This window comes from Sphingobacterium sp. UBA7038 (assembly GCF_002494055.1).
In the GTDB taxonomy this organism is placed as follows: domain Bacteria; phylum Bacteroidota; class Bacteroidia; order Sphingobacteriales; family Sphingobacteriaceae; genus Sphingobacterium; species Sphingobacterium multivorum.
The window spans coordinates 115344-173014 of the sequence record NZ_DLAV01000019.1 but is presented as its reverse complement, the minus strand read 5'-3'; the positions used below and the strand labels follow the sequence as shown (position 1 = coordinate 173014).

39 protein-coding genes, 1 tRNA gene and 1 pseudogene (2 of these 41 cut by a window edge) are annotated in these 57671 nt (G+C 40.8%); 26 read left to right on the top strand and 15 right to left on the bottom strand.

The window, feature by feature from the left end; all coding sequences use genetic code 11:
• Window positions 1-512, top strand: partial view of a DNA repair protein RadA gene (gene radA / locus B3H30_RS13315; RefSeq protein WP_201669844.1) — the 3' portion only. It extends 874 nt beyond the left edge of the window; only the last 512 of its 1386 coding nucleotides appear in the window; its start codon lies beyond the left edge, outside the window; it ends in the stop codon at window positions 510-512.
• A 151-nt stretch (window positions 513-663) separates the two neighbouring features.
• On the opposite strand, the gene B3H30_RS13310 is transcribed toward radA, so the two are convergent.
• Window positions 664-1347: a peroxiredoxin family protein gene (locus B3H30_RS13310; RefSeq protein ID WP_286727523.1), complete on the bottom strand. Its 684-nt coding sequence runs from the start codon at window positions 1345-1347 to the stop codon at window positions 664-666.
• 72 nt (window positions 1348-1419) lie between these two features.
• Between B3H30_RS13310 and B3H30_RS13305 the strand changes: the two genes are divergently transcribed.
• The 3 genes from B3H30_RS13305 (at window position 1420) to B3H30_RS13295 (ending at window position 7271) form a co-directional block, all read left to right on the top strand.
• Window positions 1420-2568 carry a methionine aminotransferase gene (locus B3H30_RS13305; protein WP_286834361.1) on the top strand — a complete coding sequence of 383 codons (1149 nt, stop codon included), beginning with the start codon at window positions 1420-1422 and terminating at the stop codon, window positions 2566-2568.
• Window positions 2569-2709: 141 nt separating this feature from the next.
• Window positions 2710-4638 (top strand): glucosamine-6-phosphate deaminase, encoded by a 1929-nt coding sequence (gene nagB, locus B3H30_RS13300; RefSeq protein WP_070562374.1) that lies wholly within the window; start codon window positions 2710-2712, stop codon window positions 4636-4638.
• A 143-nt stretch (window positions 4639-4781) separates the two neighbouring features.
• Window positions 4782-7271 (top strand): TonB-dependent receptor, encoded by a 2490-nt coding sequence (locus tag B3H30_RS13295; protein WP_286834359.1) that lies wholly within the window; start codon window positions 4782-4784, stop codon window positions 7269-7271.
• Window positions 7272-7458: 187 nt separating this feature from the next.
• Here B3H30_RS13295 and B3H30_RS13290 read toward each other — a convergent pair whose 3' ends face one another.
• Window positions 7459-9975 (bottom strand): family 20 glycosylhydrolase, encoded by a 2517-nt coding sequence (locus B3H30_RS13290; protein WP_286834358.1) that lies wholly within the window; start codon window positions 9973-9975, stop codon window positions 7459-7461.
• Window positions 9976-10115: 140 nt separating this feature from the next.
• Here B3H30_RS13290 and B3H30_RS13285 point away from each other — a divergent pair.
• Both B3H30_RS13285 and B3H30_RS13280 read left to right on the top strand, forming a co-directional pair.
• Window positions 10116-10187, top strand: a tRNA-Glu gene (locus B3H30_RS13285).
• A gap of 308 nt (window positions 10188-10495) precedes the next feature.
• Window positions 10496-11758, top strand: coding sequence for a site-specific integrase (locus B3H30_RS13280; protein WP_145328039.1), 1263 nt, complete (start codon window positions 10496-10498; stop codon window positions 11756-11758).
• Between the two features lie 710 nt (window positions 11759-12468).
• Here the strand turns inward: B3H30_RS13280 and B3H30_RS13275 are convergent.
• Entirely contained in the window at window positions 12469-14010 is a 1542-nt protein-coding gene (locus B3H30_RS13275) for a Fic family protein (protein WP_070565846.1), read from the bottom strand.
• A gap of 88 nt (window positions 14011-14098) precedes the next feature.
• Window positions 14099-14614, bottom strand: coding sequence for a hypothetical protein (locus B3H30_RS13270; RefSeq protein WP_070565847.1), 516 nt, complete (start codon window positions 14612-14614; stop codon window positions 14099-14101).
• 58 nt (window positions 14615-14672) lie between these two features.
• Between B3H30_RS13270 and fabG the strand changes: the two are divergent.
• From fabG to B3H30_RS13245, 5 genes and pseudogenes are all read left to right on the top strand, one after another.
• Window positions 14673-15184 (top strand): annotated as a pseudogene (gene fabG, locus B3H30_RS13265) (3-oxoacyl-ACP reductase FabG); the annotation flags it as partial.
• Window positions 15185-15362: 178 nt separating this feature from the next.
• Window positions 15363-16112 (top strand): (Fe-S)-binding protein, encoded by a 750-nt coding sequence (locus B3H30_RS13260; protein ID WP_286834353.1) that lies wholly within the window; start codon window positions 15363-15365, stop codon window positions 16110-16112.
• A 12-nt stretch (window positions 16113-16124) separates the two neighbouring features.
• Entirely contained in the window at window positions 16125-17510 is a 1386-nt protein-coding gene (locus tag B3H30_RS13255; RefSeq protein ID WP_286709750.1) for a lactate utilization protein B, read from the top strand.
• Complete coding sequence (locus B3H30_RS13250) at window positions 17503-18096, top strand: LutC/YkgG family protein (RefSeq protein ID WP_225540447.1); 594 nt, start codon at window positions 17503-17505, stop codon at window positions 18094-18096. The genes B3H30_RS13255 and B3H30_RS13250 overlap by 8 nt, the downstream gene beginning before the upstream one ends.
• 1 nt (window position 18097) lies before the next feature.
• Window positions 18098-18691 carry a nucleosidase gene (locus B3H30_RS13245; RefSeq protein ID WP_286834352.1) on the top strand — a complete coding sequence of 198 codons (594 nt, stop codon included), beginning with the start codon at window positions 18098-18100 and terminating at the stop codon, window positions 18689-18691.
• A gap of 220 nt (window positions 18692-18911) precedes the next feature.
• Here B3H30_RS13245 and B3H30_RS13240 read toward each other — a convergent pair whose 3' ends face one another.
• Window positions 18912-20018: an IS5 family transposase gene (locus tag B3H30_RS13240; protein WP_286834351.1), complete on the bottom strand. Its 1107-nt coding sequence runs from the start codon at window positions 20016-20018 to the stop codon at window positions 18912-18914.
• An 827-nt stretch (window positions 20019-20845) separates the two neighbouring features.
• Here B3H30_RS13240 and B3H30_RS13235 point away from each other — a divergent pair.
• Both B3H30_RS13235 and B3H30_RS13230 read left to right on the top strand, forming a co-directional pair.
• Complete coding sequence (locus B3H30_RS13235) at window positions 20846-21832, top strand: phosphotransferase (RefSeq protein ID WP_159332615.1); 987 nt, start codon at window positions 20846-20848, stop codon at window positions 21830-21832.
• Between the two features lie 114 nt (window positions 21833-21946).
• A complete protein-coding gene (locus B3H30_RS13230) occupies window positions 21947-22582 on the top strand; it encodes a carbonic anhydrase family protein (RefSeq protein ID WP_070565856.1) in 636 nt (211 codons plus the stop codon).
• Window positions 22583-22875: 293 nt separating this feature from the next.
• Here B3H30_RS13230 and B3H30_RS13225 read toward each other — a convergent pair whose 3' ends face one another.
• The 3 genes from B3H30_RS13225 to prfB all read right to left on the bottom strand — a co-directional run bounded on the left by B3H30_RS13225 (window position 22876) and on the right by prfB (window position 27195).
• Window positions 22876-24177, bottom strand: a complete 1302-nt coding sequence (locus tag B3H30_RS13225) for a nucleotide sugar dehydrogenase (RefSeq protein ID WP_112375265.1) — start codon at window positions 24175-24177, stop codon at window positions 22876-22878.
• 34 nt (window positions 24178-24211) lie between these two features.
• Window positions 24212-25657 carry a glycosyltransferase gene (locus tag B3H30_RS13220; protein WP_286834350.1) on the bottom strand — a complete coding sequence of 482 codons (1446 nt, stop codon included), beginning with the start codon at window positions 25655-25657 and terminating at the stop codon, window positions 24212-24214.
• Between the two features lie 454 nt (window positions 25658-26111).
• Window positions 26112-27195, bottom strand: a protein-coding gene (gene prfB, locus B3H30_RS13215; RefSeq protein WP_112375267.1) for a peptide chain release factor 2 whose coding sequence is annotated in 2 segments (ribosomal slippage) — window positions 26112-27134 and window positions 27136-27195 — 1083 coding nt in all. Because the reading frame shifts where the segments join, the coding sequence is not laid out codon by codon here.
• Between the two features lie 218 nt (window positions 27196-27413).
• Between prfB and pgi the strand changes: the two genes are divergently transcribed.
• Entirely contained in the window at window positions 27414-29084 is a 1671-nt protein-coding gene (gene pgi / locus B3H30_RS13210) for a glucose-6-phosphate isomerase (protein WP_286834348.1), read from the top strand.
• An 83-nt stretch (window positions 29085-29167) separates the two neighbouring features.
• Here the strand turns inward: pgi and B3H30_RS13205 are convergent, their stop codons facing one another.
• The gene (locus tag B3H30_RS13205) at window positions 29168-31084 is read right to left on the bottom strand and encodes a heavy metal translocating P-type ATPase (RefSeq protein ID WP_286834346.1); all 1917 of its coding nucleotides are present in this window, start codon (window positions 31082-31084) and stop codon (window positions 29168-29170) included.
• Between the two features lie 213 nt (window positions 31085-31297).
• Window positions 31298-31639, bottom strand: coding sequence for a phage holin family protein (locus tag B3H30_RS13200; RefSeq protein WP_046672635.1), 342 nt, complete (start codon window positions 31637-31639; stop codon window positions 31298-31300).
• A gap of 400 nt (window positions 31640-32039) precedes the next feature.
• On the opposite strand from B3H30_RS13200, the gene B3H30_RS13195 reads away from it, so the two are divergent.
• From B3H30_RS13195 to B3H30_RS13155, 9 genes are all read left to right on the top strand, one after another.
• Window positions 32040-32465, top strand: coding sequence for a DUF2147 domain-containing protein (locus B3H30_RS13195; RefSeq protein ID WP_070565860.1), 426 nt, complete (start codon window positions 32040-32042; stop codon window positions 32463-32465).
• A gap of 154 nt (window positions 32466-32619) precedes the next feature.
• Window positions 32620-33867 carry an ABC transporter permease gene (locus B3H30_RS13190; RefSeq protein ID WP_112375269.1) on the top strand — a complete coding sequence of 416 codons (1248 nt, stop codon included), beginning with the start codon at window positions 32620-32622 and terminating at the stop codon, window positions 33865-33867.
• A 264-nt stretch (window positions 33868-34131) separates the two neighbouring features.
• Complete coding sequence (gene kbl / locus B3H30_RS13185; protein ID WP_286834344.1) at window positions 34132-35322, top strand: glycine C-acetyltransferase; 1191 nt, start codon at window positions 34132-34134, stop codon at window positions 35320-35322.
• Window positions 35323-35400: 78 nt separating this feature from the next.
• The gene (gene typA, locus B3H30_RS13180; protein ID WP_286735554.1) at window positions 35401-37206 is read left to right on the top strand and encodes a translational GTPase TypA; all 1806 of its coding nucleotides are present in this window, start codon (window positions 35401-35403) and stop codon (window positions 37204-37206) included.
• A gap of 224 nt (window positions 37207-37430) precedes the next feature.
• On the top strand, window positions 37431-40232 hold the full coding sequence (uvrA, locus tag B3H30_RS13175; protein ID WP_286774776.1) for an excinuclease ABC subunit UvrA: 2802 nt from the start codon (window positions 37431-37433) through the stop codon (window positions 40230-40232).
• 141 nt (window positions 40233-40373) lie between these two features.
• Entirely contained in the window at window positions 40374-42017 is a 1644-nt protein-coding gene (gene pafA / locus B3H30_RS13170) for an alkaline phosphatase PafA (RefSeq protein WP_286774777.1), read from the top strand.
• 91 nt (window positions 42018-42108) lie between these two features.
• Complete coding sequence (locus B3H30_RS13165; protein ID WP_070565866.1) at window positions 42109-42549, top strand: RrF2 family transcriptional regulator; 441 nt, start codon at window positions 42109-42111, stop codon at window positions 42547-42549.
• A gap of 218 nt (window positions 42550-42767) precedes the next feature.
• Window positions 42768-45554, top strand: coding sequence for an outer membrane beta-barrel protein (locus tag B3H30_RS13160; protein ID WP_286774778.1), 2787 nt, complete (start codon window positions 42768-42770; stop codon window positions 45552-45554).
• 70 nt (window positions 45555-45624) lie between these two features.
• On the top strand, window positions 45625-46419 hold the full coding sequence (locus B3H30_RS13155; RefSeq protein WP_286774779.1) for a GLPGLI family protein: 795 nt from the start codon (window positions 45625-45627) through the stop codon (window positions 46417-46419).
• A 95-nt stretch (window positions 46420-46514) separates the two neighbouring features.
• Here the strand turns inward: B3H30_RS13155 and metG are convergent, their stop codons facing one another.
• Window positions 46515-48584: a methionine--tRNA ligase gene (gene metG, locus B3H30_RS13150; RefSeq protein WP_286834339.1), complete on the bottom strand. Its 2070-nt coding sequence runs from the start codon at window positions 48582-48584 to the stop codon at window positions 46515-46517.
• Window positions 48585-48994: 410 nt separating this feature from the next.
• On the opposite strand from metG, the gene B3H30_RS13145 reads away from it, so the two are divergent.
• Entirely contained in the window at window positions 48995-49897 is a 903-nt protein-coding gene (locus B3H30_RS13145; RefSeq protein WP_286834337.1) for a S66 peptidase family protein, read from the top strand.
• Window positions 49898-49950: 53 nt separating this feature from the next.
• Here B3H30_RS13145 and B3H30_RS13140 read toward each other — a convergent pair whose 3' ends face one another.
• On the bottom strand, window positions 49951-50781 hold the full coding sequence (locus B3H30_RS13140) for a universal stress protein (RefSeq protein WP_075990521.1): 831 nt from the start codon (window positions 50779-50781) through the stop codon (window positions 49951-49953).
• Between the two features lie 224 nt (window positions 50782-51005).
• On the opposite strand from B3H30_RS13140, the gene B3H30_RS13135 reads away from it, so the two are divergent.
• A complete protein-coding gene (locus tag B3H30_RS13135; protein ID WP_112375279.1) occupies window positions 51006-51413 on the top strand; it encodes a DoxX family protein in 408 nt (135 codons plus the stop codon).
• Window positions 51414-51557: 144 nt separating this feature from the next.
• On the opposite strand, the gene B3H30_RS13130 is transcribed toward B3H30_RS13135, so the two are convergent.
• The 3 genes from B3H30_RS13130 to B3H30_RS13120 all read right to left on the bottom strand — a co-directional run bounded on the left by B3H30_RS13130 (window position 51558) and on the right by B3H30_RS13120 (window position 56082).
• Window positions 51558-52388: a universal stress protein gene (locus B3H30_RS13130; protein ID WP_286834335.1), complete on the bottom strand. Its 831-nt coding sequence runs from the start codon at window positions 52386-52388 to the stop codon at window positions 51558-51560.
• Between the two features lie 255 nt (window positions 52389-52643).
• The gene (locus B3H30_RS13125; RefSeq protein ID WP_286834333.1) at window positions 52644-54770 is read right to left on the bottom strand and encodes a carboxy terminal-processing peptidase; all 2127 of its coding nucleotides are present in this window, start codon (window positions 54768-54770) and stop codon (window positions 52644-52646) included.
• A 208-nt stretch (window positions 54771-54978) separates the two neighbouring features.
• Window positions 54979-56082 (bottom strand): tetratricopeptide repeat protein, encoded by a 1104-nt coding sequence (locus B3H30_RS13120; protein WP_286709927.1) that lies wholly within the window; start codon window positions 56080-56082, stop codon window positions 54979-54981.
• Between the two features lie 314 nt (window positions 56083-56396).
• Between B3H30_RS13120 and B3H30_RS13115 the strand changes: the two genes are divergently transcribed.
• Window positions 56397-57671, top strand: the 5' portion of a protein-coding gene (locus B3H30_RS13115) for a replication-associated recombination protein A (protein WP_286709926.1). 6 nt of this gene lie beyond the right edge of the window; 1275 of the gene's 1281 nt are visible here — the first part of the coding sequence; the start codon lies at window positions 56397-56399; its stop codon lies off the right edge, out of view.

Here is a 57671-nt window from a genome sequence, read left to right as displayed (position 1 = left end):
ATGAACCTGTTAGTGGCGTTTCCATTGCGGCGATGCTCGAAGGAGTGCGCCCTATGATGATTGAAGTGCAGGCACTGGTGAGTAATTCGGCGTTTGGAAATGCTCAGCGCTCTTCTACAGGCTACGATACGAAACGATTAAATATGCTGCTGGCTGTTTTGGAGAAACGCTTTGGCTTTAGGTTAAGTGCACAGGATGTGTTTTTGAATATTGCCGGTGGGTTACGTGTCGAAGATCCTGCGATCGATTTGGCTGTTGTTGTTGCAATTATTTCTTCACAACAAGATATCGCGATTCGATCCAATCTGACTTTTGCCGGTGAGGTTGGTTTATCGGGTGAGATAAGGGCCGTAAATCGTATTGAACAGCGTATACAGGAGGCCGAGAAGTTGGGCTTTGATGGTATTTTTATTTCTAAATTCAATACCAAAGGATTGGATGCTAAAAAATATAATATTGCCATTCGTCCGGTTGCCAAATTGGAGGATATCTTCAGTGCTTTGTTTGGCTAAGCGACAAAGAGGGGTAATCAATCGTTTAATATCCTAATTTACTGGGATCATCTTAAAATAGATTTTTTCAGAAAAATGGCCTTCTTCAAAGAATAAAAATTAAAAGACCATGCTTTCTTAAAGCATGGTCTTTTTATGTATTGCCTATCGTTTACTTTTTCAATACTTCTTTCAATTTTGCACGTAAAGCATCACCATGTAAGTTCTTCGCGACAATTTTCCCATTGGGATCGATCAGGACATTCTGCGGGATAGATTTTACCCCGTATAAGGTTCCGACATCATTTTGCCAACGTTTAAGATCCGAAACATGACGCCAGTGCAATTTATCTGCATGGATGGCTTTAATCCAAGAATTGCGATCCTTATCAAAGGATATACCCAATATTTCGAAGTTTTCACCTTTAAATTGTTGGTATGTTTTGACAAGATCCGGGCTTTCGACACGGCAATCGGGGCACCAAGATGCCCAGAAATCAAGGAGAACATACTTTCCTTTAAAGTCCGAAAGCTTTACAGGGTTACCAGTAGTATCATTTTGCGTAAACGCGGGAGCTGTTTTTCCAACTTGAACCGTTTCCAATGTATTTAAGTAGTCTTGGAACTCTTTCCCTTCACTTGAATTCTTGACATTTTTACTCAAGGTATTATAAAGCGCCTGAAGCTCGGGGTATACAGGGTCATAACCGCCGACTCTACGCAAGTCAACCAATGTCGATATAGAATCCGGGGCGGCCTTAACGCGTGCAATATACTCCTCTTTGGTAAGTTCTTTTTTTTGTGCAGAACCAAAGAATGGCAGAACTAAAAAAAGTAGTGTGATGTATTTTATCATGTTATTATTCTTATATATATTTACAAATATAAGAAAATCCACTAATTTAGTAGATTAATAAAATGTCAAAAAATGAACTTCAACCTAACTTCTAAACTTCCACATGTCGGCACGACGATTTTTACCAAAATGACGATGCTTGCTAATGAGCAGCAAGCCTTAAATCTGTCGCAAGGTTTTCCTGACTTTGAGACCGATCCGAAGTTGGTGGAATTGGTTTCTAAGGCAATGGAAGCGGGACATAACCAATACGCGCCAATGATCGGAGCACAGACATTACGTGATACGATCTCCAAAAAATACCGGGAAGTTTATAACGTGGCGGTCGATGCAACGGCGGAGCTTACTGTGACATCAGGTGGTACCCAAGCAATTTTTACAGCTATTGCCGCAGTCGTTAGACCGCAAGATGAGGTTATTATTTTTGAACCGGCATACGATTGTTATGCGCCGACTATCGAATTGTTTGGCGGTAAAGTTGTTCCCGTGCGATTAATGGCACCTGATTTTCAGATTGACTGGGGTTACGTCGCTACGTTAATTAATTCCAGAACTCGTTTAATCATCATTAATAATCCGAATAATCCAACAGGCAAAGTGCTGGGTAAAGAAGAGTTAATTAAACTTGGGGACTTGTTGGCAGGTACCAACGCACTCTTATTGAGTGATGAAGTGTACGAGCATATCGTTTTCGATGGTGTCTCGCCCCAATCGGTATTGGAAATACCCTCCTTACGCGAGCGAAGTTTTGTTGTTGCTTCCTTTGGAAAGCTATTGCACACCACGGGTTGGAAGATAGGTTATTGCATTGCTCCGCCACAATTAACGCAGGAATTTAGAAAAGTGCATCAATTCAATGTATTTAGCGTAAATACACCCATGCAATTCGCTATCGCGGAATATTTGGAGGATATAAGCTATGTCAAAGGTCTATCGGAATTTTTTGAGCGAAAAAGAAACCTATTGAAATACGGATTAAAGGGATCCCGGTTTACGATTCTTCCCTGCGAAGGAACTTATTTCCTGAATATCGATTATAGCGCGATCAGTCAGGAAAAGGAATTTGAATTTGCTTGTTCGTTAACCAGACAGCACAAAATTGCAACCATCCCACTTTCAGCGTTCTATAAAAAAGCTACAAATCAACAAGTTTTGCGGGTTTGTTTTGCTAAAAAGGATGAAACGCTATTAAAAGCTGTCGAGATTCTGAATAAGGTATAGCTGTATTATTGGGGTAAAAGAATAGCTAAAAGGTTTTATTTAAAATGTCGCTAAGAAAGAACCACTTTATTAAAATTTTACTTCAACTTGAGGTACTAATTTTATAAATTTGTAATTCACGTTTATCAACATACCCATAAAATGGCTAGATTAAATTTATTGGAAGAAACACGCTTCGAAAAAGTCCCTGTGAGCGTCTATCCAGATCAAAATTCAGCTTCGAAAAACGTTGCAAATCGTATTGCTGAAATTATTCGTGCAAAGCAAGAGAAAGGTGAGAAAGCTGTTCTGGGCCTTGCTACCGGTGCCACTCCGGTAAAAGTCTATCAAGAATTGATTCGTTTGCATAAAGAAGAAGGTTTAAGCTTTAAGAACGTGATTACCTTCAATCTTGACGAATACTACCCTATGCAACCTGATGCCGATCAGAGTTATGTGACCTTTATGAACAAAAACCTGTTCGATCACGTAGATATTGATGCGGCTAATGTAAATATTCCAGATGGTACCTTAGCTCCTGACCAAGTAAATGCATTCTGTGAAGCTTACGAACAGAAGATTACAGCAGCAGGAGGTTTAGATATTCAATTATTAGGTATTGGCCGTACAGGCCATATCGGTTTCAATGAGCCAGGTTCTGCACCTAACTCAGGTACACGTGTGGTAACGTTGGACGATTTAACTCGTCGCGATGCTTCCCGTGCTTTTGGTGGAAAAGAAAATGTACCAACAAAAGCGATTACCATGGGAGTAGGTACAATCTTTAAAGCGAGAGAGATTATTTTAATGGCTTGGACCGAGACAAAGGCTGAGATCATTAAAAAAGCAGTTGAAGGTGAAATCTCCTCGGAGATTCCTGCAACTTATCTTCAGTTATCGGACAACGTTGAATTTATTCTTGATGAAGCGGCAGCATCATTATTGACACGTTTTGATCTTCCTTGGTTGGCAGAAGATGTTACCTGGACACCTTCATTAATTAAAAAAGCAGTCGTTTGGTTGGCTTTAGAGATCAAAAAACCAATCCTGAAACTTACCGACGAGGATTATAATGCGCACGGGATGGCCAAGTTGGTTACAGAGACCGGTCCAGCATATAATATTAACATCCGTATATTTAACGAACTTCAACATACGATTACGGGATGGCCAGGAGGTAAACCCAATGTTGACGATTCACAACGTCCTGAGCGTGCTAACCCAGCGAAGAAAAATGTGATTGTATTTTCTCCACATCCGGATGATGATGTCATCTCGATGGGCGGTACATTTATTCGCCTGGCAGATCAAGGACACAATGTCCATGTTGCTTACCAAACTTGTGGTAATACAGCAGTTTGGGATGATGATGTGGTACGTTATCTGGAGTTTGCTGAAGATCTTGCAAAACAAATTGGGGCAGAGGCAGAAGCTTCTCAGATCGGCCGCATTTATGATGAAGAAAGAGCAATTTTTGCAACAAAAAAACCAAATCAGATCGATACTGAACTTGTCCGTAAAATCAAAGCATTAATCCGTAAGGGTGAGGCGATCGCAGGAGCCCGTTTGGTTGGTTTGCCAGATGAGAATATCCATTTCCAGGATCTACCTTTCTATGATAGACAGAAGTTTTCAAAAAATGTATCTTTTGAAGATGATATTCAACAAACAATGGAATTGTTGCGTCAGGTAAAACCACATCAGGTATTTGCTGCGGGTGACTTTGCAGATCCACACGGTACACATAAAGTATGTTTCGACATTCTGTTTGAAGCACTAAACAGATTGAGTAAAACGGATGAGTGGACAAAAGATTGTTGGTTGTGGTTATACCGTGGAGCATGGCATGAATATCCTATCCACGAGATCCAAATGGCCGTTCCTTTATCACCACAAGAAGTTTATCGCAAACGTTTAGCCATCTTTAAACACCAGTCTCAAAAAGATTTGCCTGTATTCCCTGGAGATGATCCACGTGAATTCTGGGTGCGTGCTGAAGATCGTACAAGCGAAACAGCAGCTTTATATGACCAACTAGGTTTGGCAAACTATGAAGCTATCGAAGCGTTTGTAAGATGGAAATTTGACTAAAATAATTGTCTAAATAAACAAAAAAGTCCTGAGCCTGAGTTGGTTCAGGACTTTTTTGTTTTTAATCATTCTAAATAGCTTATTTTTTATACCTTTGCGTTATTATTTAGAATAATTAAAAATAATTACCCAAAATTATTAACATGGACAAACACTTACTAGCTCTTGCTTCTACATTTTTAATCGGAGGTACAGTATATGGTCAAACTTCGGGAATCGTCAAAGGTAAAGTCGTCGATACACAAAATAATCCTTTAAGTTCAGTAACCGTTTCAATCGGGGATAAAAAAGTACGTACGGACCATAGCGGTCATTTTAGACTACATGGTGTCGACCAAAATACGGTGATTAAATTCACCTACATGGGCTACCAAACAACCGTTATCGATTATGTTTTTAGCACGAAAAGCCCTGAAGTGATTATTGATGCCATTACGCTAGTGAGCAATGAGCAGGCCATTGATGAGGTAGAAGTGTTTGGTGAACGTAACAAAAAGCCAAAAGGCTTGGAGATGATTACACGTATGCCATTAAAACCTTCGGATCAAATTCAGAGTATTTCTGTCATTTCCAATAAGGTAATTCAAGATCAGGGTATTCTTACTTTGACGGATGCTGTAAGAAATATTCCCGGTGTAACCTTGTTTGGTTCTTATGGGGGTGTTAAAGAATCTTTGTCAACCCGTGGGTTCAGAGGGGTGCCTGTATTGAAGAATGGCGTGCGGATGGACTCTCAATTTCAAACTGCATCTGGAGTTGTTGATATGCAAGGTGTGGAGTCTATTCAAATGATTAAAGGGTCTGCTGCCGTTACACAGGGTGTTATTACCGATATTGGTAATGCCGGTGGTGTAATTAATGTGGTCACTAAAACCCCTAATTTCACGAATTCCGGTGAGGTGGGTGTTCGTGCAGGAAGTTGGGGACAATTCCGCCCAACCTTTGATTTCCAAACGGTACTGGATAAAAAACAGACCGTTGCTTTTCGAATGGATGGCGCGTATGAACGTAGTGATAGCTACCGTAAAAGTGTATCCTCTAACCGTGTTTATTTAAATCCATCGTTAGCTTGGAAACCAACGGATAAGACAACAATTACTTTGGAGGGTGATTATTTTAATGATAATCGCACGCCGGTTAATTCCGCTGTCAATTTAAATCCTTCACAGGGGGTGAATGCGCTATATGTTATCCCGAACAATAAGTTTTTGGGCTTCAATTCCGATAATAATAATACAGAGATGAAGAGCTTTATGGCGCAGATCAATCATGAACTGACTGATCGCTGGAGCATCCGAGCCTCTATCGCAACGTCATCTTATCAGGTTGATAACCAATCATCATCTTCCTCATTGATTAAAGATGATGCAAAACAATATAATACCTTCTCGCGCTCAATGAGTAAGAGCCTGCGCGATGACAAAAATAAAACTTTCCAGTTTGACTTGATCGGAAAAGATCTTTATACGGGTAAGGTAAAACATTTGGTTCAGGCAGGGATGGACTATCGTATTGCTGATGCGACAACAACTTCTTTTGCCGGAAAATTAAGTCCACTGGAGAAAAATGTTCTTTTGAAAAAAGCCGATCAAAATAGCAATGTAATTGATATTATTGATATCCATGGTGATTGGGTGAATGATCTTTCGGAAGTGGTATACGTCGATTCGTTGGGTAACCAGCGGAAAGGAAAGCAAATTGTCTATACAGCAGGAACTCCTGTACGGAGTTATTATTCTTCTATAGGATTTATGGGGCAAGACGTTATTGAATTTAACAAATACATTAAGGCTGTATTAGGTTTACGTTATTCCGAAATTACAACAAAAGATTTTACATCAAACGGTAATAAAAGGGAGTCGGCTTGGAATCCAATGGCGGGAGTGATTGTTACGCCATTTGAGAATTTTAACGTATTTGGATCTTATACAAACTCAACGAATTTAAGAAATGCGGCAAATCCTTTAACCGATGGTACAGCGGCAGGTGCTTCTAAAACCGAACAATTTGAGGGGGGAATTAAATCCGATTGGCTGAATAATCGTTTACGTTTCAATTTAACCTATTTCCATATTTATACCTCAAACTTGACGAATGCGGAGTATACACCAGGCACGAATGTCGCCACAGGATTATACTTTAAGGCCGGGGATTTGGTGCGCGATGGTATTGAGGCAGAGTTGAACGGTCGTGTATTGGAAAATTTGACAGTGATGTTGGGCTATGCGTATTTAGACGCACGTTATAAAAATTCACCATCTTATATGGATGGATCGGCACCGATGAATGCGCCAAAACATACGGCAAATGCATGGATACAATATGTATTTAATCAAGGAGCTCTTCGGAACCTGAGCTTAAGTGCCGGAGTTTATTATGTTGGAGACCGACCTGTCAATGAATATAGCTTAACCCCAAATGGACACGGCGAATATTATGGTACAGAACCTTTCAATATGCCCGCATATACCACATTAAATGCACAGGTGGGATATAAATGGCGCAAATTTGATGCGAAAGTCTTCGTAAATAATATCACCAATGAGATCGGATTGAATTCATACTTCCGCGGTGGTTTTATTAATCAGATTGATCCAAGAAATGCTGCGGTTGCATTGAGTTATAAGTTTTAAAGATATAAGTCTATATAAACAGAAGGGCTGTCCAAAGAAGTTGGACAGCCATATTTTTATGCTATTTTCTTTTATCAGCTTAAGTATCCTTTCATCTAGTGGACGCTGGATCGACTGATGTTATTTTAGGCAGCTTTTTTTTGCGTTATCGACACCAATAGCGTTCACCATGATGAATCCCGATGAATTAATAGCTGATTACATCACCTGACCGTCCTTTGGCATCAAATACTTTAAATAAGTATTTTTTTCCGTTCTGGAAAGGTATCGGACCGTTCACCACTTTTGATTTCAATGTTGGCGTACTTCCATTATCGCTATAATAGACTTTGAAACCGGGATAATCGGTGTTGATAAGAAGTTGGCTGCCCTCTTTCTTGATCCCAATTTTTGGAAGTCGATAGGTATAGCCCCCATTTACCCTATCCAGTTTTCTCAATTCATCCTCACCTAATTTTTTGATAAAGGCGGTATACGATTTGCGATAAGTGGCCTCGTCAAAAGAATTTCCTTTTTCCCAAGTTTGTTCGGGCGCCCACGCGCGATCAGCAATCGCTATCAAACGTGGGAATATCATTTCCTCAAGACGTTGGTCAGTGGATACCTTTTCTGCCCATAAAGCACCTTTAATACCAAGGAGATTTTTCTTCCCTTCGGCTGTAAGCTGTTCTTTATTGGTGTAAGCCTCTGGTTTAAGATCTTTTCCAGTATCATCCTTCCGTAGATTGATGAAGAAATTTTCAGGAGAGAACGAATAGGTTCTATTCAGATTAACCGTGCCTACCCAGCTGTGTCCTGGATCTGCAAAGTCACGGTCCCAAGACATATCGAGGTAGTTGTTTGCCGCACTCGTGTAAACAACTTTATAACCAGCATTTGCCAATCGATAAGCGAGGTCTTCCTGTCCTTGGCCAGGGAGATTGTTCCATACATTCAAATGGATGCCGGATTTTCCCAGATCGGCATTTACAACCATGCCTTTTCCTTTATTGCGCATACCCATTTCTTCCCATCCCGACATCGTCAATCCTTTTTCTTGAACAAGGGTATTAATTTTGGCAATATACAGTGGCCATACATCGAGTACATTGGCGATATTATTCTCCTTCATAAAGGCCAACACCTTGGGCGATTTCTCCCAAACACCACTTGGCGTTTCGTCGCCGCCCAGATCGATAATTTTCAACGGAACTCCAGCTTGATCATGTATTGCTTTGATTTCATCGATCACCTTGCTCAGGAAGTGATAGGTAGAAGGTAGGGCAGGGTTCATGACATTGTCATTCCAGTTTTGTGCAGAGTTGTAAACGGACTTGTCCTCTGCATCGTCCAGCAAGAACTCCTCTGCCTTCTGTTTATCGCCAAGTTTTGAATAATGGGCAAAACGCGCCCGCATTGCTTTAATCGCTGCACGCGCATGACCAGGAGTTTCTACTTCGGGTATGACATCGATATGTCTTGCCTGTGCATATTTTAAAATTTCAATATAGTCAGCAACACTGTAGAATTGATGCGATTTGGTGGTCGCTCCAGAACCATAAGCAGACTGTATCGCTTTTCCATCCTCAAAATTAGCCGAACGATTGGCTCCGATAGCCGTTAATTCAGGTAGCGAAGGAATTTCCAATCGCCAACCTTCGTCGTCAATGAAGTGGAAATGGAATTTGTTCAACTTGTAAGAAGCCATGAGATCCAATATTCTTAAAACCTCGGCTTTGCTATGGAAATTACGGGCAGCATCCAGCATAAATCCACGGTAGCCATAACGTGGACTATCTTCAATGTTACCGTATGGTAAAGCGATTGATTTTGTGGCTTTATTCCATTGATTGTGATTGATCAACGATTTTAAAGATTGTATGGCATAAAATGCACCGGCTTTATCGGAAGCTTCTATTCGTATACCTTTTGCACCAATCGTCAAGTGATAGGATTCCGGCTTTAAGTTATTTGCTTTGACAATCTCGATGCCACCCTGAGGGCTAGATGAAGCCGTTAGCTTAATACCTGAATATGCTGAAAAAAAGTTTGTCAGAAAGTCCGATTCGCTCGCAAAATCCTTATCGACAAAAAGTTTTGTACCTGTCGATAGATTGAATTTCTCGTTATTATTGATGCTGATATTACTTGGTAAAGGAATGACATGTTGTGCTGCTGTCCCCTCTACAAGCTTATTTTGGTCGTATTTATAAGCAAAGTAATCTGTTTTTTCAGCGTCCGACTGGGGAGCGATTTTAACAGCAGAATAATCCGAAATATTTGTTGCAAGCCCAGTTTTATTATTTTTTAGGTATAGACCAATTGGCCCATCCGTATAATTGACCAGTCCGGTTGTGATAAAATCGATGTGGACCGTATCTTGCGCATTTAATGAAAAGTTATTTTTCTTAAAGCTAACCTGAAAGAGATCTCCGTTTCGGTGGTCTATCGCAAAACGTTTGTCGATCTTATCGGGATCGATAGATCGGATAAAATTAAACCAAAGGCTCCAGTCGTTGAGTTGAACAGCACTTTTCCCCTTGTTTTTTAAAATTAGGGTAGAAACCGGATTTTTACGGATATTCTCTCCGTCTTTGACCTTCCAGGTGAGCTGCAGTTGATCTGCGATTGCACTCGATTTCTGAGCATAGGCTTCCTGGCTTAACAAAGCCAAGCCTAGTCCGGCATAGAGTAGCGGTTTTTTGATTTTTTTTAAATTAGTCATGTTGGTTACTTTTTCAATGACTTTAAATATAGCTATTTTAGAGGGTTTTATGATCTATTTCAAAAAAAATGAATAAAAAAAAGATAAAAATTTTGACAGATTTATAAATATTTCTATATTTGCACACCGAAACAGAAAACGGCCCGTTCGTCTAGGGGTTAGGACGCAAGATTTTCATTCTTGAAACAGGGGTTCGATTCCCCTACGGGCTACAGATCTAAAAGTCAAAACGTACAAAAGCCTGCAAATTAAACATTTGCAGGCTTTTTTGTTTTTCAGTATCTACAAAACCTATAATAAATCCAAAGAAAAAAGTGAGTCATTCAGTGAGTCATTTTCGCTCATTTACTCACTCACTGAAATGACAATAACATTCTTATAATCAAGATGTTTAAAAATCAAACATCTTGATCTGTTTTAGTTGCAAGGCTAATTTTGCATCGCTGAAATTTGTTTTTCAGTGGTGATGCAGAGCTCGCCGCAAAGGCGGCTCGGTTTGTTTCACTTAAATGATGTTGTCATGAGTACAAATTATTCCTTGCTTTTCTATCTGAAGAAACCAAAAAATTATGTTAGCGGCCCCAAGTCGATCTACATGCGGATTACCGTAGATGGTATCCCAAAAGAAGTTTCCACTGGACGAGAATGCTATCCGTCCAAATGGAATTCTAAAGCCAACCGTGTGAAAGGCACAACAGAAGCTGTCAAGACCCTGAACAGCTATCTTGATACCCTCGTAACTAAAATAAGTACGATCCATACCGCTATGACGGCTGCCGCAGAGGAAATCACAGCGGAATCGATCAAACTTAAGTATCAGGGAAAGGATACTAAATGTAAAAATTTCTTAGATGTCTTCAGGGAGCATAATATGCAGATGGAAGCATTGCTCGGCAATGGATTCAAGCCCAATACACTCAAAGGATATAAAACCTCTTTATTGCATGTTTGTGAATACCTTGAGAAAGAATTTAGACTAGCAGATATCGACACAAGAAAGATTGACCATGCTTTTGTCACAGGCTACGAATTCTTTCTTCGTGCCACGATAGGCTGTTCAGCCGTGTCGGCAGCAAAATACATGAAGCACCTTCGCAAGATCATCAAGGTATGTATCGCGCACAGATGGATAACGGACGATCCATTTGCCTTTTATAAGATCAAGGTCAAAGCTAAAGAGAAGGAATTTCTGACAGATGCGGAACTTCGGAGGATAGAAGAAAAGAACTTCAAAATACCAAGACTTGCACATGTCCGCGATATCTTTGTCTTTTGTTGTTACACTGGACTTTCCTATGCAGATGTAAAGAAACTAAAATGGATTGATATTTCTGAAGGAGTGGACGGAAAACTCTGGATCTTCACCAGCAGAGAAAAAACCGAAACGTCGTCAAATATTCCACTACTTCCCAAAGCTCTTGAAATCATTGAAAGGTATCGTGATTATCCGCCGTGCATAGCCAAGGATATGGTTCTTCCAGTTCTCAGCAATCAGAAAATGAACAGCTATCTTAAAGAAATAGCGGATGTGTGTGAGATAACAAAAGAACTCACTTTTCACAAATCACGTCATACGTTCGCCACTTCTGTTACATTGGCAAATAGTGTACCTATCGAAACTGTTTCCAAGATGCTTGGACATACGGACATTAAGACTACGCAGCATTATGCGAAGTTATTGGACAATAGGGTCGCAATAGACATGGAAAAACTGGAAAGAACGATCGAGAATAAAACTGCGCCAACAGGTCATGCTAAAATCGCAGCGCTATGGGCCACCTAAGGTGCTTACTCTAATAAAGGCAAATCATAGTCGAAGAAATATTGCTTAATTCAGGAAGAAAGCGATGTTTTCATACATCGCTTTCATATTACATATTTGTAGTAAGAATTTAGAAATTTAGATATAATAGTTTATTTATCGCCAATTGCTCAATGAACCGACATGCCTGTACCTAGTACCGGATAAGCCTGATCAATCCTACAGGAGGTATTATCACTACCAGCCAGAAAATTGACGGGCCCTATCCGAGTGGATTACTATACGGAAGCTATCCATGCTGTTCAGCTGAGCGATGTTCTAGACCCATCTGATATGCCAGCAACAGTTAAAGAATCTTAACAAGGAACATAATAAACAAACTTTCGAATAGGGTACTAGGAAGATAAGCTATTGGGCAATATTGCTTTTATGCTATTAGGCTTGCCCTCCTGCTATCGAATCACGCTGTTTGGAACTGAGATTCGTTCTGAGTACAAAAAAATGAAGTGTTTTAATACGCGCAAGTTGTGTTTTCGGCGACCCCGAAAACCATCTTGCCTTTACTCTGCAATGCCTCAATTGGGGCATTGCAGGGTAAAGGGAGAACAACCTTCGCAACTCGGTCTTTCTTTCCAAATCTGGGGATAGCGCAAAATAGGATTTGCAAAATGCTAAAATGTGGTATTTTGTATCACCTATTCAACTAATTTTCTCAAGACTTATTTGAGAAATTAACGTCTGAGACTACTACCCCTGTCCTGTCCATCGTCATCCTGTTCCCATGGCTTTCGGTCTGGGGTAGCAATTCGAAGAATATACCCGTCGTCTTCTTTGAAAGCGTTACTCGCTTCAAGCACATGGTGCATAGCGGAGAGATCTTCTCCCTTAATCGTTTCGCTGAACAACTGTGCTCTTTGCAACATTCGGATAAAGGTATCAGGTTCCTGCCTGCGTGTCAATTGTCTGAGTGCGCCAAGGTAATCGTCCCGGAAAACGGTTGGTATAATGATCTTGGTCTGTCCCTGGCTGGTCAGCTCAGCATTCATCATCACTCTCGCCAATCTCCCATTTCCATCCAAAAAGGGATGTACCTCGCTGATCATAAACATCATGAATGCAGCTTTGGCAAAAGGGTGCCTTAATGCTCTGTAGAAATCAAACCCCTGTACCAATGTACCTCCAACAAGCTCATGGTCGACAAATTCAGTATCACCAGCCCGGTTGTTGCGGTCCTTGAACTCGCCCGGATTTTTGTCAGGTCTGGCAGTTAGCATGGTCTTATGCCGATAGCGAAGGATATGAATGAGCTCATCAGAATTCTTGGGGACAACCTGCATTTCCTCACGATTACTGACCATTTGGTAAGTTCCCAGTATATCGTGAGAATCTTCTCCCCTTGCGGGCAAGGGTTTTCCGCTATCAATGATCTTCAGAGCCTCTTCTACCTCAAAACGGGTACCCTCGATAAAGTTAGAGAAGTAGGCTTCGTAGAAGGCAAAATTGCGGAAGGCCCTGGTTGTTTGGTTTGCGTCATATATATCCGCAAACTCACGCTGCTGCAATTCCACAAAGAGCTTTTCGAAGAGGTCCAACCGTGCCGGATCATACGGATGCCCAAATGCCCGGGCAATGGCCACCGGGGATTTCAGGATACCCGAGGGCTTAGTCGACAGCATTGCGCCGACCATCCGGTTCAGCTTATCGAACTCCCTATCCATACCCAGCCTGGTACTGATTTCACTTGCACGGTCCCGCAATTCATTTAGTCCCTGTTCGCCTTTAACCCGTACGATCTGATCCAATTTTTCTTCTATCTGAGGAATTGTCCATGTTTTGGACTCCCCTCCAACTTTACGGGATTCCTGAAGATTCTCCAATAATGCACGGTCCTGTCCTGAGACATAGAGTCCATCGGAAAAAAGTAAATCTCCTGGGAGTGGCCCTTGTCCCTGCATTAAGTTCAACGTAAGGCCCGGGAGTTTGACCTTTCTATCATAGGAATAAGTTAGAAAGATATCACCAGTATCAGTAGGTTTAAATTCAAGGGCGGAGCGGTGACTGAGCAAAACACCTGGATATAGATGCCCGATGATCTTGAACCTATTCCGAAGCACGATAGCCTCCGGAGCTTCCTCCAAATTTGGGGTATATATCTTCGGTGCAATCTTCTTCAGTTTTCCTTCTTTGACAAGCTTGCCAATGGCTCTGCTTATGTTGGAATCGCTGGAAGAAAACAGTATCTCCTGTAGGTGTAATGGGATATCCTTGTCCATGATCTTTACAAACTTTTGAGATTAATTATAGTAATCAACATGTCAGCACAAATTTTTCAAACTAACAAAGTGTATTTATGCGAATTTTTCAAACTAATTTAAGTAAAAATACAGATTTTTCAGATTTGTATTGGAAAGCTATAATTACTTTTTTCAAAAATTTCCTACTAAACTCTTCAAAAAAGCTTTGGTCTACAAATTTTTCCGGATAAACCCGTCTGTTTTTACAAATTATTTTAATTATGGAGCGGTTAGCTCTCCTATCAAGGGGTACATAGGAACTCAGGGAGACCGGATTCCTGCTTTTGGAGAAAGGAAAGTATACGCCACTGTAAAGTTCATTTTTCAGCACCCCGTCATTCAGATCGGCAGTATCCTTTTTGATTCTATTGAAATAATTAAACATCTTTATCAGGAATAGAAGTTTTGTCCTGCCGAGTTTAGGGGAAAGATGTTCAAGTCTGCGATTCACTTCCATAGAGAAGCGGACGCGTCTTGTGTTTTCATTAGATCTAGCCATTGCTGTCAGAATTATTGTTAGCGATAAACCTAAATCTGCTGGCCCTGGTAGGGTGCCAGGAGGGGATGTACTCCAGATAGCCATATAAGACGAGTTCGGTGCGTCGGATTATGATGCTGCCCAAAAGCTGGTAGAAGATGTATTGGCAGAGTTTGGGACGATTGATATTCTGGTAAACAATGCCGGGATTCCAGAGATAATCTGATGTTAAGAATGTCCAAAGACGATTGGGATACGATTATCAAAGTTAATTTGGATTCTGTTTTTAACCTGACCAAAGCGGTTATCAAGCCAATGATGAAGGCCAAATCGGGCTCAATTATCAATATGACTTCTGTAGTAGGCGTTAAAGGGAATGCCGGGCAGGCCAATTATGCGGCTTCTAAAGCTGGTGTTATTGGTTTTTCTAAGTCGATTGCATTAGAATTAGGATCCAGAAATATCCGTTGCAATGCCGTGGCACCAGGTTTTATAGAAACCGAAATGACGGCCGCCCTTGATGAGAAAACCGTACAGGGATGGAGAGATGGTATCCCGTTGAAACGGGGTGGACAGCCGAAAGACGTGGCTAATGCCTGCGTTTTCTTAGCAAGTAATATGTCTTCCTACATCACCGGCCAGGTTCTGAATGTTGACGGCGGAATGCTGACATAATAGAATTTAATATTCAATAAAAAAGACTTTTGATTTCAAAGGTCTTTTTTATTGTCTTAATGCCAGGTAAATTATTTTTACTCAATATAAATAACCTCTCGTATAGGCTTTTTTCATCCTAAGCCTAATCAGGAAAAGAAGAAAAAGTGCTAATTTAGAGTTTCTATAAAATTTTGTAATGAAAGTAGCACTATTTATCCCCTGTTATATAGATCTGATTTACCCCAAAGTCGGTATTGCCACACTTGAGCTTTTGGAGCGATTGGGCGTAGAGGTCACAGTACCTTTGCAGCAGACTTGTTGTGGACAGCCTATGGCCAATGAGGGCGATCAGAAACATTCTATAAGGACAGAAACTCAGTTTTGTGAAAATTTTAAGGATTTGAATTTTGATTATATCGTTGGGCCGGCAGGGAGTTGTGTCAAGCACGTCAAGCTCCATATGGATGCAATTCCTCAAACCGAAACTGTTACAGAAATCCGTCACAAAACCATAGAATTAGTAGAGTTTTTACACGATGTTCTCAAGATAGAAGAATTCCCTTGGGCAGATTTCCAGCATACGGTGGCTATCCATAATTCCTGCAGTTCTATCCGCGGCTTACACATTGCATCCCGTTTTGAGTGGCAGGAACCTTACTTTAATAAAACCGAAGATCTGTTAAAGAAGGTGTCAGGAGTTAAAGTAGAAACGATTGACAGGCCACAAGAATGCTGTGGCTTTGGTGGGACGTTTTGTGTAACCGATGAAGCGGTGAGTGCCAAGATGGGGCAGGACAAAGTTGCTGATTATACAAGACATCAGGTCGAGTATGTAGTTTCGCCGGATATGTCTTGCCTGATGCATCAGGAAGGCATTGCCAAAAGAGAAAAGTCAGAACTCAAATTTGTACATATTGCTCAGGTTTTGAATAACGGACCATTCTAAAAATCACAAACAATGGGAAAAGTAAACGTAGAAGATAATGCGAGAAAATTCATCAAACAGGATGATATTCACGAGGCGCAACACGATAAAAATCTTTATAATACTATCATTAAACGTAGTAAAGTATCCTCTGAGATTCCGGAATGGGAAGAGCTTAGGAATCTGGCTTCGCAAATCAAGGAACATGCGCTGACGCATTTGGATCACTACATTGAACAGTTTGCAACAAAAGCAGAGGAAAACGGTATCACAGTTCATTTTGCAAAAGATGCCGATGAACATAATGCTATTGTTTTTGATATTTTGAATTCTCACGGCGCAAAGCGCATCATCAAAAGCAAATCGATGTTGCAGGAAGAATGCGGGATGACACCTTTTCTTGAAGAAAGAGGAATTGATGTCCTGGAGACCGATCTGGGTGAGCGAATCCAGCAACTATCAGACGAGCGCCCAAGTCATATTGTAATGCCTGCCATCCAAAAAACGACAGAAGATATTGCCAAACTATTTGCAGATAAAATTGGTACGGATCCCAACGATGATGATCCGCATTCTCTCGCAGAAGCAATGAGGAACAATGCCCGGCCCAAATTTTTGGTGGCAGATGCCGGGATGACAGGCGCCAATTTTGCCGTTGCCGAAACCGGTACTTTTGTAGTCTGTACTAATGAAGGTAATGCCGATCTTACTGCAAGCATTCCACCGCTTCATATTGCCAGTATTGGTATAGAAAAGATCCTGCCGAAGGTAGAAGATCTGGGTGTTTTTATCAGACTACTTTCCCGCAGTGCTTTAGGGACGCCGGCAACGCAGTATACTTCTCATTTTTCAGGCCCAAGAGAAGGATCTGAGATGCACATTGTACTCACAGATAATGGTAGGAGCAAACGATTGTCTATGGACAAATTCTGGCATTCTCTCAAATGTATCCGTTGTGGTGCCTGTATGAATACCTGCCCTGTGTACAGAAGGAGTGGCGGATTGTCTTATGGTGCTACTTATTCCGGCCCGATTGGGATTATTCTGGATCCTACTTTTGATGAAGACACCTATTCAGAATTACCTTTCCATTCATCGCTTTGCGGCTCCTGTACAGAGATCTGCCCCGTTCATATTAATATTTCGGACCAGATTATCGAGTGGCGAAAAGTGGTGATGGAGAAAAAGAAAACACCTTTTGGCAGAAGGCTGGCATTTGCTGCTGCTGACCGAATGCTGGGCAGTGCAACTGCTTTTAAAATGATGGAAAAGACCACTTACAATATGCTGAATATTCTCCCAAAATCTCTATTGGAAAACAGCACGTTGGATCCTTGGGTAGAAGACCGTGAATTGCCTGACGTGAAAAAAGAAACCTTCAGAGACTGGTACAAAAAAAACCGAAAAAACAATGACTAAAGAAGAATTACTGAGTTCGGTAAGAACCAATCTTGCTAACCGCGAAAAAGTGGATTATCCCGCCATCCCGGATTATAAAAAGCCAGGGACAGATCTTAAAGCTGTTTTTGAAATTAACGCCAAAATTGCTGCCGTCGATTTTTATGATGTCGCATCGGTAGAAGAAGCGCAGGAAATTATGCGAAAAAAGCTTCCTGATGCTAAGGTCACTTGCTCTGCAACGCCTGAATGGAGAGGGAATAAAGATATACACGTGCAAAAGCCCGCGGATCTTAATGATGTGGATTTGGGTATTTTCCGTGCAGAGTTTGGTGTGGCGGAGATGGGAATGGTCTGGGTCACCGAAAAATCTCTGGTTACCAATTCATTAGGTTATTTATCTCAACACCTCGCTGTTTTGCTGGATCCTGAAGATTTGACCGAGAATATGCATACCGCCTACAAAAGAGTAGATTTTCCACACTCACATTATGGCTGTTTTGTGATGGGGCCATCTGCAACAGCGGACATCAGCGCCGTTTTGGTACACGGTGCACAGGGCGCACGGACATTGACTTTGTTCTTTCTGAAAAAACCTGTGCTCTAAAATGACAATTAACGGAAAGCTTTACAGCAACATCCTTTTGGTTTTTGCTCTGGAATCAGAAGCCGGAAAAGAATTTGAGAGTTTTAATAAATTGTTTGTTGGTGTAGGAAAAATTAAAGCGACTTATCATCTTGTAAAAGCCATTCAAAAATCTAAGCCAGATCTCATAATCAATTTGGGAACAGCAGGAAGTACAGTTTTTGACAGAGGAACTATTGTTAACTGCAACCGTTTTATCCAGCGGGATATGGATGTAAGAGCATTGGGTTTTAAGAAATTTGAGACGCCATTTTCTGATGAACCAATTCTTTTGGAATATGGAATTAAAACAAGCCATCTCCCGAACGGGATCTGCGGTTCCGGCGACCAATTCAAAATGGAGCATATCAATCCTGAATATAATGTCATCGATATGGAAGCTTTTGCGTTGGCGAAAGTCGCTGAGCAGGAAAAAATCGATTTTCTATGTTTGAAATATATTTCTGATGGAGCAGACGGAAATGCTGCTGATGATTGGACACAAGAAGTCAAAAAAGCTTCAATCGCATTAAAAAGAGAACTAGATAGTCGTTCCTTAACAAAACCCACTATTTAATTTATATTTAAAAACAGGATTAGAAAACAGCATAATTTGTATCTTATAAAATAAGAAAATAATTTTCTGTTTCAGTAGTTCCATCATTTTCTTCATGTTCCAAGCGGTTTCAACTAGTAATGCATTGATTTGTGGTCCCGTTTCTCCCAGGAAGTAATTTTTTGCCAGCCTAAAATCGGTTTTTAAATGTCCGATGATAGGTTCTATTGCCGCTCTGGTTCTAAATTTTTTGCGCTTTGTCTGCTTTTGATAAGCAGTGTCTTTTTTTTCTTGGAGTGCTTGGGATGGAGATTTTCACGCCTTTTATTTCTGATTTTCCTCTGCCACCTCTATCGTAAAGGAGTTCTTTTGGGAGCTTTTGACCACCGGTTTCCATCTGTTCCAAAAGTGGTTCTTTGGTGTGACCATCGTAAGGAGTTTGCAAAAATGCTTTAATCCCGAGAATGATTTTCTTGCCTTTGTTGGCGGTGGTTATCAAACCTACCTTATTCCCAAATTCATACTGGCTATGCGCTTTTCCTTTGGCAATACATCGGGTAAAAGGCTTGTGAATGCTGTAAATTTTATCGGCATCGTTTCTTTTTTGTGTGACAACCTTGGTGTACAATGTCATTAAATCTTTATAAAATTCTTGCTGTTCTGCATTAAAATTCCGTTGCAATTCACGAATCAGTCTCATGGCGATGGTTTTGAGCTGTCTTTGAGATTTCCTTGCCGCTTTTGCCCGCTTGGGATGTTTTCCGTTGTAGGTGTTGCGCACCATTTGTTTGCTGACTTTTGTGTAGCGTTGTCTTTGTTTTATGCCTTCATTTCCGGCTATTTTGTTGCAATAATCAATCACTTTTTTGCACAATTTTGCATCGGTAGGAAAAGAGGTATTATTCTCCTGAACGGTAGTATCGGACAAAACAAAATTTGAGGTGTTCGTCTTGGCATCGTGCATTCTTACGCTGTAGGCAAAGATTTTTTCGATACCTTTTTCGCCAATTCTTTTTCGGAAATGAACAAAATTACTCGGGTCACAAGGAAATTCGTGTTCAAAGAAAACCCTGCCACAAAAATGCTGCATATAAGGATTCATGATCCAGGCTTTTTCCAACGTCTCATCGCCCAAATTATACAAATGTTTCAGTAGCAAACAACCCACCATAAACCGAATCGGATGGCTCGGATTGCCCACTTTGGAATACAAGGACGAAAATTCTTTCTCAAAATAATTCAAATCTATTTTTTCTGAAAGTAGAACAAGTTCATGCTCGTGGTCAATAAAATCCACCAACATTGGGCGGAATAATTCTGGCTTCTTTTCTGGATTTTTCCCCAACATATTTGCAAGCTTTTAAAGCTCTAAGATACAAATTCTTGCAATAAAAAACAAGCTATTTTAAACCCAAAATACTAATAATCAGTAAGTTATGGGTGGTTTAAGGAGAGACTATATAAGGAACTTGTTGCCATGGGAATATGATGACGCGTTAACAACATTATGTACAGATTGTCATATTAAAGTTCATGAAACAGAAGGGGTTCCAATTTATTTTGACAAATGATTATCAGAGAAAATATTAACTGAAACTTGTGAAAGATGTGGCGGAACAGGGTTTCTTCCTGAATATAATTACTATCAAGGAGGTATTTGTTTTGCTTGTCAAGGTACTGGAATGAGGATACCTTGGAGTGATTAAAGAGACTGCGTACAACATGGGTTTTGCAAAAGCGGGGTGAATGTCCCTTGCGTTGACGATTTTCGCAATTTCAGCCGCAAAAACCATTTCGTTTTTTATTTTTTTGTAAGTTTGAAAAAACGAAAATGGATTTTGCTCGGTTCAGTTTTTAGTTGAACTTTTAGTTTGTAAAAGCCCCGCCTTCGCAAAGCCCTTTTCCGTTGATATTTCATTCTTACATCACAGAAATTTTGTATCTTAGCATCATAGCAATTGCAGCTAAAACGTATGTCAAACCAGTGAGGGATTCAGTGAGTTGGGAAAACGAAAGTTTGTAAAACACTGATAAAGAGATTATTGCCCGAAGAGTGTTATTCCCCTACGGGCTACAGATCGAAAGATTAAAAACTTAAAAAAGCTTGCAATTCATATTGCAAGCTTTTTTTATCTTTGAGTATCTACAAAACCAATACGAACTTCCAGAAAAAAAATGACAACATTTCCTGTTATAGCTTCTACTCTTTCTGCCAAACAATTAGGCGATTTTGTGATAAATAGATATGGCCTAGACGACAAATACCAATGTTCCTTATTCAGAACAGGAATGAACCATACGTATTTTCTTTCCAACAGCGAAACGAAATACGTTTTGCGCATTTATAGTCATAATTGGCGGTCAAAATCCGAAATTATTGAAGAACTTGAACTTTTGAAATCATTGAAGAAGAATAATTTAAGCGTTTCTTTTCCAATTGAAGATAAAGACGGAGGGTTCATTCAAGAAATAAATGCGCCTGAAGGAATCAGATACGTTGTACTTTTTTCCTTTGCTCAAGGGGAGAAAATTCGATTTATGGACATCGAAACGTGCTTTCGGATAGGTTCTCTAATGGCAAATATCCATAACCATACCGAAAACAAGAACATTAACCGTGTGTCTTACAATAAGAAGTCGCTTATAGAATTACCTTATGCGTATTTACAACAATTCTTCTCAGACAAGTTGCCAAAAATGGAATTCATCAAGGAGTTTGGCAGAAATTTTCAAAATTCAGATTTTGATCATACGAAAACCGGAATTATACATATGGATATCTGGTATGATAATATGGCTGTTACAGACGAGCATGAGATTACCATTTTTGACTTTGACTTTTGTGGAAATGGATGGCAAATTTTAGACGTTGGATATTTCTGCAAACAGCTGTTTTTCATAGAATCAGATAAAGAGCAGTATGAATTAAAAATCCAAAGTTTCCTGCGTGGATACCAAAGTAATAGACCTTTATCTGAAAAAGAGCTCAGGTTAATACCGAAAGCTGGCGCTGCTATTTTTATTTTTTATCTTGGCGTACAGGCGCAAAGATTTGATTGGTCCAATATATTTTTGACAGAAAACTATCTTAAAATGTTTGTCGGAAGAATTAAAGCTTGGATGGACTATTACGAAAAGAAAGAAGTCACTGTGGTTAAATAAGGCAAGATTAAGGAATATTAATTCGGTTTTACGTTGAGTGAGGTATTTTGTTTTGTTGGTAATTAAAATGTAACGTATTAATTTTACCTTTACTATTCCAAATAATATAATTTTATGAAGGCACATACGTACGAAACACAATCAACAATTACCCCACAAAAGGCATTGGACTTCCTGAAAGAAGGAAACCAGCGCTTTGTTAATAACCTGAAAGCTAACCGCGATCTTCTCGAACAGGTGAATGCTACACGTGAAGGGCAGTGGCCATTCGCCGTGGTGCTAAGCTGCATCGATAGCCGTACTTCAGCTGAACTTATATTTGATCAGGGACTGGGTGATATCTTCAGTATCCGGATTGCCGGAAATTTTGTCAATCAGGATATTTTGGGATCGATGGAGTTTGGTTGCAATGTGGCCGGTTCTAAACTTGTTGTCGTTTTGGGGCATACCAAATGTGGGGCATTAAAAGGAGGATTGGATGCGGCGCAGATCGAGGGTATGGGAATGGATAACCTAAATCATTTGATTAATCATTTCGACCCGATCATCAATGAAGTGATCGAGCAGGGGGAAGAACGTTCTTCTAAAAATAGTGTACTGCTTGAAAAACTAAATCAACAGAATATTAAACATGCAATCCGTGACATTCGCAAACAGAGTTCAACGCTCCGGAAATTGGAAGAAGAGGGTAAAATTAAAATTGTCGGAGCGAACTATGACGTCGAAACTGGTAGCGTAAGTTGGCTATAAGCCGAAAGGTCGTGTATACTTTTTAAGAATAAAAAGCATGACGATCATTTGCTTGAATCCATGCGAATAGTTCTGTGTCATCTAACTGTTTCATGATTACCGCAATTTGTGTAACATCCCTAGTTTAATTAGGTTAAATTATAATTGTGGTGTTGAGTTAATATTAAAAACAGAAATATAGTAATGTTTTTTTATCAAACGATTGCACAAAATGCCAGATACTAAAAATCCTGATCTGCTTAAATTTTTGACAAGTAGATCAGGATTTGAAAAAATACTATTAGAACGGATCTTTATAAGCGGGCATCTACAAATTTTCGATCGAGTATGCCCTTGATATCAAAAACTACGGATGGGTTCTTTTTTAAATTATTGAGATCTAAATGTAAGAACTCTCGGTGTCCCACAGCCAGAATAACACTGTCATAATCTGCAGATTCGGGAAGATCCGATAATAGTTTTAAATTAAAATGTGATTTCACTTCATCTCTATTGACCCATGGATCATAAATGTCGACTTTTAGACCAAATTCTTGAAGATCCTGAATCATATCTATAACTTTACTATTTCTCATATCAGGACAGTTTTCTTTGAAGGTGATGCCCAATACTAACGCTTTTGCCCCTTCAAATTTGATGTTTTTCTGAATCATCAATTTCACCACTTTTGATGCGATGAAGGAGGCGATCTGATCATTTACTTCTCTTCCAGATAAAATAACATGTGGGTGATAACCTAGTTGAGTTGCTTTTTGAGCGAGGTAGTAGGGGTCTACAGAAATACAATGACCGCCCACTAGTCCTGGTTTAAAACGTAGAAAATTATATTTTGTGCCCGCAGCATCTAACACATCCTGTGTATCTATTCCTACACGGTCGAAGATTAGCGCGAGCTCATTCATAAAGGAAATATTTACATCGCGCTGCGCATTTTCGATCACCTTGGCAGCTTCGGCAACTTTGATTGAGGGCGCCAAATGTGTCCCGGCTTCAATAATATTCTTATAAAGTCCATCTACCACCAATCCTGCCTCAGGTGTACTTCCAGAAGTCACTTTCATGACCTTTTGAAGTGAATTTACTTTATCGCCTGGATTAATACGTTCTGGTGAATAACCAACAAAAAAATCTTGGTTAAATTTTAATCCCGAGCAACTTTCCAAAACAGGTATACACTCTTCTTCAGTACAACCAGGATAGACGGTAGATTCATAAATAACCAAATCGCCCGGATTTAATAATCCGCCAATCATTTTAGATGCCTCCAACAATGGTGACAAGTCTGGTGAATTATAGCGATCTATCGGAGTTGGTACAGTGACTATGTATACGTTTGCATCAGCAATGTCTGCGGTAGAATTACTCGCATCATATCCCTTACTTTGGTTTGATGTGATAAATAGCTCTCTTGCACGTTCCAGTTCTTTTTTATCAGCTTCCAGTGTACGGTCAACACCGCGCCTAAGTTCATCAATACGTGTTTCATTAATATCAAATCCAATCACGGGGAAATAATCGGAAAATGCTATTGCTAACGGCAATCCGACATATCCTTGACCAATGATGGCAATTTTTTTTACCTGAAAATCTCTCATATATAGCTGTAAATATACGTTCTTTGCTTTAAATTTAACCTCTTGTCAACCAACCTCTGCGTCCAGCTGTTGCTATGGCATAGGGTGTAATCCAGAATAAACTGAAGGCGTAGAATATACTGTAACTATATGCCCAGAAAGCTTCTTTGGCATCCGAGTTTTTGGAAGCAAAGAAATAGGCCTGGACGCTGGAAAATATTAAGATACCGACCAATGTTGAGCTTAAGAACATCAGTGGATAATGAAATACGGTCCATAACATCAGTAATATCATCGGATAAGACAATAACACTTTTTTCCATTGCATAAGCAATAAGATACGTGCTCCCCATTTAGGTCCCTGACGGAAATTCTTAAATGCAAATTGACTCATCGCAATGTTTTCACGCACGTTGCTTCGTTCCCAACGGATAAACATCTTGTACAGATTTTTGTAACGTACAGGTGTGTCGGTATAAACGTATGCGTTGGATTGAAATAGAACATGATACCCCTGTTTCAGGATCATATTGGTCATCGCGCGATCTTCACCGATATCAGACGGTTGTCCCATAAAAGTCTGGTTAATCCAATCTTCCAAACAGTTCATCACAGCCTCTTTACGATAGCCAGATAATGCTCCTGGTGTACACATTACCGTACCCAACATACTTTGTGCAGAACGCACAAACTCAAAACTGAATACGAAGCTCACATTCAACATACGCGGTATAATCGCTTTTTCAGTATTCAATACACGCACATTACCTGCAACTGCCCCACATTCCTTGTTTGTTACAAATGGACTCGCCATATTACGTATGGTATCCTTTTTAACAATAGAGTCACTATCAACCGTGATGAAAATCTCTCCCGTACCTAACTTAAATCCACGGTACAAGGCATGTCTCTTACCCATATTCTTGGGCTGCTGATAAATTTCAACACGATCGCCCAATTCCATTTTGGCACGTTGTATCCAAGCAAAGGTATTATCTTTACTACCGTCGTCGATTGCAATAATCTGCAATTTCTTCTCCGGATAATCGCTGCTAGCCAAACTATGTAAGGTATCATAAACTAATTGTCCTTCGTTATAAGCTGGAACGATAATCGTACAAGTCGGTAGCTCATCGTCCGATACAGCAGCGATGGGTTTATATTTACGATGCAGAACAATCAAAAAAATCAAAAAGCTGATAGCAACAACAGCTAGAAATATTCCCAACGCAATTAAAAATGTTCCGCCGATGCTGTCTAAACGTTGGAAACGTAATGCATCAAAATCTGGTTGAAGCATGTATACGCCAAAAACTGACGCAAATAGTATAAAAAAAGTGGCTCCAAAAATACCATATTCTTTTGGACCAAAGTTGCTTTCCTCGTTTTTGCTCACTGTATGATCAGATCGCTTTTCTCCTGCATTTACATCATATACCGCAGGCTTCCATTGTTTGGCCATCTGCTTGGATACGATCGAGTTGTCTTTCATGTAATTCATAACCGTTCTATTTTAGATATACATTCTTTCGTTCAGTGTTTAAAGAGATACCGCTGTCGGCTTCTTTTGTAATGAAAATATTACGATTCCATAAACGCAAAAGACATGCCTTTATTTCGTGCCAAAAATAAGCAATCCCTTCTAATTGTAACGTTCTTGATACAAATAATAAGTAATTAATCTTTTGATTTGTAGTGCTTTGTGATTTTATTGTAACGGAATTATGCCAAAAGATAACGACGATCGATTCAATAGACTTTTAAGGTTTTTTAACATTTGCATGCAGATTGTTAAAAGAAATTGACAGTTTTTGTGACAAACTGTGTAGGAAAGGGGGCAATGTGCAGGTTGAAGAAATTCAGCTTAAGCCAAATAAAAAAAACAAAGGATAGCGCAAAAAAAAGACGCCTCCAAAGGGGGACGTCTTCAATATCATCAAGTTTCGGAATAGTCTTTATCCACCAAATTCCATTAGATAATTTTTTAGAAAATCATTTAGATCACCGTCCAGGACAGCTTGTGTATTGGAGGTTTCGTAATTGGTCCGTAAATCTTTAATTAACTTGTAAGGATGGAGGACATAATTTCGAATTTGGGATCCCCATTCGATTTTCTTTTTGTTTCCTTCAATAGCAGCGGTAGCTTCCTGGCGTTTACGCATTTCAATCTCATATAACTGTGATTTCAATAAGCGCATCGCATTTTCTTTGTTTTGTAATTGCGATCTGGATTCCTGATTTTTAATAATAATGCCAGTAGGTTTGTGGTGTAATCGAACAGCTGTTTCCACTTTATTGACATTCTGACCTCCTGCACCACCTGAGCGGAAAGTATCCCATTCGATTTCTGAATCCTTAACATCAATCTCAATATTATCATCAATCAAAGGATAGACATAAACAGAAGCAAACGAGGTATGGCGTTTTGCATTGGAATCGAAGGGAGAAATCCGAACGAGCCTGTGTACACCATTTTCGCCCTTCAGGTAGCCATAAGCAAAATCTCCGGATATCTGTAACGTTACACTCTTGATACCTGCAACATCACCTTCCTGCGAATCTTGTTCGGTCACTCGATACCCATTTTTTTCGCCCCACATAATATACATCCGCATCAGCATGGCTGCCCAGTCACAGCTTTCAGTTCCTCCGGCACCAGCTGTAATCTGTAAGATTGCATCCAGTTGATCTTCTTCGGCACTGAGCATGTTTTTGAACTCGAGCTCCTCGACTTTCTCTAAAGCTACTCTATATTGATCGTCCACTTCCTTTTCACTCGCGTCGCCAGATTGGAAGAACTCATACATGACATAGGCGTCTTCAACCGCCGCTGCAACTTCGTCGAAGTGGTCTGTCCATACCTTTTGGTTTTTTATGGCCAAGAGTATTTTTTCTGCAGCTTTGGAATCATCCCAAAAGCTTGCTTCAAGCGTAATAGCTTGATCTCTTTCTATTTCTTCTTTGCGTGCATCGATGTCAAAGATGCCTCCTCAGGGAAGTAACACGATCCCTCAAGTCTTGAATTTGTTCTTTTGTCATATCCGCTAAAGTAGAAATTTTAATTAATAAATTCGCGCTTCTAGCTTAATAACTTCGCGTCCTAATAGATGGTCAAATAGAGATAATTTGACCTTTTTTTTTTAGTTTTGGTATTGTCAACAGAATAAACCTTCATTTAAGGATCTACACGATGTGTAACAATGAAATACAGAAGGCTCTTATTGATGTTTAAAACAACTAATTTCAGTAAAAACAGTATGTTCCCAAAAATTAATTTTACAAAGACTGAGGCCTATACGAATCTAGCACAGCATTTTGGTTCTTTATCAGGGCTATCTAACAATAGCGAAAAAAATGATTTACGCACACTTTTCGCCGCAGATCCCGCACGTTTTGAGAAGTTCTCGATCGCTTTTGAAGATATACTTTTGGATTACTCCAAAAATCGGATTACTGCAGAGACAAAAGCGCTCTTGGTACAGCTGGCTAAAGAATGTGGTCTTGAAGAAGCGATAGCGGCTATGTTCTCGGGCGAGCGGATCAACGTGACCGAAAACAGACCGGTGTTACACACCGCTTTGAGAAACCAATCCGGCCAACCCGTATATGTGGATGGAAAGGACGTCATGCCTGATGTTAAACGAGTGTTGGCACACATGAGAACTTTCACCGAAGAGATTCTATCTGGCCAGTGGAAAGGATATACAGGAAAAGAAATTACCGATGTAGTTAATATCGGTATTGGAGGTTCAGATCTCGGCCCTGTGATGGTAACAGAAGCATTAAAAGCTTATAAGACGCGGTTAAATGTCCATTTTGTTTCCAATGTAGACGGTACACACATTGCTGAAACATTGAAAGCTGTGGATCCTGAAACAACGTTGTTTTTGATTGCATCAAAAACTTTCACAACACAGGAAACGATGGCCAATGCTCATACCGCTAAAGATTGGTTTCTGGCCAGTGGTGCCCTGCAGGAAGATATCGCTAAGCATTTTGCTGCATTGAGCACCAATACAGAAGCAGTACGTGCCTTTGGAATAGATACCCAGAATATGTTTGAGTTTTGGGACTGGGTGGGCGGACGTTATTCCCTGTGGTCTGCAATAGGTCTTTCAATCAGTTTGGCAATAGGCTTCGATAATTTCGAGGAACTGTTGAAAGGTGCCTATGAAGCGGATGTTCATTTTAAGGAAACCTCCTTTGAATCCAATATTCCCGTGATATTGGCTTTGCTTGGTGTATGGTACAATAATTTTTTCCAAGCGGAAAGTCACGCAATTCTTCCTTACGATCAATACCTACACCGTTTTGCCGCTTATTTCCAACAAGGGGATATGGAAAGTAACGGTAAGTATATTGATCGCAATGGTCAACAGGTGGATTATCAGACTGGACCGATTATCTGGGGTGAACCTGGTACGAACGGGCAGCACGCCTTCTATCAGTTGATTCACCAGGGCACCAAGTTGATTCCTTGTGATTTCATTGCACCTGCCAATAGTCTTAATCCGATCGGAAACCACCACCAATTGCTGTTGTCTAACTTTTTTGCGCAGACTGAGGCTTTGATGAATGGCAAAACGGAAGCCGAAGTGGTTGCTGAATTTAAGAAAGCCGGAAAGTCGGACCCGGAAATTGAAGCACTGAAAGCCTATAAAGTTTTTGAAGGTAATCGCCCAACGAATTCCATCCTGTTCAAAAAAATGACGCCACGCACTTTAGGACGACTTATCGCATTGTATGAGCATAAGATTTTTGTCCAGGGTGTGATCTGGAATATTTATAGTTTTGATCAATGGGGTGTCGAGCTCGGTAAACAATTGGCCAATCAAATCCTCCCGGAATTAAGCGACGCCAATCCGGTTACAAGTCATGATTCTTCGACAAATGGATTGATCAATGCGTACAAAGCTTGGCGGGATTAAAATTGCTCTCTGTGATCTAAATTAGATCCGGGATGAAATAGAAGAAACGGGGCTGTTCAACTTTTGGACAGCCCCGCTTTTAGTTAGACTTTTTTCTGCTGGATTCGAATGGCATTTAAAATAGCCAAAAGTGCTACCCCAACATCGGCGATAACGGCTTCCCAGAGCGTTGCAACACCACCGGCACCAAGAACCAAGACAATGATTTTGATCCCCATCGCGAGAATGACGTTCTGCCAGACAATGCTTCGGGTAATTTTACCGATTTTGATGGCAGACAGGATCTTGTGGGGTTCATCGTTCTGGATCACCACATCAGCCGTTTCGATGGTTGCATCGGCTCCGAGTCCACCCATGGCAATGCCGACCTGCGCCAAAGCTACTACAGGTGCGTCATTTACGCCGTCACCTGCAAAGGCAACACGGCGACCTTGATCGATCAGTTGTTGTACATGATTTACCTTATCTTCCGGAAGGAGGTCCCCATAAGCTTTGTCTAGCCCAAGTTCTTTGGCAACTTCATTTACTACCGCTGTTTTATCCCCAGATAGCATGACGGTATATAAACCTTGAGCACGCATGGTTTGGATCACTTCCTTGGCATCGGGCTTAATCCGATCCGCCACAGTGATATAACCCGCATATTGATCTTCGATGGCAAGCAATACAATGGAGTAGGCCACTTGCCTTAGCTCTGCAGGATAGCTTATATTGAATTTGTCCAGTAACTTGCTGTTGCCTGCGAGTGTACGTTTTCCATTAACAGTGGCGAGGAGTCCGTGGCCTGCTATTTCCTGGGTTTTCTCAGCTTGCAATGCGGGCCTGCCGGGATGATAACTTGCGATCGCCTTTGCGATGGGATGTGTTGAATGTGCCTCGACAGCCTTAGCGTAACTCAGTAATTCCGTTGGATCTCGATGGACAGCAAAAACTTCCGTTACTTCAAATACACCCGCTGTAAGTGTCCCCGTTTTATCCATGACAATGGTATCGACAGCGGTGATGGCATCGAGGAAGTTCCCGCCCTTAAATAGTATGCCATTTCGGGAGGCTAAACCTATACCACCAAAATACCCCAAGGGAATCGAAACAACCAGGGCACAGGGACAGCTGATCACCAAGAAGACCAAACTCCGGTAGAACCATTCTTTAAAACTATAGTCCTGAACAAAAAACAGGGGTAAAATAAGAACCAAAAGCGCGAGGCCGAAAATAATAGGAACATATATTTTGGCAAATCTGGCAATAAACAATTGTGTTTTGGACTTCCGTGCGGTAGCATCCTGTACCATTTCGAGAATTTTGCTCAATTTGCTATCCTCAAATGTACTGGAAACCTCGATCTCAACAACCGTTTCCAGATTAATCATGCCTGCAAAAACAGCTTCGTCCTTATATTTTGTATCGGGTTTACTCTCTCCAGTCAATGCTGCGGTATTAAATGCAGCTTTCTCCGTTTTCAATTTACCATCCAGCGCCACTTTTTCTCCTGCTTTTACAAGGATAATTTCACCGATTGTGACGGTTTTTGGATTTACCTGCTGCTGTTGCCCGTTGCGCAGCACCGTTACTTTATCGGGACGGATATCCAATAGCGATTTAATTGATTTCTTGGCGTTATCGACGGCAGTATCCTGAAACCACTCTCCGATTTGGTAGAATACCATTACCGCGACACCCTCTTCAAATTCTCCAATGGCGAAAGCACCCAAGGTTGCAACGGTCATTAAAAAAAATTCATTAAAAATATCACCGCGGCTTGCCTTGCGAAATGCCATTTGAATAACGGGGATTCCCGCGAGAAGGTAGGCAACGCTATTTAAGGTCAAGCTGATGCCAAAGGGAAGGCTGATCTTAAACGCATATTTCAATAGGAGTAAAGTAAGTAAGATGACGAGAGCCATGACCAGCTTACGCTGGGTAATCCACCAAGGCTGTTCCTTTGTTGTAAGACCGTGCTCCGGTGTGGCATGGCTATGCTCGTGGTTGTGTTCGCACATATATCAGCGGTTCTTTATGAGAATTAAATTTAGCGAATTCTGCTGTAAAAAGCGAGGGAAATGGGGATAAACTCATCCATAAAGACGACTATTTTAAAGGAATCGGACCGGTAAAAAATATATTTCAACTGATAGGTTATATCAGTGGAGGAATGTGAAAAAGGGCTATCCAATTTTTTGGACAGCCCCTTATGCTATGTAATGAATGTATTCTTAATCTTTTGACATACTGCCAATAATCATTTCCAATATGGCAACGACAATGGCAAACAGCGCTGCGGTCCAAAATCCATGTACATCAAATTTGGAACCAAGTAGTGAATCGGTCAACAAGACCATTAATACGGTAATAATAAAGGAAACTAGACCAAGGGTAAGCCAATTCAATGGGAAAGTAAATAACCTTAAAATCGATCCCACAGTCGCGTTGACAAATCCAATGACAAGTCCCGTAACGATAGCCCAACCGAAACCAGCAACTTCAGCACCAGGAACAACCCAGCAAGCAATTGCGACTACCAGACCAGTAAGTAAAAGACTAATAATAAATTTCATAATATGTGCTAATTTATAACGAGTAAATAAAGTAATAATATAATACTTGTCGTACAAACCCGATGCCAAACTTTGTTTAGATCATCGCTTTTAAATCTTTGAGGTATATGGATGGATGGATGGATGGATGGACCGTTAACTGGTATTAGTAAGCGGGAGCTGTTTGATAAATAGCAATACCGGAATAAAAAATATATGCAAGCATAGTAAATATTTTGTATATTTATTCAGAAGCTATGCATGCTATAGCCGTATGGTCATCAACGATTATGCGTGTTATGTATGAGGATTGCCGATGGTGGAAAAGAATTGAAAGCCGTACTTACATCGTTTAAACAAGCGATCGGATCACCAATAGTAGGGAAAATTGAAAGAATTAAGTTCATAAAATAATAGACCCATGAAGAAAATTATGATGTCATTCATAATGCTGCTTACTACAGTGGCATTATTTGCGCAGACCGATCCCATTATCGGAAAGTGGGAAAACCCAAGCGGCGAAGGTCGTGTTGAAATTTACAAGAAAGGCGATAAGTTTTTTGGAAAACTCTATTGGCTGAAATTTCCAAATAATGAAGCCGGTCAGCCCAAGAAAGATATAAAAAACCCAGATAAAGCATTGCAGGGCAGAAATGTGCAAGGACTCGAAATCTTGACCAATTTTGATAAAGATGGCAATACCTATGTTGACGGCAAGATCTACGATCCGAAATCGGGCAAAACGTATAGCTGCAAGATGACCTTAAAAGGAGATAAGCTTGATATCAGGGGCTATGTTGGTGTGAGCTTGCTTGGACGCACCGAGACATGGAAAAGAATTAATTAAGGCAGAAAATGGCCACAAAATCAACATAATCCGCTTGCATGGATAGGTCAGATTCCATCCAAAAGGCAATTTATTTCTTGGAAGTAAATTGCCTTTTTGGTTTTGTGCTGGAATTACAGTATTTTCATCCCTACAAATTATAAATACCAGCTCTATGGCCGTAAAAATGTCTTATGTTGAAAATGTCAAGCTTGCACTACAGTCCATTGTAGGGAATAAGCTGCGGACATTTTTAACAGCACTGATCATTGCCATAGGAATGATGGCTTTAATAGGAGTATTGACCTCGATCGATGCCATGAAAAACTCGCTAACAGATTCCTTTTCATCCATGGGATCAAATTCCTTCAACATACGCAACAGGGGATTAAATGTCCGGATCGGTAATGAAGGAACTCGCTCAAAAGTCTTTGCTAATATTACCTATGCACAATCTGCAAGATTCAGACAGGATTTTCACTTTAATGCGCTGACATCGATCAGTGCTAATGTAAGCTGGAATACGACCGCAAAATATCAATCCAAAAAAACAAACCCCAATATCGGCCTGATCGGGACAGATGAAAATTATCTGCAGACATCAGGGTATGTTGTTAGCGAAGGCCGTAATTTTTCTACGCGGGAGGTTGAAACAGGTAGTGGCGTGATTATCATCGGTAGTGAAGTGAGTAAAATGCTATTCAACGAAATTATTGATCCAATAGGGCAGTTTATTACGGTTAACAATATCCGCTATTTGGTGATAGGAGTCTTAAAAAGTAAAGGTTCTTCTGCCGGGATGGGCGGGGATAGGGCCTGCTTTATTCCACTGATCAAGGCCCGGGCAGTGATGCAGGGTACCGAGCCCTCTTATGTGATAACTGTTTCTTCCAATGATCCCATGCGATTGGAAGCCGCAATCGGTGAAGCTACCATCGTCTTTCGGAATATCCGCGGATTGACATCACGGCAGTCCAATGATTTTGAAATCACCAAATCAGATGCGGTTGCCCAGATGCTGATGCAAAATATGGCTATGGTTACTTTGGGAGCCGTGGTGATTGCTTTTATAACCCTTGTGGGTGCTTCAATCGGATTGATGAACATTATGCTAGTCTCGGTTACTGAACGTACCCGGGAGATCGGCATACGCAAGGCGATCGGTGCAACACCGAGTGTTATACGGAAACAATTTTTGATGGAAGCCATCGTGATCTGTATGATCGGAGGTGTGGCCGGAATCTTTATTGGTATCCTGATCGGTAATATCCTGGCGCTACAGCTCGGTACATCCTTTATTATACCTTGGGGAGCGATAATTTTAGGTTTTGCGGTATGTGGACTCGTTGGTATGCTATCGGGCTATTACCCCGCCTCAAAAGCGTCTAAACTGGATCCCGTCGACGCGCTTCGTTACGAATAATTCACATTGGCCCCCCTATCGCTCTATTTTTACATTCACCCTGCTTGCAGCCCGAAGATGTCTCGCGGTTGTCTCCCTGTTGTTCGCTATCAAAGCAAGAGGAAAAGTAGGGCGATTGAAAAAAGGAATTTTATGCAATCGGTTTAATGTTACCAAATCATTGATTTGGGGTGAATTCTCCGTGAATAGCCCTTTTCTCGAAAGGTAAAGCAACTTATTCCAATGAAAAAACTGTAATATTGTATAAAAAAATAAAATCGAATTATGTACAATACATTACAACCAGTTTTAGAAAAGGAATTGGAAGCAATCAAAGAAGCGGGATTGTATAAACAAGAGCGAGTGATCGTTACTCCCCAAGGAGCAGACATCAAAGTGAGTACAGGACAAGAAGTTGTCAATTTTTGTGCGAACAATTATTTGGGTCTGTCTTCGCACCCAAAAGTAATCGAAGCTGCTAAGAAAGCGATTGATACACACGGTTATGGAATGTCTTCCGTACGTTTTATCTGTGGTACCCAAGATGTGCATAAAGAGTTAGAAGCAAAAATTTCTACGTTCCTCGGAACAGAAGATACTATTTTATATGCAGCGGCATTCGACGCTAACGGTGGGGTGTTTGAGCCATTATTTGGTGCCGAAGATGCCATCATTTCAGACGAATTAAATCATGCTTCTATCATAGACGGTGTTCGTTTGTGTAAAGCACAACGCTTCCGTTATAAAAATGCGGATATGGCTGATTTGGAAGCGCAATTGCAGGCTGCATCCGGTGCTCGACATAAAATCATTGTTACAGATGGAGCGTTTTCGATGGATGGATCTGTAGCTCCATTGGACCAGATCTGTGATCTAGCCGATAAATACCAGGCGCTCGTGATGATCGATGAATCGCATTGTACAGGATTTATCGGTGCAACTGGACGTGGTACGCACGAGCTTTTCAATGTAATTGATCGTGTAGATATCATTACAGGTACGTTGGGTAAGGCGCTAGGTGGTGCTTCCGGTGGTTTTACTTCTGGTAAAAAAGAGATCATCGATTTGTTACGTCAGCGTTCACGTCCTTATTTATTTTCGAACACCCTAGCCCCCGCAATTGCAGGAGCTTCTGTTGCGGTCTTGGACATGCTGAGTGAGACAACTGCATTGCGTGATAAACTGGAATCCAATACGATCTACTTCCGTGAAAAAATGACGGCTGCTGGATTTGATATCAAGCCAGGTTTCCATCCAATCGTGCCTGTGATGCTGTATGACGCGAAATTAGCGCAGGAGTTCGCAGCCAATATGTTGGACGAGGGAATTTATGTGATCGGTTTTTACTATCCCGTTGTACCTCAGGGAAAAGCCCGTATCCGTGTGCAGATTTCGGCAGGACACGAAGTTGCTCACCTGGATAAAGCAATCGCCGCCTTTACCAAAGTAGGTAAAGAATTAGGTGTAATTAAATAAAATACACATAGTTATAAATTTTATGGTGCAAAATGTTTATCTTTGCACCCTAAAATTTTATAAAAATATTCTTGCTCAATGCAAAACATTAGAAACATTGCGATCATCGCTCACGTCGACCACGGTAAAACTACGCTTGTAGACAAAATTTTATATTTTACCAATCAATTCAGAGAAAATGAAAATGCTGGTGAATTAATCCTAGACAATAATGATTTAGAGCGTGAACGCGGGATCACTATTGTATCTAAGAACGTATCAGTGACATATAAAGGTGTTAAAATCAACATCATCGATACCCCAGGTCACGCCGATTTCGGTGGTGAAGTAGAGCGTGTATTGAAGATGGCTGATGGAGTAGTGCTATTGGTAGATGCTTTTGAAGGCCCAATGCCTCAAACACGTTTCGTTACAGGTAAAGCTTTGGGATTAGGTATCAAACCTATCGTCGTTGTCAATAAAGTCGATAAAGAAAACTGTCGTCCCGAAGAAGTATACGAACATGTTTTTGACCTATTCTTCAACTTAGGTGCTACTGAAGAGCAATTGGACTTCCCAGTATTGTACGGTTCTTCAAAACAAGGATGGATGTCTACAGATTGGAAAAATCGTACTGAAGACTTCACCGACTTGTTGGAAGCCATCATCAAATATATCCCTGCACCAGAAGTCTCTGAAGGTACTTTGCAAATGCAGGTAACATCATTGGATTATTCGACGTTCGTAGGACGTATCGCTATCGGTCGTGTTGCTCGTGGTACAATCAAAGAAAACCAACCTGTTTCTTTGGTGAAACGCGACGGAAAAGTTGTGAAATCACGTGTAAAAGAACTACAGGTATTTGAAGGCCTTGGCCGCATCAAAGTGCCTGAAGTACATGCAGGTGATATCTGTGCCGTAGTAGGTATCGAAGGTTTCGATATCGGTGATACCATTGCAGATTTTGAAAATCCAGAGCAATTGGAAGTTATCAGCATTGATGAACCAACAATGAACATGTTGTTTACCATCAATAACTCTCCTTTCTTCGGTAAAGAAGGTAAATTGGTAACATCACGTAACATCTACGATCGTTTACAAAAAGAGTTGGAGAAAAACTTAGCACTACGTGTCGTTCCTACAGAGTCTCCAGATGCTTGGTTGGTATACGGACGTGGTATCCTTCACTTGTCGGTATTGATCGAAACAATGCGTCGTGAAGGTTATGAATTGCAAGTAGGCCAGCCACAAGTTATCATCAAAGAAATTGATGGTCAAAAATGTGAGCCAATCGAAGAACTTGTTGTTGACGTTCCTTCTGATGTGTCAGGAAAAGTAATTGAGTTGGTGACCCAACGTAAAGGTGAGTTGTTGATTATGGAAGCTAGAGGAGATATGCAACATCTTGAGTTCTCTATCCCTTCTCGCGGTATCATCGGTTTACGTAACAACGTGTTGACAGCAACAGCTGGTGAAGCTGTTATGGCACACCGTTTGAAAGGTTACGAGCCTTGGAAAGGTACAATTCCTGGTCGTTTGGCTGGTGTATTGATCTCTTTGGATACAGGTTCAACAACAGCATACTCCATCGATAAGTTACAAGACCGTGGTCGTTTCTTCGTAGATCCAGGTGTGGATGTATATGAAGGACAAATCCTAGGTGAACACATCCGTGACAATGATTTAACGATCAACGTTACTAAAGGAAAACAGTTGACAAATATGCGTGCTTCTGGTTCTGACGACAACGTACGTATTGCACCAGCAATCAAATTCTCATTGGAAGAATGTATGGAGTATATTCAAGCTGACGAGTATATTGAGGTGACACCACAATCAATGCGTCTACGTAAAATCTATTTGACTGAAAACGAGCGTAAAGTTAACGCGAAGAAATTTCAATAGTCAATAGCGAAACGCGATAAAAGAAAAGCCCCCGAACATTGTTCGAGGGCTTTTTTTGATGATTTAAATCCTCCCCTTGGCAGTGCCTTAGGGAGATATCACGTTTTTTTGTTCTTTCCTCCCCGTTACAGTAAGTATCATCCGGCAGAAAACCGAATAGCTTTTTAATTCAAAGGAATATAATCAGCCAAGAATACGTAACTTTGTGTGAGATAAGGATTATTATGAGTAAACAGGTGGAGCACACTCCAAAAGAATATATTCAGATAAAGGGTGCAAGAGTTAATAACTTAAAGAATATTGACGTTGATATCCCAAAAAATAAATTAGTTGTTATCACTGGAATGTCGGGCTCAGGAAAATCATCCTTAGCTTTTGATACGCTCTACGCCGAAGGACAACGACGTTATGTCGAGAGTCTTTCTTCGTACGCAAGACAATTTATGGGACGGATGAATAAACCGGAGGTGGATTACATCAAAGGTATTGCTCCTGCGATTGCCATAGAACAACGCGTCATTACGTCCAACCCTCGTTCGACGGTGGGGACATCCACTGAGATCTATGATTATCTGAAATTGTTGTATGCCCGGATCGGCAAGACAATTTCTCCGATATCCGGCCGCGAGGTGACTAAAGACAGTGTGAGTTCAGTGGTGGATTTTGCGTTGAATTTAGAAGAGGGGACAACGGTGACACTTCTTGCTCCGCTTATTCCTTCCCATGGGCGTAAACTTAAGGAAGAACTGTCGCTCCTGTTACAGAAAGGTTTTGTGCGTGTCTTCTATGGTGATAGTATGCAGAAAATCGAAACTATTATCGATGATAAGTCCATCGCTAACAAAGACCTCCAGGATGGTGAAGTACTTATTGTCGTCGACCGGGTTCGCATTGAACAGGACGATGATACTGTCAATCGACTTTCTGACTCGGTCCAAACAGGTTTTTTTGAGGGTAAAGGCGAGCTCTATATGGAGGAAAATGGTAAGCGACATCATTTCTCCCATAAATTTGAACTTGATGGCATAACCTTTGAAGAACCTACACCAAATTTCTTCAGTTTCAATAATCCTTATGGTGCCTGTCGCCGATGTGAAGGTTACGGGAAGATCATTGGTATTGATCCCGATCTTGTTATTCCAGACAAGAGCCGATCGGTTTACGATGGCGCGATTGCACCTTGGCGAGGAGAGAAAATGGGCGAGTGGCTACAGAGACTTGTCAAAAGTTCACTGAAATTTGATTTCCCGATACATCGTGCATACATGGACCTGACTGCAGCGCAGAAAGAGCTACTGTGGACGGGAAATCAATATTTTGAAGGCCTTACCCAGTTCTTCGAAGAACTTGAAGCCCAAACCTATAAAATTCAATACCGTGTGATGTTATCGCGCTACCGAGGGAAAACAGATTGCCCGGATTGCCGCGGTACCCGATTGCGAAAAGATGCTACCTACGTGAAAGTAGGGGGCAAGTCTATCACCGATATCGTATTGATGCCACTTGAAGAAGCCTTGGCGTTTTTTAAAACTTTACCGCTGGTCGGTAATGAGTTGGTCATTGCCAAAAGACTTCTTGCTGAAATTAATAACAGGTTGCAATTTTTGTGCGATGTTGGATTAAGTTATCTGACGCTGAACCGGCTGTCGAATACCCTTTCAGGCGGTGAGTCGCAGCGGATCAACCTGGCTACTTCATTAGGGAGTTCGCTCGTAGGTTCTATCTATGTGTTGGACGAACCCAGTATCGGGCTCCATCCACGTGATACACAGCGCCTGATTTCTGTGCTGAAATCTCTCCGCGATGTTGGCAATACGGTTGTAGTGGTCGAGCATGAGCAGGAAATGATGGAAGCTGCCGATTACCTGATCGATATCGGACCGCAAGCGGGAATCAATGGCGGCGAGATGGTCTTTGCGGGTACATATCAGCAGATTCTGAAAGACACAAAAAGTCTTACGGGTCAATACCTCAGTGGCAAAAGCCAGATTGAGGTACCCCAAAAACGCCGTCCATGGACCAATAGCGTGACCATTAAAGGCGCCCATGAGAATAATCTGAAGGGGATTGACGTTCAGTTTCCCTTAAATACGTTCACCGTAGTCACCGGGGTTTCGGGATCCGGAAAGACTTCTTTGGTCAAACGTATCCTTTACCCGGCTTTGCAAAAATCGATCGGTAATTATTCGGGTGAACAAACAGGTGTTTATGATGCGATTGAAGGAGATATCACAGAGGTCGAACAAATTGAAATGGTGGACCAAAATCCAATCGGTCGCTCTTCACGGTCGAATCCGGTGACTTACGTGAAAGCCTGGGATGAGATCAGGGCTTTATATGCCAGCCAGGCGCCGGCCAAAGCGGCAGGATTGAAGCCGGCAGCCTTTTCATTTAATGTGGAAGGTGGACGTTGTGATGTTTGTCAGGGCGAAGGTGAGGTGAAGATTGAAATGCAATTTATGGCCGATATCGTTTTGCCATGTGAAGCCTGTGGAGGAAAAAGATTTAAGCAATTTGTACTTGATGTACATTACAAAAATAAGTCAGTAGCGGATGTGCTTGAGCTGAGTGTGGATGAAGCGATCACATTTTTTGCAGACCAGCCGAAGATATTGGCTAAGTTACAGCCTTTACAGGACGTTGGGCTGGGCTACGTGAAGCTCGGACAATCTTCGAGTACCTTGTCTGGCGGTGAAGCACAGCGGATTAAACTGGCCTCCTTCCTCATTAAGGGAAATAATAGCAAGAAAACACTATTTATCTTTGATGAACCTACGACAGGCCTACACTTTCAGGATATTAAAAAGCTATTGAAATCATTCGATGCACTGATTGCCCTAGGGAACAGTATATTGGTGATCGAGCACAATATGGATATGATCAAATCGGCAGATTGGGTGATCGATATTGGTCCAGAAGGTGGAAATAAAGGCGGAAAGCTAGTCTTTGCGGGTCTTCCGGAAGAACTTATCCATTGTAAAGATTCTTATACAGGTCAATTTTTAAAAGCACATTTAAAAGATTAAACCCTACTTTAGCGAAGTGAAGTAATCGATATCAGGAGACTTGGGCTACCAATAAGTTACGATTTATTGTTCCTTTTTTTAAGGCCTGATGGGATACTTTGTAAGAAATAAAAAACTAATATTTTAATACTTAATACGATTATGATTAAAAGATTTTTTTTAAGTGTCGTCCTTGGAATAGCAGCGCTTTCGTCCATGGCGCAGCAACCGGAAAGACCAAAATTGGTTGTCGGCCTGATGGTGGACCAAATGCGTTGGGATTATTTATATCGTTTTGCGGATCGATATGGAAATGATGGTTTCAAACGACTTTTGAAAGAAGGATTTTCCTGTGAAAATACATTGATTAATTATATTCCGACAAACACGGCCATTGGGCACAGTTCGGTATATACAGGATCCGTTCCCTCCATACATGGTATTGCGGGCAATGACTGGATCGAAGAACAGACGGGAAAGAATATGTACTGTACGCAGGACGATAATGTTGTCGGTGTAGGGACTACCGCCAAGGAAGGGCAGCAGTCCCCACGTAATTTGCTTGCGTCGACTGTAACGGATCAATTGAAACTCGCTTCTAACTTTAAATCCAAAGTGATCGGTATCGCGATTAAAGACCGTGGTGGTATTCTGCCTGCGGGGCATTTTGCTGATGCAGCGTATTGGTTCGAAGCAAAATCAGGTGATTGGATCACCTCTAATTTCTACATGGATAAACTGCCAAAATGGGTGGTAGACTTCAACAAGAGAAAATTGGCCGAAAAATACCTGAAAGGCGACTGGAAGCCCATGTATGATATCAGCACCTATGCTGCCAACAGTATTGCAGATGATAATATCTACGAAGGTAAATACCCTGGCGAAGAAAAACCGACTTTGCCGCGCGCAACTTCTAAGCTAATGAAAGACGAAGGCTATGAGCTGATCAAAACCACACCAATGGGAAATCAGTTTACCTTGGATCTGGCAATGGAAGCAATCAAAAATGAGCAGATGGGAAATAACCCAACTAAAAATACCGACTTCCTTTGTGTGAGCCTTTCAGCAACAGATTACGTCGGACACCGCTATTCATTGACAGCAGTGGAGATTGAAGATATCTACCTGCAGCTTGATAAACAACTTGCCGATTTCTTCAACTATTTGGACAAGACCGTGGGTAAAGGAAACTATACCTTCTTCCTGACTGCAGATCATGGGGCTTCTTATAACTCTCGGTTCTTTATGGACATGAAAGGAAATGGCGGTTATTTCTATTCCCGTCAGATTATCACAGGACTTAACAAAACCCTTAAAGAGAAATTTGGACAAGAGAAGCTAGTGAAAAGCATGATGAACTATCAGGTACATTTAAACAATCAATTGATTGATTCGTTGAATTTGGATCGCGATAAAATAAAAGAGACTATCATTCGTGAGCTTCGCCATACAGAAGGTGTCGCATATGTGGCTGATATGGAAAAAGGCGAAAGTCTGATGATTCCGGCGCCTATTCGCGAAAAAATGATCAATGGTTACAACTTTAAACGTAGTGGTGCAATTCAGATTGTTTGTGAACCGCAATGGTATGACGGTACGCCGCGCTCGACTGGTACAACACATGGTACCTGGTCTGGCTATGATTCCCATATTCCTTTGGTCTTTATGGGCTGGGGAATTAAACCCGGTGTATCTAATACGGAGGTACATATTGTGGATATTGCACCGACAATTTCGTCGTTATTGCACATTACCGAGCCCAATGGTAGTATCGGCAAACCGATCACAGCGGTATTGGGGCAATAAGGAAACTGTTGCTGCATGCGTGAAATCATGAAGGTTTTATTCTATTGAATAAAAAACGTAAATTTGCAATTCAACAGGGGGGTAACAAATTATGCTGTCCAAAAAGACAAAATATGCAATAAAGGCACTGATGGTGCTTGGTCGTAATTACGGTAATGAGCCGATGCAAATCTTGAAGATTGCGCAGGAGGAGAATATTCCAAAAAAATTTTTGGAACAAATTCTACTTGAAATGCGAAATGCCGGAATTCTCTATAGCAAAAAAGGTGCTGGAGGTGGTTATAGCCTCAATAAGGCTCCCGAAGATGTTTTTTTATCGCAGGTGATGCGTCTAATTGATGGCCCCATAGCCTTGCTACCCTGCGTGAGCTTGAACTTCTACCGCTCCTGCGAAGAGTGCACACAAGAGCATGCCTGTGGCATACGCGATACTTTTGTCGAGGTGAGAAATGCCATGTTGCAGATTTTAAATGATACAAGTATTGCCCATTTAATCAATAAGGAAAAAGAATTGAACCTAAATGTAGATTAAAGGAAATAAAATATATTTTTCTATTTAGATTGGAGGCGTAACAAATAAGTTACGCCTCTTTTTTTATGCGGTAAAGTTATTGGTATAAAGTGAATTACCGTGTTTTGTTTGAGGAGTGTAAGCTTAATTTATTAATTATATAATTATTTAACATTATTTTACGAATTTTCCGTAGCAACATGTATATATTTACGTCGACAATATATAAACGAAAATTTATGAAACTAACCTATTCCCTAGTTTTGTTTCTTTTACTTTCTGTCCTGAGTTCCCATTCTTATGCGCAGCATAAACTGGTCGGGTCGGTGGTAGATGTTAAAGATCTTGCAAAACTACATCAAGCTTCAGTCGCGCTGCTTAACCCAAAAGATTCGATTCTGGTAAAATTTGGTCGAACAAAGGAAAATGGATCATTCCAAATCGCTAATCTCGATACCGGTACCTATAAAATGGTCGTTTCCTATCCCCAATATGCAGATTTAGTCAAAGATATTCGTATCGATGCTCAAGACATGGATCTTGGTATGGTAAAACTGTCTAAAGCGGCTTTGCTCTTGGAAGAGGTTCAGGTGAATGGTAAAATTCCAGTGGTTATTAAAGGCGACACCATCGAATACGATGCCGGTAGTTTTAAAGTAGAGAAAGATGCTAAAGTAGAGGACCTATTGAAGGTCTTGCCGGGTATTACGATGGATGGATCAGGCAAGATCATTGCTCAGGGCAAGGAAGTAAAAAAGGTATTGCTTGATGGTGAAGAGTTTTTTGGCGATGACCCCACGTTGATCACCAAAAACATCCGGTCAGATATGGTTAGCAAGGTACAAGTCTATGAGAAGAAATCGGATCTTGCCGTACGTACAGGAGTAGATGATGGCGAACGAACGCAGACAATTGATATTAAGCTCAAAGAAGACAAGAAAAAAGGAATGTTCGGCCAGGCAGTCGCGGGAGCTGGTACAGATAAATATTATGGCGGAAAAGTCATGCTCAATAAGTTTAAGGGATCGCAGAAAATTGCTGCTTATGGTATTCTGGCCAATGATGGAATGGTCGGATTAGGATTTGAAGATAGCCAAAAATATGGTGTGGGCGGAAGCAGCAATGTACAGATGATGGACGGCGGAGGCATTATGATTTCCTCTGGTGGTGATGGTTCTGATGGGGGATGGGACGGTAAATACTATGGTGGTGGCGTACCTAAGGCTGTCAACATGGGAGCAAGCTATTCGGATAAGTCCAAAGATGATAAGCATAAGATCAATGTCAACTTCAAGCGGAATCAGATCAATGTCAACAATACAAGTACATACAACGCACAGAATAACCTTCCTGAGCGTGCGCAGGTGGATAACAATGTGACCACATCTGAAACTGAAACACAGGCAAATATTGCAAATCTACGGTATGACTATAAGCTTGATTCGCTTGCTGACCTTACTGTCACCATGGGCTTTACCAAATCTAGCCGTGACAATTTATCCAATTCCGAAGCAGATCAACGTAAATTGGATGGCACATTGATTACACGGACTTCATCCAGGACAGATTTAAATAACGATCAGGATCGATTTAATATAAATGCGATGCTTACACGTCGTTTCAAAAAGGACCGCCGTTCCATTACTTTCAATGTCAATGCGAATGCAGATCAAAATCGCAACAAAACACAGTATTTTTCGGAAAACTTCTTCCAAAGTTCCGGAGATACAACCTTGATCGATCAATATAAAAATGATAAGCTGGCGAACAATACCTACGGTGCTTCAGTAACCTATTCGGAGCCGCTTTCTAAAAGGCTGACCGCTGCAATAGGCTATGCATTCAATCAAAATAAATCGGAAACACTCAATCAGTCATTTGATAAAGATCCGGCTACAGGAAAATATACGGTATTGGACCAAAACCTGCTCAACGATTTTGATTTTAACAGTTTAAAAAATGGTGTCAACGCCTCCTTGAATTACAAGTCGAATACATTAACAGTAAATTTGAGCAATCGAGTTGATTTTGAGCAGGTCAAGAGAACCTATAACAACCTGAATACAATACTGCAGCGGAACCAGACATCTGTTGCTCCAAATCTTTCCATCAACTACAAAATCTCGAAAAGCAAAAATGTAAGCTTCCGCTACAGCGGCCGCACGAGTCAGCCTTCGTTGACACAAATAGAGCCGTTGAAACAAAATTCCCAGCCACTCGTCGAGTATTTGGATAATCCAGATCTGAAAGCGGGCTTTGATAACTCCTATTCAGTTAATTTCAATAACTACAAGCAGTTAAAGGATCAGAGTATCTATTTTTATGTGAGTGCAGATCAAGGAAAGAAAAGTATCAACAATAGCGTGCGCTATGATCTAGATAAAGGTACACAGCAAATTTCCTACGTCAATATTGATAAAGACAATTGGCGTATGTATGGTGGTGGTGGATACAGTTTTGTATTGAAGAAAAAATGGGGATTAAAAATGAATCTTGGCATGAATGCGCAGTATAACAGCCAGTTTAGCTACTTATCCTCCTTCAATGAAGAGCCAAAGCTCAATAGAAATCAAACATGGAGTGTAGCACCAAGTATTGGTTTTAGCCGATATAAAGCAAACAAAATGGATTTTTACATCTCCATGAGCCCTGGTGCGGAGCAAATGAATTCTTATTTGCAGCCTGAGTTGAACCGGACGACTTTTAAATTCAGGACGTTCTCGGAGATTACCTATTATTTACCAAAAGACTTTAAAATTTCCCTGTCGACAAACCAGAATTATCAGGCCGCTACAAAAACGCTTGAATCCATTAATATCATTAATATGAATGGTTATGTTTCCAAGAAATTATTGAAAGATAAGTCCTTGGAGGTACAGGTATTTGTCAATGATATTTTGAATAAAAATAATGGAGTGTATCGTTATCAGAATGGAACTTCATTTATCCAGACCAGCAACGACGTATTACGTCGGTATGGAATGCTAAAAGTAATCTACAATTTTACAACAATGAACCGTCCATGATTAAATTAACAGAAAAAGCCATCTGGCCGATGGAAAAATTAAATTATTTACAGATGAAAGGAGATGCCAAATGAGTAAGTATATCAAGTTGATGGTTTGGGTATTATTGCTGTGCGCGGGTACAGCCCATGCACAACATGCTTATTTTCCGAGCAGCGGAACGGTCACCTATGAACGGAAGTTCCATGTGCAGAATTTCTTAAAGCGTAATTATCTCAGCAAGCCCGATTTAGATACCTGGGATAAGCTGATGGTCGACAATGCCGTGAAAAATGGGCCTGCAGAGGTAGTAACCCACCATATTCTGAAATTTTACGATAATGAAACCCTGTTTGAAACGGTGCAGGAAGATTATCCCGCAAATTATCGTCATGTGACTCACTATAATTCTATTCTTCCGGATTCAAAAACGTACATTAATTTCCAGAATCAGGAATTCTTAAAATTGCTCCCCTTTGGAGATGATCAGCTCTTGCTGAAAGATTCATTGCCTACTGTAAAATGGAAGTATACCGATGAATACCGCAATATTGCCGGATATGATTGTCGGAGAGCCAATGGAATTATTCAAGATTCGGTCTATGTGGTTGCGTTCTTTGCGGGGCAAATACCCATCTCCGGTGGTCCTGAACTTATACACGGACTCCCAGGCTTAGTGATGGGGATATCCATCCCAAGTATGAATGTCAATATGTTTGCCACAAAGGTGGAGATTACCAATACAGCATTTTCCAATGTGCTGACCAAAAAGAAAAAAGTTGTTGCGGAATCCAGAACAGAGATCATAAAGAAGCTGAAAGATACCGTCTATGACTATATGGATGAGAAGGCCTTTAAAAAACGACTGCAGAGTATACTCTTTTAGGGGATAATCTTATACCGTTCTTGTCCCGTCGAGATGAAAAAAAAAGCCTGTTCATACGAACAGGCTTTTTGTATAAAAGAAATACCGGTTTTATATTAACGTACCGTACTTCCTACTTTAATTGTTGTATCCGGTTTGACAAAATCCAATCGACCGTCAGCATCTTCTGCCATCAGGATCATTCCTTGTGACATAATTCCTTTGATTTCACGAGGTTCAAGGTTAACCAAAATAGATACCTGACGGCCTACGATTTCCTCAGGACTGAAGAACTCTGCGATACCCGAAACGACCGTGCGTGTATCTAAGCCGGTGTCTATCGTCAGTTTTAACAATTTCTTGGTTTTGGCAACTTTTTCAGCGGCTGCAATAGTTCCAACGCGGATATCCATTTTAACAAAATCATCGAAGCTAATGTTTTCTTTCGCAGGAGCAACTTTTGCATTATCAGCTAGATTTTTTGCTTTTGCTTCAGCAAGTTTGTTTAGTTGGAAGTCGACTTGTTCATCGGTTATTTTGTCAAATAACAATTGCACTTCACCCAATTGGTGTCCAGCTTGGATCAAAGCATCTGAACCTGCGTCGTTCCAGTTCCCTTGTGGAAAATTAAGCATTTCAAATAATTTGATCGCTGTTTTCGGTAAAAAGGGCTGTGCAAGAACGGCAAGATTGGCAACGATCTGTGCCGCTACATTTAGGATTGTTTTGACACGTTCCTCATCTGTTTTAATGATTTTCCATGGCTCTTCATCGGCAAGGTATTTATTGCCCAGACGAGCTACATTCATAAATTCTGCCAATGCCTCACGGAAGCGGAATTGCTCCAAAGACGATTTGATCGAAGTAGGGTATGTTTTTAATTCATCCAGTACCGCTTGGTCTACAGCTGTTAGTGGCGAACCGTTCAATACCTTGCCATCAAAATATTTGTGGGAAAGTACCAAGACGCGGTTGACAAAGTTTCCAAAAATGGCAACCAGCTCATTGTTGATCCGAGCTTGGAAATCTTTCCAGGTAAACTCCGCATCCGATGTCTCCGGTAATATCGAAGTTAAGACATAACGCAGTTCATCCTGTTTGTCAGGGAATTCCTGTAGATACTCATGCAACCAAACCGCATGGTTTCGAGAAGTGGACAGCTTATCGCCTTCCAGGTTCAGGAATTCGTTGGCTGGAATATTTTCTGGTAAAATATAGTCACCGTGTGCATGAAGAATCGCCGGGAAAATAATGCAGTGGAAAACAATATTATCTTTTCCAATAAAATGGATCAGCGTAGAATCGTCTGCTGGGTTTTCATGGGTTTTCCAATAGTCTTCCCAGTTTTTACCATGATCCAAAGCCCATTGTTTTGTTGCTGAGATATAACCTATAGGCGCATCTAACCAAACATAGAGTTTTTTACCCGCTGCTTCAGCCAAAGGCACATCAACACCCCAGTCCAGATCTCTTGTCATTGAACGCGGCTGTAAACCGGATTTAAGCCACGATTGACATTGGCCAAAAACGTTGGACTTCAGGATATTTTTCTTTCCTTCGATCAGCCATTTTTCAAGCCAAGGCTGGTATTTGTCCAATGGAAGATACCAATGTTTTGTTTCTTTCAAAACCGGTGTCTTTCCGCTCAATGTTGAAATCGGGTTGATCAGATCTGTTGGGCTAAGTGATGTTCCACATTTCTCACATTGGTCACCATAGGCTCCTTCGGACTTACAATTTGGACAAGTTCCCGTAATATAGCGGTCAGCCAAAAACTGATGGTATTCCTCATCGTAATACTGCTCCGAAAATTTCTCGACAAATTCACCTTTATTGTAAAGGTTCAAGAAGAAATCTTGCGATAACTGGTGATGTATGGGCTCCGATGTACGGTGATAGATATCGAAAGAGATACCAAACTCTTCAAAGCTTTCTTTGATTTGTTTGTTGTATTTGTCAATGATTTGCTGTGGGGTGATGCCCTCTTTTTTTGCACGGATGGTAATCGCCGCACCATGCTCATCTGAACCACATACATAGACTACATCTTTTTGATTTAGACGCAGATAACGGACAAAGATATCCCCTGGGATATAAGCTCCGGCAAGGTGTCCAATATGTAAAGGACCATTGGCATAAGGTAATGCCGATGTGATGGTATAACGTTTTTTATCTAGAATACTCAATGCTTGAAAGTATATTAAAGTGTGTACTTGTTTCCTTTGGCAAACTTAGATAAATTGCTGTTTATATGCAATATAAATGCATGTCATATCGAACAATTTATTCTTGAATTCTTGTTTTGGCTAATTTCTGCGATTACGGCAACTTGATTAAAATACGCTGCTTTTTAACCTCTTGTTATCGTAGAAATATTATTCAACATAGCGGTAGAAAACTTAGATAAATTTACGTTTATTTGTACATATAAGCACCATATATCAAGTATATTTCTAATCGGACTTTGCAATGTAGAGGTCCTTTTTTTTGAAAGTGTTTGATGTTATTGGCCAGAAAGATTCTTCAGTTCGCTTGCATAGCTGTTGGTGTCTTCGAAGCCATGAAGGTTTTGTTTGATCATTAGCGATAAAAAAATATGTCCAAAATTCCTGATTTTCTGAAAGAAGGCGATAAAGTCGCTATTGTTTGTCCTGCGAGTTTTATACGTGGATCTATTGATGTTGGCATAAAAACATTAGAGAGTTGGGGGCTGGAGGTTGTCATTGGGAAGACTGTTGGGGCATCGTTTCATCAATTTGCCGGAGATGACAATTTACGCGCTGCCGATCTGCAGTGGGCACTGGATGATCCGTCGATTAAAGCGGTTTTTGCCGCGCGCGGAGGTTACGGTTGTGTTCGTATTGTCGATCAGATAGATTTTTCGAGCTTTGAAAAAGATCCCAAATGGTTGGTGGGTTTTAGCGATATTACCGTATTGCATAGTCATATTCAACGGAACTATAAAATTGCAACAATACATGGACAGATGCCAAAGTCTTTTGAAACGGGCACAAAAGCATCGTTGGAAACGTTAAAAAATGCATTGTTTGGTCATAATATGGATTTTGCCTACGAGCAAACGTTATTCCCCAATCGTGCGGGTAAAGGCGAAGGAAAATTGGTCGGTGGAAATTTAGCAATCTTACTATCTGTACTTGCTTCTAATTCGGATGTCAATTACAAGAATAAAGTTTTATTTATAGAGGATGTCGGTGAAGCCTATTATTCCGTAGACAGAATGCTAAGGGCATTGAAGCGCGCGGGGAAATTAAAAAAATTGAATGGTCTAATTGTAGGTGGCTTTTCTGCGATGAAAGACAATGATCCTGCTTTTGGGCAGCGTGTGGAGGAAATTGTGTGGGATATAGTTAAAGAATATGATTTTCCGGTAGCATTTGGCTATCCTGCCGGGCATATTGATGATAATCACGCCCTGGTATTTGGGCGAAAAGTAAAATTGCAGACTACAGCTGATTCTGTTCAGTTAACCTATTTGTAGGGGAAGCTGAACAGAATCTCGTTGTTTTATTTATTGATTATCCCGTTTATTGATTATCCCGAATGTACAGGGATGACCATCATGGCAGCCTGACTCTTCCAGGCCATCTTTTGCGCAATGCTCGTATTGAAAATTCGACTTAATAAGCCCTTGTCCCGATGGAAAGTGACCATCATGTCGATATGATTTTCGTTGATGTATTGGTTGATCCCTGCAGCAATGTCTGCGTTGAGGATATAACTATAGATGGGATGATAAGGCGCCAGTAAATCCTGCATGGTTTTTATTTCGGCATTTACCGCCTTATTTGCAGGATCTTCTTTAGTCACATGGACGACATAGACCTCACTTTTCCGTAATACTTCGGACGCATTAACCAAAAGACGGTTTAATTTTAGTTTTACCTCTTTGAGATTGGTGGCGATTAACATTTTTTTGGGTACCCGAAATTCTGCTCGTGCGGGGACCACCAGTAATGGTGTGTGACAATTTTCGATCAGCTTGAGGGTATTGCTTCCAAGAAGCAGTTTCTTTAGGCCGCTTTTACCTGCAGTTCCGACGATAACAAGGTCAATGTCCTCCTCAGCACAGGTACGGTTTACGCCATAGCTCAGTTCATATTCTTCAAGAACTGATTTCCAGGCAATGCCCTCAGGAAAAAGCAACATCAGTTCCTGTTGCCAGGTATTGAGGTCCTTTTGTTTTTCTTCCAAGATTTCTGAATTGCTGATGACAACAGGTTCAGTACCTACGGTAGGGATTACTTCGTATGTGTGGTATAGGACAACCTTTTCAATGCCCCAAAGTGGAGCTAATTGTGCGGCATATCGAGCAGCAGCATAGGCATTGTCCGAAAAGTCTGTTAACAAGAGTAGGTTTTTCATCCTTTAGTTATTTGTTGATCCATAATCCGTGGCTAAGGTCTTTTACGCTGTCTTAGCCGTTCCAAAGCATTATAATCGGGTCTATCGTCATCAAATTACGCATTAAGTATTATAAATGCAATAGCTTTATTTATTATGGTGAGTACGGTGAGCTGTTCAATTTAAATAATTTCATTAATTTAGGGAGATCGGTAATTCAAGTTTTAATAAATTAAACGTTTTTTATGGCAATTTGGAATTCATTGGGTAAATATAGGGATACGGGACTTTTGGTCTTGCGTGTTGGACTTGGGGTGATGATGATCATGCATGGTCTGCCCAAATTGCAGGGCGGTCCTGAGCTCTGGGCAGGTGTCGGAAAATCAATGGGTAATATTGGTATTCATTTTATGCCTACTTTTTGGGGCTTTATGGCTGCTGCTACCGAAACTGTTGGGGGGCTATTTTTACTGTTGGGGCTCTTTTTCCGACCAGCGGCATTATTGCTTGCATTTACGATGGTCATCGCTGGATTAATGCATCTTTCTAAAGGAGATGGTATCGCTGGTGCATCACATGCGATTGAGCTTTGCTTTGTGTTTTTAGGACTTATCCTTATTGGGCCGGGTAAACATTCGGTTGACAAGAAATAAGAGATTTCTCGGGAAGAGATTTCCCGGAGGAACAACGATACGACAAAAACGCCGCAATTTAGCATACATTGCGGCGTTTTTGTCGTATAATTTGTCTATTGGACAAGGAGTCCATCGCTGTGGATATGTACAAAGCACAGATTTCTACGATCTATCCATGGGAATAACCAATAAGTTGGCCGCGCCATTCCAGGCTATTTTTTTAGAAATGCTTGTTTTGAATAGGCTCGCTAATAGTCCTTGCTTTTTATGGAATGAAAGTATGAGATCAATATGTTTCTCTTTGGCATATTCTTCAATACCTAGTGCAATATCATCATGGCTGATGTAGTCATAAATCGGATGATATTTATCTAGGCGTTCATGGAGGTGCTTTAATTCCTGTGCCAAGTGTGCGGCTGAACCTTCTTTTTTAGCAACATTCAACACATACAATTGTGCATTGAACGTATCTAACACCTGATCTAAATTGAATGAATCCAGCTTTCTGTCTACCTCCTTCAGATCGGTTGTCGCCAACACATTTTTGGGGACGGCAGGATTTACCTTATGGGAAACGATAAGCATGGGCTTAATGCAGATGTCCATCAGTGTAATAGCATTACTTCCGACCAAGATCTTAGCAAAACCTGTTTGTCCGGTGATACCCAATGCGACAAGGTCAATGTCGTGCGATTTACACATGTCATTGACTCCCAATGGCAGATCAACATCTTCCATCTGATGTGTTAGTTCCACTTGTGGAGGGAACAATAATCTAATTTGGTCAAACCATGCTGTCAGTTCTTTCTCTTTGGCCTCTTTTACCTCATCATTAACAATGACAATAGGTTCGTTATTGACAATGGTAACACTGTTGTACGTATGGTAGATAATAACCTTTTGCGTTTTCCAGGCTTCTGTACATAGGGCTACTTGTTGTGCTGCCAGAAGAGCATTTTCTGAAAAGTCAGTTAACAGGAGGATACGTTTCATGATGTTCTTTTTTATACGTTTAACTTCTATAACCTGGTTGGTGCATCCTGTCCTGCAAAATCTTTAGCGTATGAGCTATGGGAATCATTCGGACTTTAAGCAGTACCGGTATATTACTAAAACAATGAATGTAGCGATAAGTTACAAAGAAAACGTGAATTTAATGTTAAACTCTCCCTATTGTGATGAGGGTCATAGAAAAAGGCAACCGCAGTTACGGTTGCCTTTCATTTTCTAGCTTTTGAAACGTTGAAATTACAACGGTTTTTTTGTTCCAAAGTTGATGATATAATCGGTCATCACTTTGGCACTTTCATCTTTCACAAAGTCAAGATCGATTTTAGGTTGGGACTTACCTTCCTCCCAAGCTGGTTTACCCTGCAATTTCAACAAAGCGTTGATGCGGTCTCTATTTTTCTTGAGGTTGTCATCTTTCTCTTTCTTGAATTTGTTTAGCTCCAATGAAATTTTCACATCCTCATCTTTTTGAGCTTCTTCGATATCCTCTTTCAGATATTTATATTCAAGCGAGTTTTTAATGCGTGCCTCATGCAGTGTTTCTAATTTTTTGTCAACAGCACTTAAATCTGCTACTTTCTTGAAGTTGCTCGATTTGATTTGATCCCAAGGAAGTGCTGATTTTTCGGAGCTCTCGCCAAATTTCTCTGCAGAGAATTGAGACGGGAATACGATATCAGGTGTAACACCTTTATGTTGCGTGCTGCTGCCATTTACACGGTAGAATTTACCCAATGTGATGTTGATCTGTCCATATTGCGGTGCACCTTCTGGGGTATCCGGATCTTTTTCTCCTGACGCTTTTAACAACAGGCGGCTGGTCGGACTGATAACACGTGACATATCAATTGCCGATTGCACGGTTCCTTTACCATAACTTTGAGAGCCTAAAATGATACCTCTGCCATAATCTTGGATAGCACCGGCAAAGATTTCAGAAGCCGAAGCCGAGAAACGGTTGATCATGATGCCCAATGGACCATCCCAGAATACGCCTGCGTTTTTATCTTCTTCGACGTCGATGTTATTCTTTGTGTCTCTTACTTGTACAACAGGACCTTTATCGATAAATAAACCTGTTAAATCAATGGCTTCCGGTAAGGATCCACCACCATTGAATCGCAAGTCGATGACCACAGCATCTACTTTTTCTTGTTTCAAGGTATCTAAGATTAACCTAACGTCCCTTGTTGTGCTCTTATAGTTTGGATCGCGTCTTCTGTAAGCGTCAAAATCCATGTAGAACTTCGGAATATTGATGATACCCACTTTGTACATTTTTCCATCGGCACCTTTGACGTTCATGATCTCTTTCTTCGCAGATTCTTCTTCAACGACGATTTTCTCACGTACTAAAGATACAATGCGCGGATGAGAGTTCATGGGCTGACCAGCAGGTATAATTTTAAGGCGAACAATTGTTCCTTTTGGCCCTTTGATTTTTGCTACAGCAGCATCAAGTCTCCAGCCAATAATATCTTCAAATTCACCATCTTTTCCTTGGGCTACCGCAATGATTTTGTCGTTGACATGAATGCTTTTGTCTTTGAATATTGGTCCACCCGGGATAATTTCGTTGATACTTATGGCTTCATTGTCTATCATGAGCCGAGCGCCAATTCCTTCAAACGTATTGGCCATTCCTTCATTGAATGCCTGTGCAAAGGATGGATTAAAATAAGAGGTATGCGGGTCAACAGCATCTGTCAATGCTTGCATGACCACCTGAAAGGCATCGTTTGCATTTGTTTTCTTGGCCTGTGAGATCAAATTGACATAGCGTTTCTTTAGTGTTTCCACCTGTTTGGTCTTCGCACTGTCGGTAGACTTGCCACTCGCGGTTTCCAAGTTGAGCAGATCGTATTTTACGCGTTTGCGCCATTGGTCGTTGGCCTCGTTTGCGGTTTTGAACCAGCCTAGTTTTTCACGGTTAGGTTGGTAATACTCGTCCTTGGTATAATCCTGTTTCTTATCGATTTCTGAAAGCGCATATTGCATTCTGTCCAGGTATCTCTTCGAATAGACATTAAAAATATGGAATGCCGCAGAAAGATCCCCATTTTTGATATCCTGCGCAAGATTGTTTCTGTACGCTTGAAATTCATCAATATCCGATTGAAGCAAGTAATTTTTTCCTTGATCCAAACTTTTGATCAGATTATCGTATATGATGCCCGATATCGAATCATTCATTTTGACCTTTTTGTAGCTCGCATTTTCCAATAATCCAGAGACTTCTTTAGCGATAATTTGATGTTGTGTGCTTGGTTTAAGCCCTCCATCATCAGGAAGTGCTACCCGTGGTTTTGAACCACAAGAAACAATGGATACAACAAAAAGTGCAAATATGAGTTTCCTAAACATATTTTCGACGGTTTTAATAATCATTTTTATTTAAAAAATATTCAGCTCTTATTGATAAGCGTGCTAAATTTAGTGAAATTCGTAGCACATTATCGCAGAATCTAAAAATTTATTTGATTTATCCTTCAATATTTACAAAAAGCTTAAAATCTCTTTGTAGACGGCTCTTTCAACAGACCACTAGAAGGGATAGATTGTTTTAAATGTTTCAATTGTACAATTCATTTTTTAACTGCGTATAGGCTTTGTAGGTCTGATCAGCAGATGGATAATCTTTTAGCACAAGATATACTTCACCAAGTTTGTCCAATATAGCCAGCGACAGTTGTTTATTATTTTCATCTGAAGCGAGTTCTGCCGCTTGCACAAATTCTTTGATCGCCACCTTATAATTACCATCTTTTTGCTTGGATGAGGCCAGCAAGTATTCGATTTCAGCGAGCTCGCTATTTAGTTTTTTTGCATTGGCCAAGTCGCGGGCCTGTAGCAGAAACCACTGAGCCTCGGTAAATTTATCTTGCTTAAAATAAATTTCAGCAAGCATTTCCCATGCAAAAATCTTCCCCTCATAGGCTTTGGCCTTATTGAGTAAAGGGATCGCACTGCGGATAATATTGTTTTCGGCAGTTTTATAATTTCCCTGACCGGCTCGTGCCATAGCAATTAGAAGCCAGGCGTTGGCTTGGTCTGCATAGCTTTTGCTCTTCATGGCATAGGTATGATAATTTTGTGCGCTCTCTTCAGCACGTACAAAGTCTCCACGATACAGCTGGAAATTGCTGATGTTCATATTAATGGTAGCAATATCATCCCTGTTATCGGTACGATTTGCCAAGGAAAGCGCCTGATATAGAAATTTTGAGGCATTGCTGCTATCGTTATTTTTAATTGAAAATAGGGCTGCTTCATTGGCAAGCGCATAGCCAGCAATCCAGTTTTCAGCTTTTATTTGCCTCTCTATAGCACTATCCCAGCTCTTTGCCGCAGTGGGCATGGGGTTCATCAAATATTTAAAATGGTCCACGTTATTGGTGCTCCGCAGTTGCAATAACAGTCGCTGGAGCAGAAGCTGCCTAGCAATTTCTTTGCTGAAAGACTTCTTGTCTGCATAATTGTCTGCTAGTATTTCATTGGCCGTTTTTGGAGGTGGTAAAAAATAGACCTCTGGACCGATACCTTTAAAGGAAGCATCGTATTGTTTTATTGCGCCAGTATAATCTTTGGCGGCATCCTGTGCGATTACCTGACATGGTATATTCATGAATGCAGTCAAAGCGGTAACTATAGCAATCCAGTATTTTGTCATTCTCATAAAATATTACGTTATTATTAACGTCTACATAAATTTAGCTAAAGGACATATTTGAGCAATCTACTCCTTCATTCGATAAACCTGTACGGTCGGTTATGCGCTGCCAAAAGCAATTTACATATATCATAGCGCAAATATGACGAAAAATTGTGTGAAAAAATGTTAAAGTAATAGCGAACGGCGAATGATGACCCTCAAAACTATGCGTGTGAAAGCTTGATGCTTATCGCTTTGCAGAACTCTTCATCGAAAAGTTTGGATGAATAAAGCTAAAATATTTAGTTGCTGTGCCGTTTAATTTTTAACTTTGTGTTATGGCGACACGAATTCCATTAGCAGAACGACTTAGACCGCGGCAATTGAGCGATTATGTAGGACAACAACATATTGTAGGTCCAGATGCAGTACTCTACCATGCGATCCAGCAAAAAAATATACCATCCATGATTCTGTGGGGCCCTCCGGGGGTCGGAAAAACAAGTTTGGCCTTGCTGATCGCAAGAGAACTCGACAGGCCGTTCTTTTCATTAAGTGCGATTCAGGCCGGGGTGAAAGATATTCGTGAAGTGATTGAAAAAGCTGAACGGCTGATGAACTTCAACCAGGATCAACCCATTTTATTTATTGATGAGATTCACCGTTTTTCCAAGTCGCAGCAAGATTCACTTTTAGGGGCTGTTGAACGTGGGCTGGTGACACTTATTGGTGCAACAACAGAAAACCCCTCGTTTGAAGTTATCTCCGCATTGCTCTCGCGTTGCCAAGTCTATGTATTGGAACATCTTTCGGAAGAAGATCTTATTGGATTGATCCAAAAAGCATTACATGAAGACGAATATTTACAGAAACAGGCAATTGTTGTCGAAGAATATGAGGCCTTGTTGCGGCTGTCTGGTGGCGACGCACGTAAATTGTTAAATGTACTCGAGCTGGTTGTCAATGCGGCAGTATTGCACAAAGAGCCAATTACAAATGCCTTTGTCCTGAAACAGGTACAGCAAAATATGGCCATTTATGATAAAGCGGGTGAACAGCATTACGATATTATTTCGGCTTTTATTAAATCCATCCGTGGGTCTGATCCGAATGCCGCAGTCTATTGGCTTGCACGGATGATCGAAGGGGGGGAGGATCCGTCCTTTATTGCACGAAGGTTGTTGATTTTGGCTTCTGAGGATATTGGCAATGCCAACCCCAATGCCCTGTTATTGGCCAACAATTGTTTTCAGGCTGTCAATGTTATTGGGTGGCCCGAATCACGTATCATTCTGTCGCAAACGGTGATCTATCTGGCGACTTCAGTTAAAAGCAACGCTTCCTATGAAGCAATCAATAAAGCGCAGGCCTTGGTGAAACAAACTGGTGATCTGTCTGTACCGCTGCATATCCGCAATGCGCCGACCAAATTGATGAAGGACTTAAATTATGGGGCCGAATACAAATATGCACATGCCTATCCTGGGAATTTTGTTGTTCAGGAATTTCTTCCCAAAGAAATCAGTGGCGTCAAATTGTATGAGCCCGGACAAAATTTGCAGGAGGAAAAACTAAGACAAAGTCTCCGGGACAAATGGAAGGAGAAATATAAA

Bases quoted from the DNA above. Each gene is read 5' to 3' on its own strand.
- B3H30_RS13195 (WP_070565860.1), top strand. From the start codon at position 32,040: ATGAAGAAAATTATGATGTCATTCATAATGCTGCTTACTACAGTGGCA.
- B3H30_RS13135 (WP_112375279.1), top strand. From the start codon at position 51,006: ATGGCAATTTGGAATTCATTGGGTAAATATAGGGATACGGGACTTTTG.
- B3H30_RS13240 (WP_286834351.1), bottom strand. From the start codon at position 20,018: ATGTTGGGGAAAAATCCAGAAAAGAAGCCAGAATTATTCCGCCCAATG.
- B3H30_RS13140 (WP_075990521.1), bottom strand. From the start codon at position 50,781: ATGAAAAACCTACTCTTGTTAACAGACTTTTCGGACAATGCCTATGCT.
- B3H30_RS13120 (WP_286709927.1), bottom strand. From the start codon at position 56,082: ATGAGAATGACAAAATACTGGATTGCTATAGTTACCGCTTTGACTGCA.
- B3H30_RS13200 (WP_046672635.1), bottom strand. From the start codon at position 31,639: ATGAAATTTATTATTAGTCTTTTACTTACTGGTCTGGTAGTCGCAATT.
- B3H30_RS13190 (WP_112375269.1), top strand. From the start codon at position 32,620: ATGGCCGTAAAAATGTCTTATGTTGAAAATGTCAAGCTTGCACTACAG.
- B3H30_RS13310 (WP_286727523.1), bottom strand. From the start codon at position 1,347: ATGATAAAATACATCACACTACTTTTTTTAGTTCTGCCATTCTTTGGT.
- B3H30_RS13155 (WP_286774779.1), top strand. From the start codon at position 45,625: ATGAGTAAGTATATCAAGTTGATGGTTTGGGTATTATTGCTGTGCGCG.
- pgi (WP_286834348.1), top strand. From the start codon at position 27,414: ATGTTCCCAAAAATTAATTTTACAAAGACTGAGGCCTATACGAATCTA.
- B3H30_RS13280 (WP_145328039.1), top strand. From the start codon at position 10,496: ATGAGTACAAATTATTCCTTGCTTTTCTATCTGAAGAAACCAAAAAAT.
- B3H30_RS13295 (WP_286834359.1), top strand. From the start codon at position 4,782: ATGGACAAACACTTACTAGCTCTTGCTTCTACATTTTTAATCGGAGGT.
- B3H30_RS13260 (WP_286834353.1), top strand. From the start codon at position 15,363: ATGAAAGTAGCACTATTTATCCCCTGTTATATAGATCTGATTTACCCC.
- uvrA (WP_286774776.1), top strand. From the start codon at position 37,431: ATGAGTAAACAGGTGGAGCACACTCCAAAAGAATATATTCAGATAAAG.
- B3H30_RS13305 (WP_286834361.1), top strand. From the start codon at position 1,420: ATGAACTTCAACCTAACTTCTAAACTTCCACATGTCGGCACGACGATT.
- B3H30_RS13145 (WP_286834337.1), top strand. From the start codon at position 48,995: ATGTCCAAAATTCCTGATTTTCTGAAAGAAGGCGATAAAGTCGCTATT.
- B3H30_RS13250 (WP_225540447.1), top strand. From the start codon at position 17,503: ATGACTAAAGAAGAATTACTGAGTTCGGTAAGAACCAATCTTGCTAAC.
- typA (WP_286735554.1), top strand. From the start codon at position 35,401: ATGCAAAACATTAGAAACATTGCGATCATCGCTCACGTCGACCACGGT.
- B3H30_RS13220 (WP_286834350.1), bottom strand. From the start codon at position 25,657: ATGAATTACATGAAAGACAACTCGATCGTATCCAAGCAGATGGCCAAA.
- kbl (WP_286834344.1), top strand. From the start codon at position 34,132: ATGTACAATACATTACAACCAGTTTTAGAAAAGGAATTGGAAGCAATC.
- B3H30_RS13130 (WP_286834335.1), bottom strand. From the start codon at position 52,388: ATGAAACGTATCCTCCTGTTAACTGACTTTTCAGAAAATGCTCTTCTG.
- B3H30_RS13230 (WP_070565856.1), top strand. From the start codon at position 21,947: ATGAAGGCACATACGTACGAAACACAATCAACAATTACCCCACAAAAG.
- B3H30_RS13205 (WP_286834346.1), bottom strand. From the start codon at position 31,084: ATGTGCGAACACAACCACGAGCATAGCCATGCCACACCGGAGCACGGT.
- B3H30_RS13125 (WP_286834333.1), bottom strand. From the start codon at position 54,770: ATGTTTAGGAAACTCATATTTGCACTTTTTGTTGTATCCATTGTTTCT.
- B3H30_RS13165 (WP_070565866.1), top strand. From the start codon at position 42,109: ATGCTGTCCAAAAAGACAAAATATGCAATAAAGGCACTGATGGTGCTT.
- B3H30_RS13225 (WP_112375265.1), bottom strand. From the start codon at position 24,177: ATGAGAGATTTTCAGGTAAAAAAAATTGCCATCATTGGTCAAGGATAT.
- B3H30_RS13275 (WP_070565846.1), bottom strand. From the start codon at position 14,010: ATGGACAAGGATATCCCATTACACCTACAGGAGATACTGTTTTCTTCC.
- B3H30_RS13270 (WP_070565847.1), bottom strand. From the start codon at position 14,614: ATGGCTATCTGGAGTACATCCCCTCCTGGCACCCTACCAGGGCCAGCA.
- B3H30_RS13245 (WP_286834352.1), top strand. From the start codon at position 18,098: ATGACAATTAACGGAAAGCTTTACAGCAACATCCTTTTGGTTTTTGCT.
- pafA (WP_286774777.1), top strand. From the start codon at position 40,374: ATGATTAAAAGATTTTTTTTAAGTGTCGTCCTTGGAATAGCAGCGCTT.
- B3H30_RS13235 (WP_159332615.1), top strand. From the start codon at position 20,846: ATGACAACATTTCCTGTTATAGCTTCTACTCTTTCTGCCAAACAATTA.
- nagB (WP_070562374.1), top strand. From the start codon at position 2,710: ATGGCTAGATTAAATTTATTGGAAGAAACACGCTTCGAAAAAGTCCCT.
- B3H30_RS13160 (WP_286774778.1), top strand. From the start codon at position 42,768: ATGAAACTAACCTATTCCCTAGTTTTGTTTCTTTTACTTTCTGTCCTG.
- B3H30_RS13290 (WP_286834358.1), bottom strand. From the start codon at position 9,975: ATGACTAATTTAAAAAAAATCAAAAAACCGCTACTCTATGCCGGACTA.
- B3H30_RS13255 (WP_286709750.1), top strand. From the start codon at position 16,125: ATGGGAAAAGTAAACGTAGAAGATAATGCGAGAAAATTCATCAAACAG.